49 protein-coding genes and 1 tRNA gene (1 of these 50 cut by a window edge) are annotated in these 47,961 nt (G+C 70.4%); 17 read left to right on the top strand and 33 right to left on the bottom strand.

The genetic code is table 11. The features are described 5' to 3' along the window. Window positions 1-136: 136 nt before the first annotated feature. The gene (locus tag VNR19_RS09465; protein ID WP_325726129.1) at window positions 137-706 is read right to left on the bottom strand and encodes a DUF3027 domain-containing protein; all 570 of its coding nucleotides are present in this window, start codon (window positions 704-706) and stop codon (window positions 137-139) included. Then, window positions 690-1,070: a cold-shock protein gene (locus VNR19_RS09460; RefSeq protein ID WP_325032560.1), complete on the bottom strand. Its 381-nt coding sequence runs from the start codon at window positions 1,068-1,070 to the stop codon at window positions 690-692. Before VNR19_RS09460 ends, VNR19_RS09465 begins: the two co-directional genes overlap by 17 nt. A gap of 141 nt (window positions 1,071-1,211) precedes the next feature. Between VNR19_RS09460 and VNR19_RS09455 the strand changes: the two genes are divergently transcribed. From VNR19_RS09455 to VNR19_RS09445, 3 genes are read left to right on the top strand one after another with little or no spacing between them, the layout of a single operon-like run. Beyond that, entirely contained in the window at window positions 1,212-1,478 is a 267-nt protein-coding gene (locus VNR19_RS09455; RefSeq protein ID WP_325726127.1) for a multidrug ABC transporter ATPase, read from the top strand. Next, window positions 1,479-3,185, top strand: coding sequence for a helicase-associated domain-containing protein (locus VNR19_RS09450; RefSeq protein ID WP_325726125.1), 1,707 nt, complete (start codon window positions 1,479-1,481; stop codon window positions 3,183-3,185). 55 nt (window positions 3,186-3,240) lie between these two features. Continuing rightward, window positions 3,241-4,899: a DNA repair helicase XPB gene (locus tag VNR19_RS09445; protein WP_325726123.1), complete on the top strand. Its 1,659-nt coding sequence runs from the start codon at window positions 3,241-3,243 to the stop codon at window positions 4,897-4,899. Here VNR19_RS09445 and VNR19_RS17305 read toward each other — a convergent pair. Beyond that, on the bottom strand, window positions 4,787-5,479 hold the full coding sequence (locus VNR19_RS17305) for an SRPBCC family protein (protein ID WP_414684140.1): 693 nt from the start codon (window positions 5,477-5,479) through the stop codon (window positions 4,787-4,789). The genes VNR19_RS09445 and VNR19_RS17305 overlap by 113 nt on opposite strands. 141 nt (window positions 5,480-5,620) lie before the next feature. Between VNR19_RS17305 and VNR19_RS09440 the strand changes: the two genes are divergently transcribed. After that, window positions 5,621-6,169, top strand: coding sequence for a TetR/AcrR family transcriptional regulator (locus tag VNR19_RS09440; RefSeq protein ID WP_325726121.1), 549 nt, complete (start codon window positions 5,621-5,623; stop codon window positions 6,167-6,169). Window positions 6,170-6,194: 25 nt separating this feature from the next. Here the strand turns inward: VNR19_RS09440 and VNR19_RS09435 are convergent, their stop codons facing one another. The 4 genes from VNR19_RS09435 to folE are packed head-to-tail and all read right to left on the bottom strand — an operon-like array spanning window position 6,195 to window position 9,640. Further along, a complete protein-coding gene (locus tag VNR19_RS09435; protein WP_325726119.1) occupies window positions 6,195-6,905 on the bottom strand; it encodes a pyrimidine reductase family protein in 711 nt (236 codons plus the stop codon). Beyond that, window positions 6,902-7,789, bottom strand: a complete 888-nt coding sequence (folP, locus tag VNR19_RS09430; protein WP_325726137.1) for a dihydropteroate synthase — start codon at window positions 7,787-7,789, stop codon at window positions 6,902-6,904. Before folP ends, VNR19_RS09435 begins: the two co-directional genes overlap by 4 nt. A 14-nt stretch (window positions 7,790-7,803) precedes the next feature. Then, complete coding sequence (locus VNR19_RS09425; RefSeq protein ID WP_325726117.1) at window positions 7,804-9,024, bottom strand: NAD(P)/FAD-dependent oxidoreductase; 1,221 nt, start codon at window positions 9,022-9,024, stop codon at window positions 7,804-7,806. A 22-nt stretch (window positions 9,025-9,046) separates the two neighbouring features. Then, window positions 9,047-9,640 (bottom strand): GTP cyclohydrolase I, encoded by a 594-nt coding sequence (gene folE, locus VNR19_RS09420; protein ID WP_325726115.1) that lies wholly within the window; start codon window positions 9,638-9,640, stop codon window positions 9,047-9,049. An 85-nt stretch (window positions 9,641-9,725) separates the two neighbouring features. On the opposite strand from folE, the gene VNR19_RS09415 reads away from it, so the two are divergent. The 4 genes from VNR19_RS09415 to VNR19_RS09400 all read left to right on the top strand — a co-directional run bounded on the left by VNR19_RS09415 (window position 9,726) and on the right by VNR19_RS09400 (window position 13,305). Then, window positions 9,726-10,376, top strand: coding sequence for a helix-turn-helix transcriptional regulator (locus VNR19_RS09415; RefSeq protein WP_325726113.1), 651 nt, complete (start codon window positions 9,726-9,728; stop codon window positions 10,374-10,376). A 54-nt stretch (window positions 10,377-10,430) separates the two neighbouring features. Beyond that, window positions 10,431-11,123, top strand: a complete 693-nt coding sequence (locus VNR19_RS09410) for a response regulator transcription factor (protein WP_325726111.1) — start codon at window positions 10,431-10,433, stop codon at window positions 11,121-11,123. Between the two features lie 66 nt (window positions 11,124-11,189). Beyond that, on the top strand, window positions 11,190-12,896 hold the full coding sequence (locus VNR19_RS09405; RefSeq protein WP_325726110.1) for a sensor histidine kinase: 1,707 nt from the start codon (window positions 11,190-11,192) through the stop codon (window positions 12,894-12,896). 121 nt (window positions 12,897-13,017) lie between these two features. Beyond that, window positions 13,018-13,305: a WXG100 family type VII secretion target gene (locus tag VNR19_RS09400; RefSeq protein WP_325726109.1), complete on the top strand. Its 288-nt coding sequence runs from the start codon at window positions 13,018-13,020 to the stop codon at window positions 13,303-13,305. A gap of 94 nt (window positions 13,306-13,399) precedes the next feature. On the opposite strand, the gene groL is transcribed toward VNR19_RS09400, so the two are convergent. The 5 genes from groL to VNR19_RS09375 all read right to left on the bottom strand — a co-directional run bounded on the left by groL (window position 13,400) and on the right by VNR19_RS09375 (window position 17,485). After that, on the bottom strand, window positions 13,400-15,022 hold the full coding sequence (groL, locus tag VNR19_RS09395) for a chaperonin GroEL (protein WP_325726107.1): 1,623 nt from the start codon (window positions 15,020-15,022) through the stop codon (window positions 13,400-13,402). A gap of 154 nt (window positions 15,023-15,176) precedes the next feature. Next, window positions 15,177-15,383: a cold-shock protein gene (locus VNR19_RS09390; RefSeq protein ID WP_325726105.1), complete on the bottom strand. Its 207-nt coding sequence runs from the start codon at window positions 15,381-15,383 to the stop codon at window positions 15,177-15,179. Window positions 15,384-15,530: 147 nt separating this feature from the next. After that, on the bottom strand, window positions 15,531-16,124 hold the full coding sequence (locus VNR19_RS09385; protein ID WP_325726103.1) for a LytR C-terminal domain-containing protein: 594 nt from the start codon (window positions 16,122-16,124) through the stop codon (window positions 15,531-15,533). A 71-nt stretch (window positions 16,125-16,195) separates the two neighbouring features. Further along, window positions 16,196-16,444 (bottom strand): DUF3263 domain-containing protein, encoded by a 249-nt coding sequence (locus VNR19_RS09380; protein ID WP_325726101.1) that lies wholly within the window; start codon window positions 16,442-16,444, stop codon window positions 16,196-16,198. 9 nt (window positions 16,445-16,453) lie between these two features. Next, window positions 16,454-17,485 carry a DUF2332 domain-containing protein gene (locus VNR19_RS09375; RefSeq protein ID WP_325726099.1) on the bottom strand — a complete coding sequence of 344 codons (1,032 nt, stop codon included), beginning with the start codon at window positions 17,483-17,485 and terminating at the stop codon, window positions 16,454-16,456. An 86-nt stretch (window positions 17,486-17,571) separates the two neighbouring features. On the opposite strand from VNR19_RS09375, the gene msrB reads away from it, so the two are divergent. Continuing rightward, entirely contained in the window at window positions 17,572-17,973 is a 402-nt protein-coding gene (gene msrB / locus VNR19_RS09370; RefSeq protein WP_325031779.1) for a peptide-methionine (R)-S-oxide reductase MsrB, read from the top strand. Then, window positions 17,970-18,608 (top strand): nitroreductase family protein, encoded by a 639-nt coding sequence (locus VNR19_RS09365; RefSeq protein WP_325726097.1) that lies wholly within the window; start codon window positions 17,970-17,972, stop codon window positions 18,606-18,608. The genes msrB and VNR19_RS09365 overlap by 4 nt, the downstream gene beginning before the upstream one ends. 1 nt (window position 18,609) lies before the next feature. Here VNR19_RS09365 and VNR19_RS09360 read toward each other — a convergent pair whose 3' ends face one another. Further along, window positions 18,610-19,554, bottom strand: a complete 945-nt coding sequence (locus tag VNR19_RS09360; RefSeq protein ID WP_325726095.1) for a DMT family transporter — start codon at window positions 19,552-19,554, stop codon at window positions 18,610-18,612. Window positions 19,555-19,628: 74 nt separating this feature from the next. Between VNR19_RS09360 and VNR19_RS09355 the strand changes: the two genes are divergently transcribed. Then, on the top strand, window positions 19,629-20,288 hold the full coding sequence (locus VNR19_RS09355) for a hypothetical protein (RefSeq protein WP_325726093.1): 660 nt from the start codon (window positions 19,629-19,631) through the stop codon (window positions 20,286-20,288). 80 nt (window positions 20,289-20,368) lie between these two features. Then, window positions 20,369-20,791: a hypothetical protein gene (locus VNR19_RS09350; RefSeq protein WP_325726091.1), complete on the top strand. Its 423-nt coding sequence runs from the start codon at window positions 20,369-20,371 to the stop codon at window positions 20,789-20,791. 1 nt (window position 20,792) lies between these two features. Here the strand turns inward: VNR19_RS09350 and VNR19_RS09345 are convergent. Both VNR19_RS09345 and VNR19_RS09340 read right to left on the bottom strand, forming a co-directional pair. Continuing rightward, window positions 20,793-20,868 (bottom strand) — tRNA-Thr (locus tag VNR19_RS09345). Between the two features lie 56 nt (window positions 20,869-20,924). Then, window positions 20,925-21,878 (bottom strand): DsbA family protein, encoded by a 954-nt coding sequence (locus VNR19_RS09340; RefSeq protein ID WP_325726089.1) that lies wholly within the window; start codon window positions 21,876-21,878, stop codon window positions 20,925-20,927. Window positions 21,879-22,099: 221 nt separating this feature from the next. On the opposite strand from VNR19_RS09340, the gene VNR19_RS09335 reads away from it, so the two are divergent. Together VNR19_RS09335 and VNR19_RS09330 are read left to right on the top strand one after the other, a co-directional pair. Next, window positions 22,100-23,203: an ABC transporter ATP-binding protein gene (locus VNR19_RS09335; protein WP_325726087.1), complete on the top strand. Its 1,104-nt coding sequence runs from the start codon at window positions 22,100-22,102 to the stop codon at window positions 23,201-23,203. A 69-nt stretch (window positions 23,204-23,272) separates the two neighbouring features. Then, complete coding sequence (locus VNR19_RS09330; protein ID WP_325726085.1) at window positions 23,273-24,604, top strand: DUF4032 domain-containing protein; 1,332 nt, start codon at window positions 23,273-23,275, stop codon at window positions 24,602-24,604. Between the two features lies 1 nt (window position 24,605). Here the strand turns inward: VNR19_RS09330 and VNR19_RS09325 are convergent, their stop codons facing one another. Continuing rightward, complete coding sequence (locus VNR19_RS09325) at window positions 24,606-26,363, bottom strand: amidohydrolase (protein WP_325726083.1); 1,758 nt, start codon at window positions 26,361-26,363, stop codon at window positions 24,606-24,608. 291 nt (window positions 26,364-26,654) lie between these two features. Between VNR19_RS09325 and VNR19_RS09320 the strand changes: the two genes are divergently transcribed. After that, a complete protein-coding gene (locus tag VNR19_RS09320) occupies window positions 26,655-28,538 on the top strand; it encodes an amidohydrolase (protein ID WP_325726081.1) in 1,884 nt (627 codons plus the stop codon). A gap of 83 nt (window positions 28,539-28,621) precedes the next feature. Here VNR19_RS09320 and VNR19_RS09315 read toward each other — a convergent pair whose 3' ends face one another. Together VNR19_RS09315 and VNR19_RS09310 are read right to left on the bottom strand one after the other, a co-directional pair. Beyond that, window positions 28,622-29,899 (bottom strand): dihydrolipoamide acetyltransferase family protein, encoded by a 1,278-nt coding sequence (locus VNR19_RS09315; RefSeq protein ID WP_325726079.1) that lies wholly within the window; start codon window positions 29,897-29,899, stop codon window positions 28,622-28,624. Next, window positions 29,899-32,088 carry an alpha-ketoacid dehydrogenase subunit alpha/beta gene (locus VNR19_RS09310; RefSeq protein ID WP_325726077.1) on the bottom strand — a complete coding sequence of 730 codons (2,190 nt, stop codon included), beginning with the start codon at window positions 32,086-32,088 and terminating at the stop codon, window positions 29,899-29,901. The genes VNR19_RS09315 and VNR19_RS09310 overlap by 1 nt, the downstream gene beginning before the upstream one ends. A gap of 154 nt (window positions 32,089-32,242) precedes the next feature. Between VNR19_RS09310 and VNR19_RS09305 the strand changes: the two genes are divergently transcribed. Continuing rightward, complete coding sequence (locus tag VNR19_RS09305) at window positions 32,243-32,770, top strand: VOC family protein (protein WP_325726075.1); 528 nt, start codon at window positions 32,243-32,245, stop codon at window positions 32,768-32,770. Window positions 32,771-32,775: 5 nt separating this feature from the next. Then, the gene (locus VNR19_RS09300; protein ID WP_325726073.1) at window positions 32,776-33,444 is read left to right on the top strand and encodes a GntR family transcriptional regulator; all 669 of its coding nucleotides are present in this window, start codon (window positions 32,776-32,778) and stop codon (window positions 33,442-33,444) included. 12 nt (window positions 33,445-33,456) lie between these two features. Here VNR19_RS09300 and VNR19_RS09295 read toward each other — a convergent pair whose 3' ends face one another. The 15 genes from VNR19_RS09295 to cysS all read right to left on the bottom strand — a co-directional run. Then, entirely contained in the window at window positions 33,457-34,767 is a 1,311-nt protein-coding gene (locus tag VNR19_RS09295; RefSeq protein WP_325726071.1) for a M24 family metallopeptidase, read from the bottom strand. Further along, entirely contained in the window at window positions 34,764-35,702 is a 939-nt protein-coding gene (locus tag VNR19_RS09290) for an NAD(P)-dependent oxidoreductase (protein WP_325726069.1), read from the bottom strand. The genes VNR19_RS09295 and VNR19_RS09290 overlap by 4 nt, the downstream gene beginning before the upstream one ends. A 29-nt stretch (window positions 35,703-35,731) precedes the next feature. Beyond that, window positions 35,732-36,196, bottom strand: coding sequence for a RidA family protein (locus VNR19_RS09285; RefSeq protein WP_325726068.1), 465 nt, complete (start codon window positions 36,194-36,196; stop codon window positions 35,732-35,734). 118 nt (window positions 36,197-36,314) lie between these two features. Beyond that, the gene (locus VNR19_RS09280) at window positions 36,315-37,349 is read right to left on the bottom strand and encodes a LacI family DNA-binding transcriptional regulator (RefSeq protein WP_325726066.1); all 1,035 of its coding nucleotides are present in this window, start codon (window positions 37,347-37,349) and stop codon (window positions 36,315-36,317) included. Window positions 37,350-37,385: 36 nt separating this feature from the next. Beyond that, on the bottom strand, window positions 37,386-38,018 hold the full coding sequence (locus VNR19_RS09275) for a helix-turn-helix domain-containing protein (RefSeq protein WP_325726064.1): 633 nt from the start codon (window positions 38,016-38,018) through the stop codon (window positions 37,386-37,388). Between the two features lie 19 nt (window positions 38,019-38,037). Beyond that, on the bottom strand, window positions 38,038-38,697 hold the full coding sequence (locus tag VNR19_RS09270) for a cupin domain-containing protein (protein ID WP_325726062.1): 660 nt from the start codon (window positions 38,695-38,697) through the stop codon (window positions 38,038-38,040). Continuing rightward, window positions 38,694-40,358, bottom strand: coding sequence for an amidohydrolase (locus tag VNR19_RS09265; RefSeq protein ID WP_325726060.1), 1,665 nt, complete (start codon window positions 40,356-40,358; stop codon window positions 38,694-38,696). The genes VNR19_RS09270 and VNR19_RS09265 overlap by 4 nt, the downstream gene beginning before the upstream one ends. A gap of 11 nt (window positions 40,359-40,369) precedes the next feature. Beyond that, window positions 40,370-41,083 carry an ABC transporter ATP-binding protein gene (locus VNR19_RS09260; RefSeq protein WP_325726058.1) on the bottom strand — a complete coding sequence of 238 codons (714 nt, stop codon included), beginning with the start codon at window positions 41,081-41,083 and terminating at the stop codon, window positions 40,370-40,372. Next, complete coding sequence (locus VNR19_RS09255) at window positions 41,080-41,877, bottom strand: ABC transporter ATP-binding protein (RefSeq protein WP_325726056.1); 798 nt, start codon at window positions 41,875-41,877, stop codon at window positions 41,080-41,082. The genes VNR19_RS09260 and VNR19_RS09255 overlap by 4 nt, the downstream gene beginning before the upstream one ends. A 10-nt stretch (window positions 41,878-41,887) precedes the next feature. Continuing rightward, on the bottom strand, window positions 41,888-43,180 hold the full coding sequence (locus VNR19_RS09250; protein ID WP_325726054.1) for an ABC transporter substrate-binding protein: 1,293 nt from the start codon (window positions 43,178-43,180) through the stop codon (window positions 41,888-41,890). Window positions 43,181-43,191: 11 nt separating this feature from the next. Further along, the gene (locus VNR19_RS09245) at window positions 43,192-44,253 is read right to left on the bottom strand and encodes a branched-chain amino acid ABC transporter permease (RefSeq protein WP_325726052.1); all 1,062 of its coding nucleotides are present in this window, start codon (window positions 44,251-44,253) and stop codon (window positions 43,192-43,194) included. Further along, window positions 44,250-45,116 (bottom strand): branched-chain amino acid ABC transporter permease, encoded by an 867-nt coding sequence (locus tag VNR19_RS09240; RefSeq protein ID WP_325726050.1) that lies wholly within the window; start codon window positions 45,114-45,116, stop codon window positions 44,250-44,252. The genes VNR19_RS09245 and VNR19_RS09240 overlap by 4 nt, the downstream gene beginning before the upstream one ends. A gap of 245 nt (window positions 45,117-45,361) precedes the next feature. Further along, window positions 45,362-46,003, bottom strand: coding sequence for an NAD(P)-dependent oxidoreductase (locus VNR19_RS09235; RefSeq protein ID WP_325726046.1), 642 nt, complete (start codon window positions 46,001-46,003; stop codon window positions 45,362-45,364). 85 nt (window positions 46,004-46,088) lie between these two features. Continuing rightward, complete coding sequence (gene rlmB / locus VNR19_RS09230; protein WP_325726044.1) at window positions 46,089-47,093, bottom strand: 23S rRNA (guanosine(2251)-2'-O)-methyltransferase RlmB; 1,005 nt, start codon at window positions 47,091-47,093, stop codon at window positions 46,089-46,091. Beyond that, a protein-coding gene (cysS, locus tag VNR19_RS09225) for a cysteine--tRNA ligase (protein WP_325726042.1) crosses the window boundary here: on the bottom strand, window positions 47,093-47,961 show its 3' portion. The gene runs 634 nt beyond the window's last position; the window shows 869 of its 1,503 coding nt (coding positions 635-1,503); its start codon lies beyond the right edge, outside the window; it ends in the stop codon at window positions 47,093-47,095. Before cysS ends, rlmB begins: the two co-directional genes overlap by 1 nt.

Here is a 47,961-nt window from a genome sequence, read left to right as displayed (position 1 = left end):
CGCGGGGTGAGCGCCGCGTTAGCGTGAGACACGAGAACCTCCTGGTTCAGAGCGGATGCGGTAGCAGCTCCACTCTGCCGGGAGGTTCTCGTCACATCAGGGAAGCCAGATCAAACAACCTCCCTGGGCAGTACATCTAGGCCTCGTCGTCGTCGTCCTCATCGGCGTCGTCTGACTCGTCGTCGAGCTCATCCGCCTCGTCGGCGTCGTCGTCCTCGTCGTCCGGCCCGTCCGCGAGTTCGTCGATGTCGACGCCGTCGACGTCGCCCGCGTGCAGGATCGGCGACCCGTCGGTGTCGAAGTCCTCGGCGTCGAGGTCCTCCACGTCGACGAGGACGGCATCGAGGTCCTCCTCCGATTCGTCGTCTCCGGATGCCTCGGCCTGCGCCGCCTGCGCCGCCTGGTACTCGGCCAGGCGCACCGCCCACGGCACCCACTCGGGTGCGAGGAGCGCGTCGTCGCCGGGAAGCAGCTCGACCTCGAGCACGGTCGGCGGGGCGTCGTCGACCTGGGCGAGGCTCACGGTCCAGTACCACCCCGGGTAGCCCGCGAGGCGGTTCTCGAAGCGCAGGGACACCACGCCGTCCTCCGACACCTCGGACCCGGCGGGCTCGCCGATCGTCGACTCGGGCGTCACCTCTCGGAGCGCGGCGAGCGCGAGCTCACGGGCGAGCGATTCGTCCATCGGCTCAGGCGTCGAGCTCATCCGCGACCTTGCGAAGCACGGCGGCGACCTTGCGCGAGTGGGAGCCGCTGGGATAGCGGCCGCGCCGCAGGTCGGCGCCGATGCCGTCGAGCAGCTTGACGAGGTCCTCGACGATGATCGCCATGTCGTCGGCGGGCTTGCGCGAGCGCTTCGCGAGGCTCACGGGGGCCTCGAGGAAGCGTACGGAGAGCGCCTGCGGGCCGCGCTTGCCCTCGGCGACGCCGAACTCGACGCGCTGACCCGCCTTGGGTGAGGCGCCGGCGGGCAGGGCGGTCGCGTGCAGGAAGACGTCCTGGCCGTCATCGCTCGCGATGAAGCCGAACCCCTTCTCGTCGTCGTAGAACCTGACCTTGCCGGTGGGCATGGGAACCTCGCTTGGGGGGACCGCGCGGTGCGCGGGCATGACGGAGACGGGACCTTCCGATCCCGACCACCAGCCTAGATGCTTTCCACGCGCGTCGCCCGCGCGCGTGAGATGATCCGGCGCCGCGATAGTCTTATGCGGATGAGCACACCCTCCCCCCGCGAGGACGTTCCGATCCGACGCATCGACCGCATCCTCTCCTTCATGTCGCTCGGCCTGCTGGTGCTGTCGATCGTGTGCTTCTTCGCGATCATGCTCGGGTCGGCGGCGAACGCCGACTTCTCCATCGGCGTGTGGCCCGTGATCGGCATCGTCGTCTACATCGCCCCGATCCTCGCGTTCCTCCTACTTCTGACCGTGCTCATCATGAGCTTCGTGCGGAGGGCGCGCGCCAACCGAGGAGGCTGAGTGCTCTCCGACGAGCGCGCGCTCGCGACCCGGCTGGCGTCCCTCGACGACGCCAGGCTCGCCGGCACGCTCGCGGCGCGAGGGATCTCGCCGTCGGTCTCGTGGCAGGGGTTCTTCGACGCCGCGGCCGCGCTGCTCGACCCGGCATCCGTCGACCGCGCCCTCATGCGGCTTCCCCGCGAGACGCTGCGCGAGCTCCGCGACGGTCGCGCGACCGGCGAAGACGCCCGCCGCCTCGCCCTCGTCGATGAGACAGGCGCGCCGTTCGCCGCGGTCCGCGAACGGCTCGACGCGGCGGCAGCCGACGACGCGGCGGCCTTCGAGCCCGTAGCGGCTCCTGAGGCGCCGGAGGCGAGCGAAGCGGATGCCGCAGCCGCCGCCGAGCGCGCGTTCACGAACCTCGGGGCGCTCGCCGACGTGCTCCTGGCGAGCTCCGCGATCGCGCTGAGCCGCACCGGGAGCGGAAGCGTGAGCGCGGTGGACCGCCGCCGGCTCATCGAAGCCGGCGCGGTGCTCGACGCCGACGAGCTCGACGATCTCGTGACGGCAGCCGCCGCGGCGGGACTGCTGCACGCCGACGGCCGCGACTGGGTCGTGAGCGAGGCGGGAGAGGCTTGGCTCGAGGCGAGCACGCCCGAGCGGTGGACGACGCTCGTGCGAGGCATCCGGGATTCCCTCCCTCCTGCCCTCCGCACGGCGACGGGCGGTGTATCACCGGTGTCGTCGTGGCCCGGGGCCTTCCCCCTCGATCCGGCGTGGCCCGACCGCGCGGCGAGTCTGCGTCGCGTGATGGTGCGGTTCGGGCTGCTGACGCCGACGGGCGCCGAGCCCGCATGGACCCGCCGGCTGCGCGAGGACGGGCGCGTCGACGCATCCGGCCTCGAGTCCCTGCTGCCGGCCGAGATCGACCGCATCTACCTACAGGCCGACCTCACGGCGATCGCGCCCGGACCCCTCGCCCCGCGCCTCGACCTGCGCCTGCGGCGCATCGCGAAGCGCGAGTCCCGCGCGCAGGCGTCGAGCTACCGCTTCAGCGCCGACTCGATCGGCGCCGGCATGACCGAGGGCGAGTCGGCGGAGTCGATCCGCGAGTTCCTCGCCGGCATCTCGCTCACGGGCATCCCGCAGCCGCTCGAGTACCTCATCGAGAGCACGGCCGCGCGCCACGGTCTCGTGCGGGTCGCGGAGGATGCGGCATCCGGCGGCACCCGTGTGACCTCGACGGATGACTCGATCCTCGACGCCATCGAGATCGACCAGGCACTGCGCCCGCTCGGACTCATCGCCGACGGCGGCGACCTCGTGTCGCGCGTGTCGCGCGACGCCGTGTACTGGGCTCTCGCGGATGCGCGGTATCCCGTCGTGGCGATCGGCGACGACGGGGAGGCCGAGTCGATGCACCGCCGCGCCACCGGTCCGCGCACGGCCGAGACGACTCCCGAGACCCTGTACGCCGGACTCATCTCGACGCTGCGCGCGGGCAGCTCGGCCGACTCGGAGTCGGCGTGGCTGGCGCGCGAGCTCGAGCTCGCCGTGCGGGCGCGCGCGACGGTGGTCGTCGTGGTGCGCATGCCCGACGGCAGCGAGCGCACGTTCACGCTCGAGGCATCCGGTCTCGGCGGCGGCCGCCTGCGCGGGCGCGACCGCGGAGCCGACATCGAGCGCACACTGCCGGTGTCGAGCATCGTGAGCGTCAGCCGCGGCTGACACGAGACCCGCCCCGCGAGGCCCGGTGACGGCCACGCGGGTAGAATGGCTCGTTATGGCTGACGGCCCCCTCATCGTGCAGAGCGACCGGACCGTGCTCCTCGAAGTCGCCCATCCCGATGCCGAGAGCGCGCGTCACGAGCTCGCGATCTTCGCCGAGCTGGAGCGAGCGCCCGAGCACATCCACACCTATCGCATCACACGGCTCGGGCTGTGGAACGCGCGCGCGGCCGGTCACGACGCCGACGACATGCTCGCGACGCTCGACCGGTGGACGAGGTTCCCGGTGCCTCCGTCGGTCGCGATCGACATCCGCGAGACCGTCGGGCGGTACGGCCGCCTCGTGATCGAGCGCGCGGCCGTCGAGGGTCACGGCGACGACGCGCTGATCTTGAGATCGACGGATGCCGCGGTGCTCGCCGAGGTCGCCAAGAACAAGCGCATCCAGCCGCTGCTCATCGCGCACCCGTCCCCCGACGTCTACGTCGTCGACGCGTGGGCGCGCGGTCACATCAAGCAGGAGCTGCTCAAGATCGGCTGGCCCGCGGAAGACCTCGCGGGGTACACGCCGGGCACGCCGCATCCGATCGATCTCGCCGAGAACGGCTGGCACCTGCGCCCCTACCAGCGGCAGGCGGTCGAGACGTTCACGCAGGGCGGGTCGGGCGTCGTCGTCCTCCCGTGCGGCGCGGGCAAGACCCTCGTGGGCGCCGGGGCGATGGCCGAGACGAAGACCACGACGCTCATCCTCGTGACCAACACCGTGAGCGCGCGCCAGTGGCGCGACGAACTGCTCAAGCGCACGACGCTCACACCCGAGGAGATCGGCGAGTACTCCGGCCAGGTGAAGGAGATCAAGCCGGTCACGATCGCGACGTACCAGATCCTCACCGCGAAGCGGAAGGGCGAGTACGCGCACCTCGCGCTGCTCGACGCGCTCGACTGGGGCCTCATCGTGTACGACGAGGTGCACCTGCTGCCGGCGCCCGTGTTCAAGCTCACCGCCGACCTGCAGGCGCGGCGGCGCCTGGGCCTGACGGCGACGCTCGTGCGCGAGGACGGCCGTGAGGGTGACGTCTTCAGCCTCATCGGGCCGAAGCGGTTCGACGCGCCGTGGAAGGAGATCGAGGCGCAGGGATTCATCTCTCCCGCCGTCTGCTACGAGGTGCGCGTCGACCTGCCCGCGGGCGACCGCCTCGAGTACGCCGCCGCTCCCGACGACGAGCGCTACCGGCTCGCGGCGACCGCCGAGGCGAAGATCGGGGTCGTGCGCCGGCTCGTGGAGCGCCACCGGGGCGAGCGGATCCTCGTGATCGGCCAGTACCTCGACCAGATCGACATCCTCGCCGAGGCGCTCGACGCACCGAAGATCACGGGGGCGACGCCCGTCGACGAGCGCGAGCAGCTCTACCAGGCGTTCCGAGAAGGTGAGATCTCGCTGCTCATCGTGTCGAAGGTCGCGAACTTCTCGATCGACCTGCCCGAGGCATCCGTCGCGATCCAGGTCTCCGGGTCGTTCGGCTCGCGTCAGGAGGAGGCGCAGCGGCTCGGTCGCCTGCTGCGTCCGAAGGAGTCGGGCCACACCGCGAGCTTCTACACGCTCATCGCGCGCGACACCGTCGACCAGGACTTCGCGCAGAACCGGCAGCGGTTCCTCGCCGAGCAGGGCTACAGCTACACGATCCTCGACGCCGACGCGCTCGCGGCAGCCTGATCCTCAGCGCACCGTCTCGAGGGTGCACGCCACAAGGGCGCCGAGACAGACCGCGACCGGCAGGACGTACAGCTTCATCTCCACCTCGGGCGGTGCCGCTCAGCGCCTCTCCGCCACGTAGGCTGCGAGGCGATCCAGTCCGGCGGGCCCACGCGACGTTCTCGAAGAAGTCCCGCGTCTGCGTGTCGGCGAATCCGGTGTGGTCGACCGTGACGAGCGTGCCGGCATCGGTCGGCGCGAAGGTCACCTCGATGTGCGTCCGGATCGGCGGCTGCGCCCGCCCGTCCACCGTGGACTCGCCGACGTGGCCGGTCACGAGCCGGCGAGGCCGATCCACCTCGAGGAAAGTGAACACGTCGTGGACGAGGACGGACGGGTTCGCGAAGAAGGTCGCCTCCCACACTCCCCCGATGCGAAGGTCGACCGTGGTGCGCACATGCCCCGCGTCGGGACCGAGCTGCGACAGCCACATGCGTTGCGCTTCAGGATCCGTGTACGCGGTGAACACGTCGTCGGGTGTGGCGGGCACTTCGCGTGACACCCGCAGGCCGATGGTCTGGGACTGGACTGTGTGAGACATCGCCGTGCTCCTCTCAGGGGCGGGATCGCACCTTCGCCGGTCCCGCAGTCGGCGCCGACGGCGCCGACGAGAGGAGAATACTACTTCCGTAGTGAACTGTCACTACTTTCGTAGTAGCTTGGCGACGCCTACAGTGAAGGCGTGGCCACCACCCGCACGCGCGCTCTGGACGCCGCGGTCGCCCTCGTGGGCGAGAGCGGCATCCGTGCCCTCACGCACGCCCGCGTCGACGAGAGGGCGGACCTCCCCAAGGGCTCGACCTCGAACTGGTTCCGCAGTCGCGAGGCCCTCGTCGCGGGAGTCGTCGCGTGGCTCGCCGAGAGGGAGCGCGCCGACTTCGCTGCGACCGAAGCCCCGACGGTGGAGACGCCGGAGCATCTCGTCGATGCGATGACCGGCATGATCACGGTGCAGACCGGCCCGCTCGCCGCTCGCACACGCGCGCGGTACGCGCTCTTCCTGGAGGCCGCCGGCGACGCCCAGCTCCTCGCACCCCTTCTCGAGCAGCGGCGCGTCTTCGTCGAGTGGACGACGGTCCTCCTGGAACGGATCGGCGCCCGCTCGCCGCAGGAGGCGGTGCGCACGCTCATGGCCGCCGCCGAGGGGATCGTCCTGCACCGAGTCACCGTCGATCCGGATGCCGAGATCCGACCCGTGATCGACCGGGCGGTTCGCGCGTGTCTCAACTGACCCTCGACGGATGACCGCGCCGGTTTCACGTCACCGCGTAGCGCAGGAAGACGTAGCCCTCGTCGTCGACGAACGACGAGGCCAGTCGCAGGCGGCGGTCGGCCTCCGGCGCGCCCTGGTCGATGCGCCCCGCGTCGCCTCCGACGATGCGCGGCGCGATCGTGACGCACAGCTCGTCCACGAGCCCCACCTCGAGAAGAGACCCGAACAGGTGCGGGCCACCCTCGCACAGCACCTGCGTCATGCCCCGCGTCGCGAGCGCGGCGAGCGTGAGCGCGAGATCGACGCGCTCCGCGCCGTGCACGAGCACGTCGGCCACCTCATCCAGCGCGCGCCGACGGCGTTCCGGGACGCCTTCGTGCGTCACGACGAACGGCCGCACGACGGCCTTCGCGAAGAACGGATGCTCCGGCTCGATGTCGAGCCGGTGGCTCACGAGCGCGAGCGGCGGGTGCTCGCTCAGACCGCGCTCACGGCGCCACGCGGCATCCGGCCCGGCCATCCGCACGCCTCCGTACCCCTCCGCCCGCACCGTGCCGGCGCCCACCATCACGACGTCGGCCATCGTGCGCAGCACGCTCATCACCGCGCGGTCGGTGTCGCCGCCGAGCGCGCCGCTGCTCCCGTCGAGCGTGACGGCGCCGTCCGCGCTCTCGATGAAGTTCATGCGCACGCGGCGCGTGCTGCGATCGGGCAGCGCGTAGAGCTCGAAGATCTCGTCCCGCGTCGGCGTCATGCGGCCTCCCCGGTGGGCATGTTGTGGCGGAGGAGCACGGGCTCGCACCATCCGGCGATCGCCTCGACCATGCGCACGGCGTCGATCGTCTCGCGCACGTTGTGCGCCCGCACGATCCGCGCGCCGTGCAGCACGCAGTGCACGGCGGCGGCGAGCGACCCGGCGAGCCGGTCCCCGCGGTCACGGCCGAGCGTCTCGCCCACGAAGTCCTTGTTCGACAGAGCGACCAGCAGCGGCGAGCCGAGGGCGGCGAGCTCGCCGAGGCGCCGCGTGAGCTCGAGCGAGTGGAGCGTGTTCTTGTTGAGGTCGTGACCGGGGTCGAGGATGATCCGCTCGTGCGGGATGCCCCGCACTGACGCGAGACCGCGTCGCTCGGTCAGGAATGCCGCGACTTCGGCGACGACGTCGTCGTAGTGCGGATCCGGATGCGGCATCCGAGGCGCCGCGAGGCTGTGCGCGATCACGACGCCCGCCCCGCCTTCGGCGATGACGTCGGCCATCGCGGGGTCGCGGAGACCGGTCGTGTCGTTCACGATGCTCGCACCGGCCGCGATCGCCGCACGTGCGACCTCGGGGTGGAACGTGTCGACGCTCACCGCGACGACCGGCGCGAGCGCGCGCACGACGGGCAGGACGCGCGCGATCTCGTCCTCGATCGGCAGGGGCGGCCCGGGTGCGAACTTCACGCCGCCGACGTCGACGATGTCGGCGCCCGCCTCGGCGGCGGCGAAGCCCGCGGCGATCGCGGCGTCGAGCGCGAACCTCGCCCCGCGGTCGTAGAACGAGTCCGGGGTGCGGTTGACGATCGCCATCACGGCGACGTGCCGTGTGAGGTCGAGCGTCGTGCCGCGCAGGTCGAGCACGCACGGCGCCTCGATCGTCATGGAGGGCGCTGGGGTCACGGAATGAGGCTCTCGAGAGGCGTGTCCGGATCGGCGAGGGCCCCGAGGTCGACGCGCTCGCCCGAACGGATGAGCTTCTGGACGGCCTTGTTCACCTCCCACACGTTGACGTTCATGCCTCCGACGACCCGCCCGTAGTCGACCCAGAACGCGATGAACTCGCGCTTGTCGAGATCTCCTCGGATCACCAGGTCTGCGCTCGCCATGAGAGGCGGGTAGCCCGACAGCTCCATGCCGAGATCGAACTGATCCGTGTAGAAGTACGGGATCGAGTCGTGCGCGGCCGCGATGCCGAGCATGCTCTTCGCCGCGACCGGGCCCGCCTTGCGGGCGTTCTCCCAGTGCTCGCTGCGCAGGTGGCGCTGGATGACGGGGTGATACGCGTTCGCGACATCGCCCGCGGCGTAGACGTCCGGGGCGCTCGTGCGCAGGGCGGGATCCGTGAGTATCCCGTTGTTCACCTCGATGCCGGCCGACTCGGCGAGCTGTGTGTTGGGCACAGCCCCGACGCCGATGAGCACGAGGTCGGCGGGCACCGTCTCGCCGTCGACGACGACCCCTTCGGCGCGATCGGAGCCGACGATACGCTCGACGTTCACCGACGTGCGCAGGTCGACGCCGTGGTCCTCGTGCAGGCGACGGAAGACACCGCCCATCTGCTCCCCCACCGCGAGCGCGAGCGGCACGGCGTCGCGTTCGAGCACCGTCACCTCGTTGCCCAGCGTGCGCGCGGACGCGGCGACCTCCATGCCGATCCAGCCCGATCCGATGAGCACGAGCCGACGACCGCCGTCCTTGAGCGCATCGCGAAGCGTGTCGGAGTCGTCGAGGCGGCGCAGCATGTGCACGCCGGGCAGGTCGGCGCCCTCGATCGGCAGCCGCCGCGGGGACGCGCCGGTCGCCAGCAGCACCGCGTCGTACGCGAGCGACGCGCCGTCGGCGAGCCCGACGCGATGCTCGGCGGGGTCGAGTGTCGTGACCGAGGTCGACGTGCGCACCTCGATGCGCTTCTCGTCCCACCACTCCGACGGGTGCAGGAGGACGGCATCCGTCCCCTCCTTGCCCTGCAGGTAGCCCTTCGACAGGGGCGGCCGCTGGTACGGGGTGTGGGGCTCGTCGGTGATGACGGTGACGTCGCCGTCGAACCCCTCCTTGCGCAGGGTGGCCGCGGCGGTCCCGGCCGCGAGGCCCCCTCCGACGATGACGATGTGGGTCATGGCGTTGCCTCCCGCGACTCGATCATGGACCGGATGCCTCGAACCGGCGCCGCAGTCGGTCGTCGGCCGCCACGGCGCCGCGGAACACGCGCGTCTCTGTGCTGGAGCCTACGGCGTGCACGCCGCGCACGGACATGCACAGGTGCTCCGCGCGCAGCACGACGCCGACACCCGCCGGTTCGAGGTGACGCTCCAGGTGGTCGGCGATCTGCACCGTGAGGCGCTCCTGCACGTGAAGGTCGTGCGCGTACCACTCCACGATGCGGGCGAGCTTCGAGAGCCCGATCAGCCGCGGCCCCGGGACGTAGCCGACGTGGGCGACTCCGCGAAAGGGAAGGAGGTGGTGCTCGCACACAGACGTGAAGGGGATGTCGCGCACGAGCACGAGGTCGTCGTACGCGTCGTCGTTCGGGAACGTCGTCGCCGTGAACTCGCGCGGCGTGATGAGTTCGAGGAGTCCCTCGACGACGCGCCGCGGGGTGTCGGCCAGGTGGTCGCCGCTCACGTCGCGCCCGAAGGCTTCGAGGAGGTCCGCGACGGCGGCCTCCGCGCGATCACGATCGACGGCCATCGCGGCATCGACCGGGTGGAGCCGCAGCGCGCCGGATGATGACATCTCGACCTCCTCGCCCCTTGTCGCCGACAGTAGATCCTCATGGTTGTTTTGTCAAGATTCACATTTTTAGAGTTAGACTCGACGCATGGACCCGCTCGCGCCGAACCGCGTGACCGCGATCGCAGCCCTCGGCGACCCGCTGCGCCGAGACCTCTACCGCGCCGTCGCCGCGGCCGGAAGGCCGGTCAGCCGCGACGAGGCTGCGGTCGCCGTCGGCGTCCCCCGGTCCACCGCCGCGTTCCACCTCGACCGCCTCGCCGAGGCGGGGCTCCTGCGCGTGGAGTACCGCCGGCTGTCGGGCAGGTCCGGCCCGGGGGCGGGACGCCCCGCGAAGCTCTATGCCGCGGCATCCGCCGATGTCATCGGCAGCGTTCCCGAGCGCCACTACGAGTTGGCGGGCGAGCTTCTCGCGTCGGCGATCGAGAGGGCCGAGAACGAGCGGATGCCGGTGCGCGACGCCCTGCGCGCCCAGGCGCACGACACCGGGGCCGCGATCGGCACGGCGGCCGGCGGGCTCGACGAGGCGCTCGCCGCGTGCGGGTACGCACCGGCGGAGGACCATGAGGGCGCCGTCCTGCTCGAGAACTGCCCGTTCCACGCGCTCGCTGCGGCGCACACCGACCTCGTCTGCACGGCGAACCTCGCCCTCCTCGAGGGCGTCGTCGAGGCGACCGAGGCGACCCGCACACCGGTGCTCGCGCCGAGCGCGGGGCGATGCTGCGTCGTGCTGCGCTGACGGCCCGCGCGCGATTTCCAGACAGGGGCCGGAATACGTGGCAATAATGGGCCTATGAGCGCACCTCGCATCCTCGTCGTCGACGATGAGCCCAACATCCGCGATCTCCTCATCACGAGCCTGCGCTTCGCGGGCTACCAGGTGCGTGCGGTGTCCAACGGCGCGCAGACGATCTCGGCGGTCCTCGAAGAGGAGCCCGACCTGATCATCCTCGACGTCATGCTCCCCGACATGAACGGCTTCAGCGTGACCAAGCGCCTGCGCGGGGCCGGCTACACCGCCCCGATCCTCTTCCTCACCGCGAAGGACGAGACGGAGGACAAGATCACCGGTCTCAACGCCGGCGGCGACGACTACGTCACGAAGCCCTTCAGCCTCGACGAGATCGTCGCGCGCATCCAGGCGATCCTGCGGCGCACGATGCAGGCCGACGAGGACTCGGTCATCCGCGCGGGCGAGCTCACGATGGACCAGGACACGCACGACGTGAAGGTCGGCGACGTCTCGATCGACCTCAGCCCCACCGAGTTCAAGCTGCTGCGCTACCTCATGCTCAACCCCAACCGCGTTCTGTCGAAGGCTCAGATCCTCGACCACGTGTGGGAGTACGACTTCAACGGCGACGCGGGCATCGTCGAGAGCTACATCTCCTACCTGCGGCGCAAGATCGATCCGCACTCGAGCGAGCCCCTCATCCAGACCAAGCGCGGGTTCGGCTACATGCTCAAGGCGGGCAAATCCGCGTGAGCGACGAAAGGGACTGACCTGGCGGACAAGACCGACGCGATCACTCGGGGCTGGCGCGGCACCAGCTTGCGCGCGAAGGTCACCGGGGTCACCGTCGCGCTCCTGGCGATCGGCCTGTTCGCAGCCGGCGTCGGCACCCAGGGGTTCCTGCGAGAAGCGCTGCTGGCGAGCCTCAACCAGCAGCTCGAGTCGCTCGCGCCGACCGACGTCGCGAGCGGCCTGATCGACATCGAGGTCGACGGCGGCGAAGTGCGGTTCCGACCGAAACCGGATGCCCCGACGACGCAGTATGTCGTCGCGATCTACGACAGCGAGGGGACGCTTCGGGCGCAAGCCGGCGGCGACGGGCGGCAGACGCCCGTGCTCCCCGAGCCCGTCACGCTGGAGTGGGCCGCGCGGCAGGGGCTCGCCCCCTTCTCCGTCCCGGCCGAGGAGGGCGGCGCGCCCTTCCGCGCGAGCGTCGACACCTACCCGATCGAGGGTGTCGGGAGCCTGTTCACTCAGCTCGTCGCCCTGCCGACGGCGTCCATCAACAGCACGGTCGCGGCGTTCACCGGCATCTACAGCATCCTCGCGCTCATCATCCTCGTCGCGAGCGCCTTCCTCACGCGCTGGCTCGTGACGCTCACCTTCCGAAGTCTCGGCGAGGTCGAGACGACGGCCATGTCGATCGCGCACGGCGACTTCAGCCAGCGCATGACCGACATCGAGCCGACCACGACAGAGGTCGGCAGGCTGAAGACCGCGATCAACGCCATGCTCGACAGGGTCGACGCGGCGATCGAGCACCGCGACGCAACCGTCGAGCAGATGCGGCGGTTCATCGGCGACGCGAGCCACGAGCTGCGCACGCCGCTCGTGACGGTGCGCGGGTATGCCGAGCTCTACCGCATGGGAGCGATCGCGGGCGACGAGGACACCGCCCAGGCGATGGACCGCATCGAGAAGGAGGCCATCCGCATGGGTCTCCTCGTGGAGGACCTCCTGGCGCTCGCGCGCCTCGACGAGCGCCGGGATGTCGTGATCGGGCCGGTGGATCTCCGGACCGTCGCACGCGATGCGGCCCTCGACGTGCGGGCCGCGTCTCCGCAACGGGTCGTCACGGTGCTCGACGGCGCGGCGACGACCGAGCCCGCGACGTCGGCGCCGGTGCAGGAGCAGCCTGAGGAGCCCGCCGCGCGGCGTGCGCCCACGACGTCGGCGATCGCGCGCGCAGGCGCGACGCTCTCCCTCCTGCGGCGCAAGCCGAAGCCGGTGCCCGCCCCCCGGTCGGAGGGCGCGGCCGTGCCGCCCGTTCCCCAGCTCGACTTCGCGCACGCGCCGGCGCACAGCGGGGGCATCGCACCGGTCGTGCTCGGCGATGAGAACCGCATCCGGCAGGTCGTGGCGAACCTGCTCGGCAACGCACGCCGGTTCACGGCCGAGGACTCCCCCATCGAGCTCCGCGTCGGCGTCGACCCCGAGAGCGCCGAGGGCTGGATCGAGGTCATCGACCACGGCGAGGGCGTCCCCGACCAGATCAAGGAGAAGATCTTCCAGCGGTTCTGGCGCGCCGACACCTCCCGCACACGTGAGACCGGCGGCAGCGGCCTGGGCCTGTCGATCGTCGCGTCGATCGTGGAGGCGCTGCACGGCTCCGTCCGCGTGCTCGACACCCCCGGCGGCGGCGCGACGTTCCGCGTCGGGTTTCCGCTCGCACCCGAGCGCGAGGCGGCGGAGCATCTGCACATCCAGACGCAGCCGCTCGAGCGCCTCCCCGAGGAACAGGGCTGACCACTCCTCCCCACCCCGCGTCGGCGCGAAGCTGTCCACTGCGCGCAGGACGCGAGACGGATGTCCCCACCCCCGCTCCTACGGTTGCTGTCGACCGTCCCCCAACGAGCGAGGAGCCCCCATGGCCGTGTTCTCCGTCGACAGCGACGCCGTCCTCTCCGCCACCGCCGCCGTGCGCGGAACTATCGACCGCCTCCAGGGCGAGACCCAGGCGATGATGTCGCAGCTCACGCAGCTGCAGTCCACCTGGACGGGTGGCGCGGCCGCCGCGTTCCAGACCGTCATCGACGAGTGGCGCGCGACGCAGCGACAGGTCGAAGAGAGCCTCTCCGGCATCAACTCCGCCCTCGGTGTTGCCGCGCAGCAGTACGCCGACGCCGAGCAGGCGACCGTCAACCTGTTCCGCTGACGCGGTGCCGCGGGCGAATGTCCCCGGAGACGGCGGATGCCCCGACCCAATGGGCCGGGGCATCCGTGGTGTCTTTCGACTGAGCGAGGCTGGATCAGAAGTCCATGCCACCCGTCGGGTCGCCACCGGCGGGGGCAGCGGCCTTCTCGGGCTTGTCGGCGACGACGGCCTCGGTCGTGAGGAAGAGGCCGGCGATCGACGCGGCGTTCTGCAGCGCCGAGCGGGTCACCTTGGCGGGGTCGATGATGCCCTGCGCGAAGAGGTCGCCGTACTCACCGGTCGCGGCGTTGAGGCCGTGACCCGCGGGCAGCTCCGCGACCTTGTTCGCGACGACGCCCGGCTCCAGACCGGCGTTCAGCGCGATCTGCTTGAGCGGAGCCTCGATGGCCACCTTGACGATGTTCGCGCCGGTCGCCTCGTCGCCCTCGAGCTCGAGGTTCGCGAACGCGGCCTTGCCCGCCTGGATGAGCGCGACGCCACCACCGGGGACGATGCCCTCCTCGACGGCCGCCTTCGCGTTGCGGACGGCGTCCTCGATGCGGTGCTTGCGCTCCTTGAGCTCGACCTCGGTCGCCGCGCCCGCCTTGATGACGGCCACGCCGCCGGCGAGCTTGGCGAGGCGCTCCTGGAGCTTCTCGCGGTCGTAGTCGCTGTCGGTGTTGTCGATCTCGCGGCGGATCTGGGTCACGCGGCCCTCGATCTGCGCGGGGTCACCCGCACCCTCGACGATGGTCGTCTCGTCCTTGGTGATGATGACCTTGCGCGCGCGGCCGAGCAGGTCGAGGGTCGTGTTCTCGAGCTTGAGACCGACCTCCTCGGTGATGACCTGGCCACCCGTGAGGATCGCGATGTCCTGCAGCTGGGCCTTGCGGCGGTCGCCGAAGCCGGGCGCCTTGACGGCGGCCGACTTGAAGATGCCGCGGATCTTGTTGAGCACGAGCGTCGCGAGCGCCTCCCCCTCGACGTCCTCGGCGATGATGACGAGCTCCTTGCCGTCCTGGATCACCTTGTCGACGATCGGCAGAAGGTCCTTGATGTTCGAGATCTTCTGGTTCGCGATCAGGATGTAGGGGTCTTCGAAGACCGCCTCCTGGCGCTCGGGGTCGGTGACGAAGTAGGGGTTGATGAAGCCCTTGTCGAAGCGCATGCCCTCGGTGAGCTCGAGCTCGGTGCCGAACGTCTGCGACTCCTCGACGGTGACGACGCCCTCCTTGCCGACCTTGTCGATCGCCTCGGCGATGAGCTCGCCGATGGTGGTGTCGGCGGCCGAGATCGACGCGGTGGCGGCGATCTCCTCCTTCGTCTCGACCTCCTTGGCCGAGGCGAGCAGCTCGTCGGAGAGGACCTTGACGGCCTTCTCGATGCCGCGCTTGAGGCCGATCGGGTCGGCGCCCGCGGCCACGTTGCGCAGGCCCTCCTTCACGAGCGCCTGGGCGAGGACGGTGGCCGTCGTCGTGCCGTCACCGGCGACGTCGTCGGTCTTCTTCGCGACCTCCTTGACCAGCTCGGCGCCGATCTTCTCGTACGGGTCGTCGAGCTCGATCTCCTTCGCGATCGAAACGCCGTCGTTCGTGATCGTGGGGGCGCCCCACTTCTTCTCGAGCACGACGTTGCGACCACGGGGGCCCAGGGTCACCTTGACGGCGTCGGCCAGAGTGTTCAGGCCTCGCTCGAGGCCGCGACGGGCCTCTTCGTCGAAAGCGATGATCTTTGCCATGTCTGTGTCGTCCCTCCCGGACGTTGGCTTACGGTCTTAGCACTCGACAAACGCGAGTGCTAACCCATTCTGGCACTCGCCCATGGGGAGTGCAAGCCGCGCCGAAGCGCCCCGACACGCGAGGACTCGGGGCGAGAGGGCCGGACGGATGCCGCTACCCGGCGACCACCCGGACGGACTCCGCCTGGGGACCCTTCTGCCCCGTGCCGACGGTGAACTCGACCGTCTGCCCCTCCTCGAGGACGCGGTACCCGGCCATGTCGATGCTCGAGTAGTGGACGAAGACATCCTGGCCGTCGGCGACCGTGATGAAGCCGTATCCCTTCTCGGCGTTGAACCATTTGACGGTGCCCTGGGCCATGCGGATCTCCTGTGGTGCGGGGTGGAACGTGGGCCCATCGTAGGAGCGACGTTCGCCTCCGCACCGGCTCGGGGACAGGAGTTGACACGGATGCCCCGAACTCTTCACACGCCCGTAACACAACGACCGCGCGCAGGCCGTGCGCGGTCAGGGAGCGGGCGTCTCAGGGGGCGCCACGCGATCCAGTCCGAGCACCACTACGAGCTGCTTCGTCTGGCTCTCGTCGTCAGGCGTGTCGGGGTCGTCCGGCGGCTGGTACGTCGCATCCATCGCCACGCGAGCGCCGCCGATGACGTCGGCGAGACCGGCGGCCGCGGCCTCGTCGGCCGGGAAGGCGTAGTAGACGGTGGTCTCGGGGAAGTCGTTCGACCCCGCCTCACCTGCCGTGACCGTCTCGGCCGCCCAGCCGGCGGCGACGATCTCGTCTTTGACGCGGGTCGCGAGACCCGACTCGGGCGTCGCGTTGAGCACGAGCACCGAGAACGACGTGTCGACGACGGGCGTCACGACGGGGGTCGGCTCGACGGTCGGCTCGGGCTCGGGCACGAGCACGATGCGCCCCTGTGCGATGAGGGTGCCGAAGATGCCCACCGTCATGAGCACCGCGGTCGCGAGTAGGGCCCACAGCAGCACGACCCAGCCCCGCATGCGCGGGTTCTCGGCGCGGTGTGCGCCGACGCGGCCGGTCGACTCCTCGGGAAGGTCGTCGAAGCGATCCCGGGGGTAGGTCGTTTTCGGCACCCCACGATGCTACCGGGCGTCGGCTGGGGCATCCGTCTCAACCCGGCCCGCGTGCCGCGTGTGATCTCCGCCTATCGAACCGCGCGTGCGCGTGCCTCACGTGCCTGATGACGCTCATCTCTCATCCGTCTCAGGCGCTTCACGAGCATCGGGTCGTACGCCTGCGCCTCGGCCGTGTCGATGAGGCGGCCGAGCAGCTGGTAGTAGCGCGCGGGCGAGATCCCGAGGTCTTCGCGGATCGCCTCCTCCTTCGCGCCCACGTGCCGGCGCCACTCGGCCTCGAAGTCGAGGATGGCGCGGTCGCGGTCGCTGAGGGGCACGTGCCCACGCTATGGCGCGTCCGGCCGATCGACAGGACGCCACGCCACGGATGCCCCGAGCGGGTCGACCGACGCGAGAGGAACGCCGTCCAGCGCGAGCACGAACGCGTCCCACGCATCCGGTTCGACGAGCGACCCGCCAGGTCGCACCTCATCCGCGAGGTCGGCGTGGAGGGAGGGCGGGTCGATCGTGATCCACCTCGCGCCGAGCGCCGCGATCGCCTCCGCGAGGCGCACGCGGCCGGCGCGGGGGATGTGCGGGAGCACCCCCGGGGTGGTCACGACGAGCGTCGCATCGCGCGGGGCGCGACTCGCGAGGTCGGCGAGCACGCCATCGGCGGTCGCGTCCGCACGCACGAGCAGCGGCGGGTCGGCGGCGACGATGTCGAGGGCGGCCTCGATGCGCTCCACGCGGCCGGATTCGCCCGGCCACACGAGCGTCGTGAGGAAGCGCCGATCGTCCGGATCGCTCGCGTCGAGCGGATCGAGGTCGACGCCCGCGCGCCACGCGATCCCGGGGAGGCGCAGGGGCGGCATCCGGTCGTCGTGCGTCGTCAGCTCGCTCGACAGGACGACGGTCGACGGCCCGGCCGCCGGATCGAGCGCCCTCAGTCCGCCGGGGCCGCGGTAGCGGTACGAATAGCGGTCGGGATATAGGCACAGCCCCGCGCTCGCGCCCACCTCGAGCAGAGCGATCGGCCCGTCGATGAGGCTCAGCGCGGGAAGCAGCGCCGCGCACCGCAGCGGCTCGTTCGTCTGGACGCTGCGCCGCGCGGACTCGGCCACGAGCACGTCGGCGTGGGCGACGACCCACTCCGCCCACGCCGCGAAGCCCGCTTCGGGCGCGCCGAGCAGTCGCGCGACCGCGAACACGAGCGGCGCCTGCCGGTGGTCGGCGGGGATCCGCGCGATGACGTCGCGCACGCGCTCATCGGCGACGACCCCCCGCGCCCACTCCTCGTAGAGCGCTGAGCGGCCGCGCGCGTCGTCGGCGAAGTGCGCGTACCGGCCGGCCACCTCGGCCGCTGCATCCGTCGCCACTCGCCCATTCTGGGCGAGAACGCAGGTGCGGCCGGGTCCGAGCGTCCGCAGGTCGGGTTGAATGGAGGGGGATCGAGGAGGAGTCAATGGGTTACGCGGTGGAGAAGTCCGACGAGCAGTGGCGCGAAGAGCTGACGCCGGAGCAGTACGCCGTGCTGCGGCAGGCGGCGACCGAGCGCCCGTGGACCGGCGAGCTGCTCGACGAGAGCCGAGCCGGCCTCTACACGTGCGCCGCGTGCGGCGCGGAGCTCTTCAAGAGCGGCACGAAGTTCGACTCGCACTGCGGGTGGCCGAGCTTCTACGAGTCGGTGCGCCCCGAGGCGGTCGAGCTCCTCGAGGACCGCAGTCACGGCATGGTGCGCACAGAGGTGCGCTGCGCGAACTGCGGCTCGCACCTGGGGCACGTCTTCCCCGACGGGTTCGGCACGCCCACGGGCGACCGGTACTGCATGAACTCGATCGCGCTCGAGTTCGTCCCGGAGACATGACCGGATCCGGATCCGCGCTCGAGGCGGTGCGCGCGCGCCGATCCTGGTCGAAGGTGACGGATGCCGCGCCCACCCGCGCCGAGCTGCTCACGCTCGTGTCGGCGGCGGGCCGCGTTGCCGATCACTCGTCGCTGCGACCGTGGCGGCTCATCGAGCTGCGCGGCGCCGACCGCGAGCGCCTCGGGCGCGCGATCAACAAGGCGAACGGCGAGAAGGGCTCGTCGTCGAAGCCGCTGCGCGCGCCGCTGCTCATCGCGATCGTCGCCAGCTACAAGAAGAGCGACAAGGTGCCGCGATGGGAGCAGGAGGCCGTCGCATCCGGCGTCGCCCACATGCTGAGCCTGCTGCTCGACGAAGCGGGCTACGGCGTCATCTGGCGCACCGGCCACTACACGCGCTCGAAGGCCGTCGCGAAGGCGCACGGCCTCAAGAAGAACGAGCAGCTTCTCGGCTGGCTCTACGTCGGCGGCAAGCCGCCGCGCGCGCGGCTCGGGCGCCGCAAGGCCGTCGACGTGCGCAAGCACCTCTCGCGCATGCCCACCGGCAAGAAGGCGGGCGGCAAGAAGGCGGAGAAGCGCGATGCGCGCAAGACGGATGCCGCGGCATCCGACACGTCGACAGAGGCGTCCGACTGACTCACGCCCTCCAGCGCCGCCACGGCGCCGCCGCGACGACGACCGACAGCAGCGCGACGGCGACCATCGCCACCTCCTGTGCGAGGCCCGGACTGCCCAGCGCGGGCCACACGGCATCGAGGGCGACCGACGTGACGAGCTGCCCGACGACCGCCGCGAGGCCGAACAGCAGCACGCCCGTGTACGGTACGAGCGCCGCCGACAGGAAGATGTAGAGCACGCCGATCGGCCCGCCCGTGTAGAGCCACGCCTCGGCGGGGGCGGTCGCGGGCCAGCCGACGATCCCGACGTCGACGAGGGCGGCGACCGTGAGGATGGCCGTCCCGCCGATGAAGTTCACGAGCGTCGCGGTGAGCGGCGTGCCGATCCGCTGACGCAGGCGGCCGTTGGTGGCCTGCTGCCACGCGATGCCCACGCCCGCGGCGAACGGCAGCATGACCATCCACAGCGGCACGCCGCCGATCCCATCCCCGACGAGCGACAGCCCGACCGCGACGAGCGCGAGTGCGCCGCCGACCACACGCGGCACGGTGACGGCGACGACACCCGCCGGGCCGTAGCCGACGCGGTCCAGCACGAGCCCGCACACCGTCTGGCCCGCGACGACGCCGACCGTGAACAGCGACACCCCGATGATGCCCACCGCGAGACCCTGCGTCGCGACCGTGAGGGCGCCCGCGGCCCCGCCCGCGAGCATCCACCACGGGATCGCGCGCTCTCGCACCCCCGAGACGAGCTTCGCGGCGCCGCAGCGGCCCGACGGCAGCGCGACCGACAGCACGATGAGCAGGACGAGGCCCGAGCCGAACGAGATCACCGCCGCGACCAGTCCGTTGTCGAGGCGCGTGCCGAGCTGCCCGTTGATGCGCGCCTGCACCGCCGTGAGGACGCCCACGAGGACCGCTCCGCCGAGCGCGACCCAGGCGGGAAGGCGCGGCGAGGTCATCGTTCCATCTTGCCGGTCGGCGGAGCGTGCGCCGACCGCACGAGACTGTCGGAGGCCGGGGCTACCCTTGACCGGTGGTCCGCACCTCCCGCACGCAGTCGCTGCTCACGTGGCTCCCGGCGACGATCCTGCTCGTCGTGATCGCCGGCGTCGTGTTCGCCACGGTCGCGGTGCAGAACTCGTGGTGGGCGGAGGACGCGCCCGCGGCATCCGTCGACCAGAAGGCGTCCGACGGCTCGACGATGCTCACCGACGCAGGGTTCGACTACGCGAACGTCGAGGGCATCGTGCGCGTCCGCATCGGCGAGGGCGGCCTCTCCGCCGCCGAGCTCGGACTGCCCGAGAACGGCGAGAAGACGGCGGAGTTCCGCCGGCCCCTGCGCGCGGTGATCGCAGGGCGTGACGACGTGTACGTCGTCGACGACATCGCGACGCTCACGGCGCGGTCCGAGGACGACCGCCTCGCGTCCGTGACGCTGCGGTTCGACGTCGTGTCGACGTGGTCCGACGGACTGAACACGCTGCGCCGCCACGCCGAGAAGTTCGGGTGGGACCGGGCTGAGATCGACGAACTCGACGAGCAGCTCGCCGAGTTCAACCGCGAGGGCGAGGGCGACACGTTCACCGCGTCCGTCACGTCCGACGACGGCGGCGCAACCGTGACGGGGGTGCTCGTCTTCGACCGTGCGAGCGGCGCGACCCCGGTGTTCGTGGAATTCACGCCGGCGCCCTGACCCTCGGGGAATCCCCCGGAGAATTCGGGGGGAGCCACCTTGGACGCCGCGGCCCCGCTCCCGCGAACGTGGATGTCATGATGACCATGACGACGCCTACGACCACAACGACCCACTCGCGCTCACCCGTTCTGGGCGCCTTCCTCGCGGTCCTCGCAGCCGGTGTGCTCACGCAGGCGGCGCTGGCGGGGCTCTTCCTCTCGCTGAACCCGTCCGTCCAGTTCGTGCACATGCTGGTCGGCTCGGCGCTCCCGTGGATCGCGATCATCCCCACGGTGATCGCGTGGGTGCGCGTCGGTCAGCGCGCGATCCCCGCCTCGTTCGGGGTGCTCGTGACGCTCCTGACCCTGGGGTTCTGGGCTCAGGACGCCCTCGGACACATGGCCTTCCCGGCGACGATCGCGGTGCACGTGCCGCTCGGGGTCGTGCTGTTCGGCGCATCCACGGCGCTCGCGATCGCGGCGTTCCGCGGCGGCCGCCCGAACGAGCGGGTGCGGGACTGAATGGAGCCGACTACGGGACTCGAACCCGTAACCGCCCGATTACAAGTCGGGTGCGCTACCAATTGCGCCAAGTCGGCAGATGCCTCAGTCTATCCGCGGCATCCGTCGCCCATCCGCCGTCCCGACGCGCACGTCACTGCGTGGGCGTCGGCGTCGGCGTGGGGGTCGACTTGTAGTACATGTCGCTCGAGATCGTCAGCACGAACTGGGCGAACTCCTTCGGGTCGTCGAGAGCGCCGACGTACGGGGTGCCGTTGACGAGCACCATGGGGGCCGCGGTCAGAGCGACGCCGTTCGTGTCGGGCAAGCCCTTGAGCGCACGCTCGGTGGCGGACTTGACCCACGTCGCGTACTTCTGGCTCTCGATGCACGAGCGCACGGCCTTGGGCGACGTCGCGCCCGAGCCGACAGCCAGGTCGGCGAGCTCGGCGTCGGTGTAGCCGTCGGAGTCGACGTCGGGCTGCTTCCTGAGGAGCTCGTTGTTGAACGCGAAGAACGTGTCGGGCGAGTGCGTCGCGACGCACGCGGCCGCACTCGCGGCGCGCAGTGAGTACTTCGTGCCGTTGGACTTCGCCGTGAGCATCGCGACCGGGTAGTACGAGAGGGTCGCGGCGTCCTGGCTGACCCACTTGGAGAGCTGCTCGACGTTCGCGACCTGGAAGTCCTTCGCGCCGGTCGAGAGGTAGTCGACGTAGACGCGGATGTCGACGCGGGGTCGAGTCGTCTCCTCGGGATCGGGCGTCGGGGTCGCCGTCGGCACGGGGGTCGCGGTCTCGAGGGTCGCGGCGCCGTCCTCGAGGGTCTCGGGGGCCTGCTCGGTTCCGAAGGCCCCGGTGACGCTCGACACGATGAAGCCGTCGTCCTTGACGTTGGCGGGGCGCGACAGGGGTTGCGCGGCAGACGACGTGACGACCCACGTGACGAGCACGGCGGCGGCGGCGATGAACGCGATGAGCAGCGTCACAAGCGAGACGCGACGGATGGCGCGCGCACGCAGCTGCTGCGCCTGCACCTGCTGCGCCTTCTCGCGGACCGCGTGCCGGCGGTCGCGCTCGGCGGGCACATTGGGTGATTCGTCGCTCGACATGGAACCTCTTGGGACGGCTCGAAGCCTGGAACAGGCCTGACCGCGCGGGTGTCGCGGCCGAAGAAGATGCTAGCCAGGGAGCCTGGGAAATGCCCAGAGACTGTCTCGACGCGAGCCGTGCCATACTGAGGGAGCGTCCGACGGAGGGCGCGCGGGAGCCCCCGCAATTCCATTCACTACGGATCGTCCGGCACGTACCTGCCGGTGAAGGAGAAGAGAACATGGCATCCGTCACGTTCGACAACGCAACCCGCCTGTATCCCGGGGGCACGCGCCCCGCCGTGGACAAGCTCAACCTCGAGGTCGGCGACGGCGAGTTCCTCGTCCTGGTCGGCCCCTCCGGCTGCGGCAAGTCCACGTCGCTGCGCATGCTGGCCGGCCTCGAAGAGGTCAACTCCGGCCGCATCCTGATCGGCGACCGCGACGTCACCGACGTCCCGCCGAAGGACCGCGACATCGCGATGGTGTTCCAGAACTACGCGCTGTACCCGCACATGACCGTCGCCGAGAACATGGGCTTCGCGCTCAAGATCGCCGGCGTCGGCAAGGAGGAGCGCGCGGCGCGCGTGCTCGAGGCAGCGAAGCTGCTCGACCTCGAGCAGTACCTGACCCGCAAGCCGAAGGCTCTGTCGGGTGGTCAGCGCCAGCGCGTCGCCATGGGCCGCGCGATCGTCCGTCAGCCGCAGGTGTTCCTCATGGACGAGCCGCTGTCGAACCTCGACGCGAAGCTGCGCGTCCAGACCCGCACCCAGATCGCGTCGCTTCAGCGTCGCCTCGGTGTCACGACCGTCTACGTCACGCACGACCAGACCGAGGCGCTCACGATGGGCGACCGCATCGCGGTGCTCAAGGACGGCATCCTCCAGCAGGTCGGCACGCCGCGCGACCTGTACGAGAAGCCGAACAACGTGTTCGTCGCCGGCTTCATCGGCTCGCCCGCGATGAACCTGTTCCCGGCCGACCTGGCCGAGGGCGGCGTCCGCTTCGGCAACGCCGTCGTCGGCGTCGAGGCCGACACGATCGGCAAGGCCCACGGCTCGGAGGTCACGATCGGCGTCCGCCCCGAAGACATCGTGGTGAACCCGTCCGACGGCCAGGGCCTCACGGTCGACGTCGACCTCGTCGAGGAGCTCGGCGCCGACGGCTACCTCTACGGCCACACCGAGATCAACGGCAAGCGCACCGACCTCGTCGCGCGCGTCGACGGCCGCCGTCACCCCGACGCGGGCGACCAGGTCGTCCTCGCTCCGGTTCCCGGCCACGTGCACGTGTTCGACGTCGAGACCGGCGAGCGCCTCACCGACAAGGCGATCGCCTCGGCGTAAGCATCGAAGCGGCGACGGCGCGGGCGGATCATTCCCCCGCGCCGTCACGTTTCCATCGGGGGTGCAGGAATGGCTGATGCGCTCAGCATCACGGCGACCAGCGTCGATCCGGGCCTTCTGACGCTGCCGTGGTCGACGCCGCTCGGCGAGTGGCCGTCGAACGCGATCGTCTTCCTTCCGAAGGGCATCTCGCGGCACCTCGTGCGGTTCTCGAGCCTGTCGGGCCGCGTGGTCGCGATCAAGGAGACGACGGAGGAGATGGCGCGGCGCGAGTACGACATGCTCGGCAACCTCGCCCGTCTCGACGCGCCGTGCGTCGAGCGGGTGGCGGTGATCGCAGGACGAACGGATGCCTCGGGCCGTCCGCTGCCCGCCGCGCTCGTGACCGCGCACCTCAAGTTCTCCCTCCCCTACCGCGCGCTGTTCACGCAGGTGCTGCGCCCGCACACCGCGACGCGACTCGTCGACGCCCTCGCGGTGCTTCTCGTGCGCCTGCACAACGTCGGCTTCTTCTGGGGCGACGTCTCGCTGTCGAACACGCTCTTCCGCCGCGATGCCGGCGCGTTCGCGGCCTACCTCGTCGACGCCGAGACCGGCGAGCTGCACGAGACCGGCCTCACACGGGGGCAGCGCGAGCACGACCTCGACGTCGCCCGCACGAACATCGCCGGCGAGATCATGGACCTCGAAGCCGGTGGCCGCCTCGAGGGCGGCGTCGACGCGCTCGCGATCGCCGACGGCATCGTGTCGTCGTACCGCTCGCTGTGGGGCGCGCTCACCGACAAGGAGACGTTCTCGACGAGCGAGTCCTGGCGCATCACCGAGCGCGTGCAGCGCCTCAACGACCTCGGCTTCGACATCGGCGAGATGTCGATCGAGGCAGCCGCCGACGGCACGCGCGTCTCCATCCAGCCGAAGGTCGTCGATGCGGGCCACCACCAGCGGCGCCTCCTGCGCCTGACCGGCCTCGACGTCGAGGAGAACCAGGCACGCCGCCTGCTCAACGACCTCGACGAGTACCGCGCGCGCCGCAAGGGCGACGATGACGAGGAGATGGTCGCGCACGAGTGGCTCACGCGTGTGTTCGAGCCGGTCGTGCGGGCGATCCCGTGGGACCTGCGCTCGAAGCTCGAACCGGCCGAGGTGTTCCACCAGGTGCTCGAGCACCGCTGGTACATGTCGCAGGCGCAGTCCAGGTCGGTGCCGCTCGCCGAGGTCCTCACGAGCTACATCGACGACGTGCTGCGCCATCGCCGCGACGAGGCGATGCTCGTGGGGCCGCTCACCGGCACCATGACGCTGCCGATCCCGACCGCGAGCGGGTCGAGCCGCTCGCCGGAAGGCGACGAGGTCGAAGACGAGGACGACGACGCGACGGTCGACTGGCGCGACCTCGTGTGAGCTACGTGAGCCGCCTATACCGGTGGTTCGTGCCGTGCGCCCAGCTGCGGTCGCCCGGCAGCTTCCCGCTGTCGTAGACGATGTCGCCGCCCACGACCGTGAGATCGGATCGAACGCGTGGGATCTCCTCGTCGGGAATCGTGTAGAAATCCCGGTCGAGGACGAGCAGATCACCGTGGTTGCCGACCTTGATGCCGCCCAGGTCGTCCTCACGGATGAACCACGTGTTGTCCTTCGTCGCGAGCCGGATCATCTCGTCGCGCGTCACCTGCTCGCCCGGCGTCCAGGTGAAGCTGCCGGCGAGGTTGCGGCCCGTGATCATCGTGTAGAAGCTGAACCACGGGTTGATCGCGGTGATGTCGCCGCCGTCGGAGTGGTAGCCGACGGGGATGCCGCTGTCGAGGAGCATCCGGTGTCGCGGACCGAGGTTCGTCCCGGTGCGGGTCGGACCCCACCCGACCTTGACGCCCACGCCCATCGCCTTCAATCGCTCGACGTGGCCGGCTGTGATGTTCGGCACGTGCGACACGACCCACCGCAATCCGTCGATCGGGACTTCGGCGTGCACGGCCTCCCAGCCGGAGACGATCTGCTCGATGTCGGTCGCGGACAGCGAGTGGTTCTCGTTGCGCCAGCCCGCCTGCGCGACGGCCTTGGCGCCGGCCAACCACACCGGACCGCCGATGGGTACCGAGCCGGCACCGAAGCCGCGGACCGTGAACTCGCCGATGCCGCCTGAACGCAGCATGTCGTTGCCGAAGAACGGGAAGGCGTTCTTGAGTCGCTCGGTCAGTCGGGGCAGGTCGAGAGTCGAGTCCTCTTCGAGATAGTCGAAGCGCATGCGGACCGGCAGCGCCTTCTTCGCGTCAAGCCGGAGGAAGCCGCGGTGGAGCGTGTAGGCGTTCTCGTTCCAGATCGCGGTTCCAGGGGTGTCGACGTGGAACGCACCCGAGTCGAGATGCGTCGTGATGCCGAGGGTCGCGTAGTAGTCGAGCGTCGCGAGCGCGTTGCGCTCGCGCTCGGCATCCGTCATCTCCTCGCGCAGCCGCTGCAGTGCGAGTCCGATGCCGTTGCCGGTCGGGTACCCCGCCGCGTTGAGGGTGATCGTGATGCCCTTGGCTGCGAAGTAGGCGACGGCGGCATGGTTGACGGCGTTGCCGCCCTGTTCGGCCATGATCATCACCGGCCGAGGCACCGCGTCCAGGGCGTCGGCGTCGGGAAGCGTGTTGCTCGGGAACTGCATCGCGACGATCGGGCCGAGGGACGTGACGAGCTCGCCCTCGGGTACCGTCTCAGCCTTCGCGACGAGGCGCGCGACGGCGTCCTCGTGCGTGAAGACGTCCTCGAGGCCGACCCAGTGCCCGGGTCGGTTGCTCACGAGCGCGATGTGGTTGTGCGAGTCGATGATGCCGGGGATGACGGTGCGACCACGCAGGTCGATCTTGTTCTTGGCGTTGCCGACGCGGATGGCGTCCTTGCCGACCGCGATGAAGCGGCCGTCCCGGATGCGCACGGCGTCGACGACCGAGTTCGCGTCGTCGTAGGTGTGGATCTTGCCGTTCACGAACAGCAGATCGCCGTCGCCGCCGTTCGCCGCGTTCGTGTAAGCGGGCGACGCTGCGGCTGAGGCGGATGATGCGGCAGCGGTGCCGCCGAGGACGGCGGCCGCGGCCGCGGCGCTTCCTCCGACGAAGAGACCGCGACGGGAGATCCCCTCAGCGGATTCGTGGGCGTCCTGCGGGCGCGGCTTCTTTCCCATCGGTGCTCCTTGGTCGGACGACAGTGTCCGTATCGGTAAGCGATGTCCAGTAGAGCTGGACATCAGCCTTCACGCCCGGACAATAGCAGTTCGCCGACGTGGCGACAATAGGAGCCGCCTCGTACTCAGCAGCCGCATTATTCCGGTGTTCTCGCCGAACCATCTGGCGCCCGTGAAACTTTCGCGCACGCTCGACCCGATTACTGGTATGGTGCGTGCCTGAACAGGCGTCCAGTCCAACTGGACGATGCTCACGCAACATGTCAGCGTCGACAGTCAGCAGGAGCGGTCATGGTCAAGAAGAAGTCAGAGCCCGTCACGAACGACCCCGAACAGCCGCCCGAGGGCATCTCCCGTCGCGGGCTCTTCATCGGCGGCACGGCCGCGGCGGCCGCCGCCGTCCTGAGCGGGAGCTCCGCGGCATCCGCCGCCACCCCGCTCGCGTACACCGCGCCGCGCGCGCGGCACGACGGCGGCACAGACGAACTGCTGTTCGTCAACGGCAAGATCCACACGATGGACGACCGCAACTCGGTCGTGAACGCGGTGCGCATCGCCAGCGGGCGGATCACCGCCGTCGGACAGGACGCGATCCGCCAGGGCAACTCGAAGGACAAGATCGACCTGCGCGGGCGCACCGTCGTCCCCGGTCTCATCGAGAGCCATTCGCACTTCATCAGCCTCGCGAACCGCCCCGGCTACCACGTCGCCGACTGGGAGCTCGCGAGCAGCATCGACGAGCTCCTGGTGATCCTCGCCGCGCGCCGGCGCGACGTGCCGGAAGGCGAGTTCATCACGGCGATGGGCTCGGGTACGCCGCGCATGTTCGCGGAGCTGCGCCTGCCCACGCTCCAGGAGCTCGACTCCGCGATCCCCGACCGCCCCGTCTTCCTGTACCAGGGCGGCGGCGGCCCGGCGCGCGTCAACACGCTCGGCAAGCAGTTCTTCGAGTCGATCACCGACCTGCCGGTGACCGTCGGCGACGACGGCTCGATCGCGGGCGGCAACCCCAACATGGCCAACCGCGCGCTGTACCACCTGCGCCTGCGCCAGACCTTCGCCGACAAGCGCCGCAGTGCGCTCGACGCGATGGCGTTCACCGCGAAGGTGGGCGTCACGGCCATCCTCGACCAGGTGCTGCCTGCGACCGCGAACGCGACGCTCGATCCGTCGGTGCTGCCTCCGCAGCCGACGGATGCGCTCTTCCGTCTCGACCATTTCCGCATGTACGACGCGTGGCTGTCGCTGCACCGCCAGGGCCGCGCGTTCGTGCGCCTGCAGATGAACTTCCTGCACAACCAGGGATTCATCGCCGCGCTGGGCGGTCTCGACCAGCAGCTGCCCGAACTGCGCGAGCGCCTCAAGAACCAGTTCCCGTTCTTCGGCGACGACATGCTGCGCACGGGCGGCATCGGCGAATGGGCGGCCCCGTTCGCGGCGCCCACGAACGCCAACGGCTACGCCGTGTGGCTCGAGTCGCAGCGGCTCGTCGCGCAGGCGCGGTGGCGCAACGAGAACGCGCAGGGCGGCAGCCCCACGAACACCGACAGCATCGAGCAGGTCGTCGCGACGTACGAGCAGATGGACCAGGAGTTCGGCATCAAGGACCTCCGCTGGGGTCTGCAGCACGGCGATTTCGCGACACCCGACCAGCTCGCACGGCTCAAGGCGCTCGACGTCGGCGTCTCGACGTCGGGCTTCCGGTGGCTCGGCGGTGTGCCGCGCGCGGACGGCCTTCCCGTGGGGCCGCTGTTCCGGCAGATCCACGACAGCGGAATCCACATGGGTCTCCACGAGGACGGCGTGCACATCGCGCCGCACAACCCGTGGTTCGCACTCCACTACGCGACGACGGGCCTCAACGTGCTGGGTCAGCAGATCAACCCCGGTCAGCAGCTCACGCGGCACGAGGCGCTGTACGCCTACACGCGCGGCAACGCGTGGTACCTCAACCGCGAGGACGACCTCGGCTCGATCGAGACCGGCAAGCGCGCCGATCTCCTCGTGCTCGACAAGGACTACTTCACCGTCTCCGACGCCGAGATGCGCCGCATCCTGCCCGTCATGACGGTGGTCGACGGTGCGATCGTCCATGACACCGGTGCGGTGCGCGGACGCCGCGACTGGTCGCACGATCGCGACCACGTGTTCGACGAGAGCTGGTGGCAGCAGTAGCGCCGCCCGCACAGACCGCCGAGAGGCCGGGTGAGACGAAGCGGGTCCCCCGGCCTTTCGTGCGCCCGGCGCCGGGCGCGCGCTCAGAGCAGGATGGTCAACGGGTTCTCGATGCGCCGCACGAACGCCGCGAGCCACTCCGCCGCGAGTGCTCCGTCCAGCACACGGTGGTCGGCGGAGAGCGTGACGGTCATGACGGATGCCGCCACCAGCGTGCCGTCGTCCACGACGACGGGCCGCCGTTGTGCAGCACCCACCGCGAGGATGCCTGAGTGCGGCGGGTTGATGATCGCCGTGAACTCGCGCGTGCCGTACATGCCGAGATTCGACACGGCGAATGACCCGCCCTCGAGCTCCTGCTGCTTGAGCCTCTCCTCGCGTGCGCGCTCGGCGAGGTCGCGCGTCGCGCGGCTGAGGTCGCCGAGCGAGAGCCGCTCGACACCGCGCACGACCGGAGTGAGCAGTCCACCGGGAACGGCGACCGCGATGCCGATGTCGACGCTCGAGAACCGACGGATCGCCGCATCCGTCCAGATCGCGTTCGCGTCGGGCACGTCCCGCATCGCGCCCGCGACCGCCTTGAGGATGAGGTCGTTGACCGACACGCTCACATCGGCCTGCTCGTTGATGCGCCGGCGCAGGTCGAGCAGCTCGTCGACCCGGCAGTCCGCGACGACCTGGAACTGGGGGATCGTCGTGACGCTCTCGGTGAGGCGCCGCGCGATCGCCCGCCGCATGCCCGTGTGCGGGACGTCGGTGTACTCCTCCGCCGGCACACCTGCGGGGGCGGATGCCGCGGGCTCGGCGGGCCCCGCCGCCTGCACGGGTTGAGCCTCGACGTCGGCGAGGTGCGCCTCGAGGTCGCGGCGCACGATGCGCCCGTTCGGTCCGGAGCCTTTCAACGCGGTGAGGTCGACCCCGTGCTCCCTCGCGAGGCGACGGACGAGCGGACTCGCGAAGAGTCGCTTCGACTCACCGGAAGCCGCGCGCGGCGCCTCGGGCTCTGCAGCAGCGGGTGCGTCTTCTGACGGCTCCGGCTCGGCCTCCTCCGGCTCGGCGAGCACGGCGTCGCCGCCCGCGGGGGCGACACCCGCCTGCGCGAGCGCGGCATCGAGCTCCTCGCCCGCTGCCGCGACGACGGCGATGGGCGCGCCGACGGCCGCAGCATCGCCGGCTGCGACGACGGCGCCCGCGAAGACGCCCTCGACCTCGGACTCGTACTCGACGACGGCCTTCTCGGTCTCGATCTCGGCGAGGGGCTGCCCGACCGACACGGAGTCGCCGGTCGAGACGAGCCACGTCTGGATGGCCGCCTCGGATCCGCCGGCGGCGAGTTGCGGCATCCGGATCACCGTGGCCATCATCGGCCTCCCCACGCCGCGCGCACGCGTTCGAGGCCGGCGACGACCTCTTCGGTCTTGGCGATCGCGGCCCGCTCGAGCACCTTCGAGATGCTGGGGCTCGCCTCGCCCCCCGTCACGCGCTCGATCGGCTGGTCGAGCCAGTCGAAGTACCGCCGCTGCAGCTCGTCGGCGAGCCAGCCGCCGTAGCCCGGACCGCGCGCGCCCTGCTCGACGATGAGCACGTTGTTGGTCTTCTTGATGCTCTCGCCGATCGTGTCCCAGTCGAGCGATGCCCGATCGAGCCAGCGGAGGTCGATGAGCTCCGCGTCGATGCCGGTCTGCTCGATCGCCTCCGCGGCGTGGTGGACCATCGACAGGTACGTGAGCACGGTCACCTCCGAGCCCTCGCGCCGCACAGCGGCCGTGCCCGGCGGAATGATGTAGTCGAGATCGCCGCCGGGCACGCGGTCGGCGCGGCCGTACAGGTCGACGTGCTCGATCACCAGCACAGGGTCTTCGAGCGCGAGCGCGGCGTTCATGAGTCCCACGTAGTCCGCCGCGGTGGAGGCCGCCGCGATGCGCCACCCGGCCGAGGTCGCGAAGATGCCGGCGGGGTCCATGAGGTGCTGCGAGCCGTAGCCCGACCCCATCGCGACCTTCGTTCGCAGCACGAGCGGCATCGAGTGGTTGTTCCCGAACATGTGCCGCGCCTTCGCGACCTGATTGAAGACCTGGTCGGCGGCGACCCACATGAAGTCCGGGTACATGAATTCGACGACGGGGCGGAATCGGCCGTCGGCCGCGAGCCCACCGGCCAGACCGAAGAACCCGTTCTCGCTGATCGGCGTGCCGATGATGCGATCCGGGCCGTACTTCTTCGCGAGGCCCTTCGTCGCGCCGTTCGTGCCCCCGTTGAGTCGGTGGACGTCTTCGCCGAGCACGACGATGCGCTCATCCGCCGCCATGCGACGGTCCATGACCTCGGCGACGGCGTCGACGAACTTCGTGTCGCGCCAGGCGCCGTCGTACGTGAGCGGCTCGCCCACGGTGAGAGATTCGAGCTCGGATGCGTCACCGCGGATGCCGACGTCGACGAATCCCGGATCGGGCCACAGGTCCGGCTTGATGCGCCGCTTGCCCTCGGTCTCGGGGTCGTCCTCGATGAGCTCGGCCACCGCGGCGGTCATCGCCGCCTGCGCCTGTGCCCGCACCGATTCGACCCCCGCCTCATCGATGAGCCCGAGCGCGATCATCTCGCGCGCGACGCGGTCGAGCGGGTCGCGCGCACGCCACTGCCCCTCCTCGTCCTTCGTGCGATACCCGAAGGCGCTGCCGGGGAACGGCCCGTTCTGGTGGAAGAACCGGTACACCTCGGCCTCGATGATCGCGGGACCCTCGCCCGATCGCATCCGCGCCTCGGCCTCCTGCATCGCGAGGTGCACGGCGAGCGGGTCCATGCCGTCGACGCGCCACGAGGGGATGCCGAAGCCCTGCCCGCGCACCGAGAAGCGCGAGTCGGCGGTGACCTCGTCGGCGTGGGTCGAGACGGCGTAGAGGTTGTTCTCGATGAAGTAGAGCACCGGCAGCTTCCACGCCGCCGCGAGGTTGAACGACTCCAGCACCGAGCCGATCTGGCTCGCGCCGTCGCCGAAGTAATTGATGCTGATGTCGGTCGTGCCCGAGTGCTTCTGCGCCCACGCATGGCCCGTCGCAGCGGGCGCACCGCCGCCGACGATCGCATTCGTGCCGAGCGCGCCGGCCTCGAGCCACTGCAGGTGCATCGAACCGCCGCGCCCTCCCGAGAACCCCTGCGCGAGGCCGAGGATCTCGGCGAGCGTGCGCTGCAGGACGGCCTGCACGTCGGGGGTGACGAGCGCCGCGAGGTCGAGCGAGCCGCCCGAGACGTGGGTGATGACCTTCGCGAGGAACTGATGATGTCCGCGGTGCGAGCCGTTGACGGCATCCGTCGATCTGAGCCCCACGATCGAGCCGACAGCGCCGCCCTCCTGCCCGATGCTCGAATGCGCGGGGCCGTGCACGAGGCCTTCGGCGGCCAGGTCGAGCACCGTCTCCTCGAACGCGCGGATGAGGTGCAGCTCGCCGAGCATCGTGGCCAGCAGGGCCGGATCGGCCGCCTTCCAGTCCTCCGGCGTGGTCTCGAGCTGGATCCAATCGGCCCCGGTCTGCAAGCGCCGTCGCTCCGCCATGTCAGCCCACTTCCCTGTGTCGCGGCACGCTGTATGCGTGTACACCACTGTAGGACGGGGTTGGATCCAATACAAGGCGTCGGTTGCCGTAATCCCTGGCGCGAAGCGAGCACTTGCGGCAAGATGGATCCAATCGGACGAGGAGGTCGCGAACATGCCAGGGATCCCCGGTCTGCGCGGAACGGATCACATCGGCTTCACGGTGCCCGATCTCGACGAGGCGGAGCGCTTCCTCGTCGACGTGCTCGGCGCGGTGCACGTGTACACACTCGGCGCCAAGCGGTCCGACGACGACTGGATGACCGTGCAGCTCGGGGTCCACCCGCGCACCGTCATCCGCGAGATCCGCTTCTACCGGCTCGGCAACGGCTCGAACCTCGAGGTCTTCCAGTACGACGCGGCCGACGGGCAGGCGCCGCAGCCGCGCAACAGCGACATCGGCGGCCACCACCTCGCGCTGTACGTCGACGACATGGACGCGGCGATCGAGCACCTGCGCGCGCACGACGTCGAGATCATGGGCGAGCCGGTCGCGAGCGCCGGCGCGTCGGCGGGTCAGCGTTGGCTGTACTTCCGGGCGCCGTGGGGCATGCAGTTCGAGCTCGTGAGCTTCCCCGACGGGAAGGCGTATGAGAAGGACGCGGACGTGCTGCTGTGGCATCCGGCACACCCCGAGAAGTGAGCGCGATGGACGTCGACACGAACGGCCACGGCCGGGCGGGAGCCCGCATCGCGGGACTCATGCGCGAGGCGATCCTCGACGGCGCGTACGCGCCGGGTGCCCGCATCCGCCAGGAGGACCTCGCCGACCGCTACAAGGCGAGCCGCGTGCCCGTGCGCGAAGCGCTGCGCATCCTCGAATCGGAGGGGCTCATCATACGCGTGGCCAACGCCGGTGCGTGGGTGTCGCAGCTCAACCTCGCCGAATGCGAGGAGCTGTACCAGGTGCGTGAACGCATCGAGCCCCTCCTGCTCCGGCTCAATGTGCCGCTGCTCACGCCCGGTGCGATCGACGAGCTCGACGAGGTCGCGGGCCGCATGGAAGCCGCCGCCGACGCCGAGGAGTTCCTCGCGCTCGACCGCCGCTTCCACCTCGCGACCTACGCCGCCGCGCCGACGATCATGCTCCACGAGACCGTCGTGCGCCTGTGGAACCGCACGCACCACTACCGGCGCGCGTTCGTGCGCGTCGCCCGGTCGACGGGCGACGCATCCGCGAATCACGACCACAGGCTGCTCGTCGCCGCGCTTCGCCGGCGCGACGCCGAAGAGGCCGAGAGCATCATCGCGCACCACATCCGCCGCACGCGGCTCGAGCTGGCGCGGCATCCGGAGATCTTCGCGCACCCCTCGTGAACCGCGACCCGCTCAGTACGGATTCGCGACGAACAGGTCCTGGGCCGGAAAGCGCGTGAGCACCTCGATGCCGTAGTCGGTGACGACGACCTCCTCCTCGATGCGGGCGGCTGAGAACCCGTCGGATGCCGGGCAGTACGTCTCCATCGCGAACACCATGCCCGCCCGCAGCTCCACGGGGTCCTTCATGGAGTTGAGCCGCGAGATGATGGGCCGTTCGTGCAGGCCGAGCCCGAGGCCGTGGGCGAACTGCAGTCCGAACGCGGCGAGTTCGTTCTCGAAGCCGAAGTCGGTGGCCTTGGGGAGCACGGCCGCGACCTGGTCGCTGCCCACACCCGGACGGATCGCGTCGAGTGCCGCGTCCATCCACTCGCGCGCCTGCTTGTACGCGTCTTCCTGACTGGGCGTCGCCCACCCCACGCCGAAGGTGCGGTAGTAGCACGTGCGGTAGCCGTTGAACGAGTGGATGATGTCGAAGAACGCCTGATCACCGGGGCGGATGATGCGGTCGGTGAAGTTGTGCGGATGCGGGTTGCACCGCTCCCCCGAGATCGCGTTGATCGCCTCGACCTGGTCCGACCCGTACTCGTACAGGCGGTGGTTCGCGAGTGCGACGATCTCGTTCTCGCGCACGCCGGGCTTGAGTGCCTCGGCGATCTCCTGGTACACGCCGTCGACCATCGCGGCCGCCTGGTTGAGCAGCAGGATCTCGTCTTCGTTCTTGATGACGCGCGCGTCGAGCATCGCCTGCTGCGCGTCGACGATGCGCAGGCCCTGCCGCTGCGCCTCGAAGAGGAACGGCGGCTCGACGATGTCGACGCCGAGCGGCGCATCCGCGAGTCCCTCCTCGCGCAGCAGCGACACGATCTCCTCGATCGCCTCGCGCATGAGTCCTGCCGGTTCAGGGGCGACGGCGCCGCGGAAGCCGAGGAAGCCGGCGCGGTAGTTCTCGTCGGGCACCCAGTCCGAGTAGAGCTTGTGGTGGCGCACGGCCGAGCCGAAGTCCCACAGGACCGGGTCGCGCCCGCGCATGAGCAGCGCGTAGCGGATCATCTTGTCGCCGAGCGCACCGCCGATCCACGTCTGGGTCGTGTAGCGGATGTTGTAGAAGTCGAACAGCAGGAACGCACCGCACTCGCTCGCCTCGAGCACCGCCTTCACACGCCCGAGCCGGTACTGCCGCAGCCGCTCGAAGTCGACGCGGTGCTCGTAATCGACGCCGTGCTGGCCGGGTGCGGCGAGCGGGCGGACGCCCGGCGGGCGCGCGCTCGGACGCTCGAACCGCCGCGCGCCGCCGTGCGCGTGGCCGTGACCGTGGCTCATGACTCGGGCGCCAATCCGTCGTCGACCTCGACGTTCTCGGGCTGCAGTTCGATGCCCGAGTGCAGCGCGGCGCGCACGATCATCGACGCGAAGTCCTGCTCGGTGTTGCCCGCGTTGACCTCGGTCGCCACGACCTCGCGCGTGACCGCCGTGACGGGCATGACGACGCCCAGCTCGCGCGCGGCGGCGAGGCCGAGGTCGAGGTCCTTCAGCAGCAGCACCGGCGTGAACGTCGGGGTGAAGTCGAGGTTGACCAGCGCAGGCGACTTGTAGCGGCTGTAGGGCGAGCCCATGACGGAGTCGTTGAGGAATGCGAGGAAGTCGGCGCGCTTCACGCCCGCCTTCTCGGCGAGGAGCGTGATCTCGATGAGGTTCTGGATCACGACGCCGAGGAACACGTTGTGGGCGATCTTGACGATGCGCGCGGCCTCGCCCTCGCCCACGTACGTGACCCCGCGCCCCCACGTCTCGAGGAGCGGGAGGATGAGCTCGAACGCGTCGCGAGGACCGGATGCCGCGACCGTGAGCTTGCCCGCCGCGATGACCTTCGGGTTTCCCGACACGGGCGTCGCGACGAACCCGACGCCGCGCTCCTCGGCGGCGGCGCGGATCTTCGCGCTCGCCTCCATCGACACGGTGGACGCGTCCCCGATGGCCTTCGGTGCGCGCTCCGGATCGGTGAGCAGTCCGTCGTCTCCGAGCATGACCTCCTCGAGGTCCTTCGACGCGGACACCATCACGAAGACGACGTCGCGGCCGGCGAGGTCGACCGGGCGGTCCACGAGGGTCGCTCCCGCCTCGGCGAGCGGCTCCGCCTTGGCCCGTGTGCGGTTGTACACCGCGACGTCGTGGCCGGCCGCGAGCAGCCGCTGCACGAGCTGTGCGCCCATGCGGCCCGCCCCGATCCAGCCGATGGTCGGCGATGCATCCGTCATGTCGTCTCCTCCTTCTGCGCGGTCGCGCGTCATTCGCCCGCGACCGCGGCGACGGCCTGGATCTCGAGCCGCAGGCGCGGATCGGTCGCGAGGCGCACCACCTGCACCGAGCTGCTCGTGGGGATGTGGCCGCCGAACCACTCGGCCTGGTGGCGGTTCACCGTGTCCTGATCGGCGTCGACGTCGGTGAAGAACCGGATGAGGTTCACGACGTCGGACCGCTGCGCGCCGGCGGCCTTGAGCGCGAGGTCGAGGTGATCGAACGCGTTCGCGACCTGGCCGGCGATGTCGAGCGGGATCGAGTCGAACACCTCGGGTCGGTGCGGGTGGTCGTGGTACACGGGCGCGCCGGTGACGCCGCTGATGAACACGAGCCGCGCGCCCGAGACGGTTCGGATCGCGGGCACGAACGGACTGAAGATCGTCTCGTCGTAGCCCTCGTGGTGGATGATCTCGGCGCTGCCGACGCGCCGCGGCTCCGGGATCGAGTTCATGGGAGACCCCCTTCTTCGTCGAACGAGCCCCTGCTCCGACTGCTTCGCCTCTACGCGAGCGCAATCGATTGCACTCATGCAACCCCACGCAGCCGCCGGTGTCAACAGCGCTTCTCGATCAGCGGGGCGCGGGGCCCGTCGATTCGCGCACGACGAGCGACACCGGGAGCACGACCCGCGCGTGATCCTGCTCCTCGCCGTGGAGCTGGGCGAGCAGCATCCGCGCCGCCTCCGCGCCCATCTCGGCCGCAGGCACCCGGACGGTCGTGAGGGGCGGCTGCATGTCCTCCGCGAAGAGCATGTCGTTGAAGCCGACGACCGACACCTCCCCCGGGCACGAGCGGCCGTGCGCGCGCAGCGCGCGCAGCACCCCGAGCGCGATGAGGTCGTTGCTCGCGACGACCGCGGTCGGGATCGGCTGTTCGGCGAGGATGTGCTCCATCGAGTCGCGCCCGGCGGCGACGGTGAGGGCGGATGCCTCGACCACCCGCCCGCGCATGCCCTCGCGCGCGTCGACGGCGGCCCGGAAGGCATCCGCACGCACGATGCTCGTCGACAGGTCGAGCGGGCCGGCGATGTGCACGACGTCACGATGACCGAGCCCGTGCAGGTGCTCGACCGCGGCGGTGATCCCGTCGGCGTCGTCGCCCGTCACGAGCGGGTACGGAAGGGAGCCCGCATCGCGATTGAGCATGACCGCCCGCACGCCCGCCGCGTGGGCGCGCGCGAGCACGGGCTGGTCGCCGTGCCGCCCGGTCGCGACGATGAGCCCGTCGACGCGGCGGCCCAGGAGCGACGTGAACTGCGCCTCCTCGATCGCGTCGTCGCCGTCGGTGTTGGCGATGAGCGCCGTGTAGCCGCGGGACTGGAGATGGTCCTCGATGCCGCGCACGATCGGCGGGAAGAACGGGTTCGTGAGGTCGGGGATGACGACGCCGATCGTCATCGACGCGTTCTTGCGGAGGCCCCGCGCGACGATGTTCGGCACATAGCCCAGCTCGCGCGCCGCCTCCTGCACGCGGCGCACGGTCTCGTCGCTGATCTGGCCGGCGGTCGCCGGGTCGAGCGCACGCGACACGGTCGCCTTGTGCACGCCCGCGCGCTGCGCGACGTCGTCGAGCGTCACGCGCCTCGTGCTGTCGCGCTGCGGCATCCCCCCACCTCCGGCGCCACAGTATCGCGCAGCGGCCTACGCGTGCGGCACGGAGTCTCCGACGATCCGGTCGCGCACGAACCAGATCGCACGCACATCCTGGTCGGAGTCGTTCCAGAAGCGGTGCGGCAGGTGCGAGTCGAACACGATCGAGTCACCCGGCTCGAGCACGGTCTCGGCACCGTCGACGAGCACGTTGAGCCGCCCCGAGATGACGATGCCGTACTCCCGCCCCTGATGCCGGATGTCATCGGCGGGAGCAGGCGTGCCGGGCGCGTACACGACCTCGAGGAACTCCGCGTCGGGCTCTCCGACGACCGTGAGCCGGCTCCATCTCGGCCCCGAGCTGAGCTTGATCACGGGGTGGTCGGCAGCGCGCTGCACGATGCCCGACACGGCGAGGTCGCGCCCGGTCGGCGCTCGCGAGCCTCGCACTCCCGCGGGGGCGGCGGGCGGGTCGAGCAGCTCGTTCATCGACACGCCGAGCTCTCTGGCCACGGCGTACAGGGCGGGCACGCTGAACGCGCCGATGCCCCGCTCGACCTGCGAAACGTGGCTCGCCGAGACGCCGATACGGCGTGCGAGCTCGCGCACCGACATCCCGGCGGCCGTACGCGCCGATCGCAGGCGCTCGCCGACGGTGTTCCACGGGGTGTCGAGGTCGGGCATCGGTCTCCTAGGCGATCGGTCACCCGCCCACGCGGCGGGGCAGGCGGCTCATGGCGTCGAGCGCGTCCACGGCGTCCCGCACGGGGCCGGTGGAACCGGCGGATGCCGCGCCTGTGCGCCCCGCGACGAACCACACGCCCTCGGCGACGGCATCCGCGTCGTTCCGGTACAGATGCGGGCGCGACGAGCTGAAGCAGAACGAATCGCCGGCGCGGATGACGTACGTCTCGAAGTCGATCTTGAGCGTCAGCTCGCCCCGGATGAGGTACCCGTACTCGGTGCCTGTGTGGCGCATGTGCGTGTCGTCGACCGAGCTCGCCGCGCCCGGCGCGTACGTCACGTGCACCGCGTCGACGCTCGAGTCCATCACGGCCAGTCCTCGCCACGTCACGCCGTTCTCGACGACGATCTCCGGCGCGTCGCGTGCGCGCTGGATGGGATCCGGATGCTCCACGCGCCGCGGCTCGTGCGCCGCGGGGGCGTGCCCGAGCACTTCGTCGATGGACAGCCCGAGGCACGTCACGATCGCCCACAGCGTGCTCACCGACGGCTGCACCTTGCCCGTCTCGACCTGCGAGAGCAGGCTCGGCGAGATGTCGGCCTCCGCCGCCATGGCGCGAAGGCTCAAGCCCCTCGCGACGCGGGCTTCGCGGATGCGCCCCCCGAGCTCCGTCGTCATGACGCCCCTCCCCCCGTCCACGCGAGCACGCCCGCATCGTGCGTCACGCGCCCGCCCATGATCGTGAGGTCGCTCATGATGTCGCGCAGCTCGTCGTCGGAGCACGTGAGCGGATCCGCCGTGGGCACGCACACGTCGGCGTCGAACCCCGGCAACAGGCGACCGCGGTGTCCGTGCTCTCCCGTGAACCACGCCGCATCGCGCGTGTACGCCGCGAGCGCGTCGAACCGTGAGAGGCGGTGGCGAGCCAGTCGCCTCCCGCGCCCGTCGAGCGTCGCGCCGGTCACGAGCCACCAGATCGAGGCCCAGGGCGAGAACCAGTTCGCGCGCGTCGCGTCGGTGCCGCCGCCGATGACGATCCCGAGCTCGCGCATGGCTCCGATGGGCGGTGCGTTCTCGGTCGCCTCGACGCCCCATGCATCGACGTAGTCGCCGCCCTTGAGCACCATGCGGTTCTGCACGAGAACACCTGCACCGAGCCGCGCGATGCGCTCGAGGTTCGACTGCGACGCCTCGTCGGCGTGGACGATCGCGAAGCCGGCGCCGGTGATCCCGCCGGTCTCGCGGTCGACCTCCTCCCACGCGTCGAGGACGCGGGTGAGGGAGTGGTCGAGCACGGCGTGCACGATCATGCGCCAGCCGCGCTCGACGCACACGCGCACGATCTCGACGAGCTCCCGGTACGCGTCGTCGCGCAGCTCGAACGGGTCGAGACCTTCGAGGTCATGACAGCCGAGATGGGCGATCTCGCCCGCACCGGCGATGCGGAGCATGTCGTCGCCCGATCCGGGCTGGACGAGCTCGGTGAGCGCACGGAAGTCGTCGACCTCTCCTCCGCGCGTCCACGCCGACAGGAACAGCCGCGTGCGCACGTCGAGCGAGCCTTCGCGCCACACCGTGTAGAGCGCGTCGTAGTCGCGCGGGGTCACGAGCAGGCCGCCGCCGTCGACGACGCCGGTCAGCCCGTGCCGCGCGAACTCGGCGTTCATCGCGCGCACACCCGCCTCCGCGTCCTCGCGTGCGACGCGCAGCGCGAGCGCGGTCGGCACCGCGAACGCGCCGACACCGCGCACCTCACCCGTGAGGCGTCCGTGCTCGTCGCGCACGAGGGTGCCGCGCGGCGGATCGGCGGACTCCTCGGAGAAGCCGCACGCGCGCAGGCCCGCGGAGTTGAGCACTCCGTGGTCGTACAGCTCCTGCACGTAGACGGGATTGTCCGGCGCGACCGCGTCGAGCTCCTCGCGCGTCGGGCCGCGCCGCTCGGCGAACTGCGTCGAATGCCAGCCGCCGATGACGCTCACCCACTCGCCGGGCCCGCGGGCCGCGGCATCCGCCCTCGTCCGCTCCAGCGCCTCGCCGAGAGACCTGACGTCCTCCCAGTGCATCGTGCGCGTCCACGAGACGCCGGCGCGCACCGCGTGGATGTGCGAGTCGTTGAGCCCGGGGATCGCGCGGCGGCCACCGAGGTCGACGACGCGCGCGGCGAGCGCCCGATAGGGCTCGATGTCGGCGTCGCCGCCGATCGCGACGACCCGGCCGCCGGCGAGCGCGATCGCCTCGACTTCGTCGGGACCCTGCGAAGGGTCGGCGAACGTCGAGATGCGACCGTTGTGCAGCACGAGGTCCACGACGGGCAGGGCGTTGGGAGCGCTGGGCGTCATCGGTACCTCGGCTAGATGCTCAGGTGGCGCTCGAGGAGTCCGGCATCGGCGCGCAGCTCGGCCGGCGCGCCCGTCCACGCGATCGTGCCGGTGTCGTCGATGACGATCACGCGCTCCGCGATCTCGAGCGCGAGGTCGACGTTCTGCTCCGCGATGAGGATCGACAGGCCCGACGACCGCAGTCCCTCGAGCCGGTCCTGGATGACGTCGAGCACATTCGGCGCGAGGCCTTCGCTCGGCTCGTCCATGATGAGCAGCGTCGGATCCGACATGAGCGCGCGTCCGATCGCGAGCATCTGCTGCTCTCCGCCCGACAGCGAGCGCGCCATCGACTTCGACCGCTCCGCCAGGCGCGGGAAGAACTCGAAGACGCGCTCGACCGTCCACGCCTCGCCGTCCGCGCGGCGTCGGCGAGGCACGACCGTGAGGTTCTCGGTCACGGTGAGCGACCCGAACACACGCCGACCCTGGGGGACGATCGCGATGCCCGCGCGCGAGATCTGGAAGCTGGGTCGCTTCGTGAGCTCGACGCCTTCGTACGTGATGGTCCCTGCCGTGATGACCGGCGGGCGCAGTCCGCAGATCGCACGCACGAGCGTCGTCTTGCCCATGCCGTTGCGACCGAGCAGCGCGACGCTCTGACCCGACTCGACCGTGAAGTCGACTCCGTTGAGCACGCGCGCCGTCGCGTAGCCCGCGTGCAGTCCGCTCACCTCGAGAGTCACTTCTGGCCACGCCTTCCCAGGTAGATCTCCTTGACCTTCTCGTTTTCGCGCACCTCGTCGGGGGTGCCGGTCACGACGTGCCGCCCGTTCTCCATGCACATCACGCGGTCGGTGAGGCCGAGCGCGAGCGACATGTCGTGTTCGATGAGAAGAATCGGCAGCGTGCGCGGCAGCTGCTCGATGAGCTCGCGCAGTGTGCTGCGCTCGGTCGCCGAGAGCCCCGCCGCGGGCTCGTCGAGCAGCAGCAGGTCCGGCTCGCCGACGAGCGCCATCGCGATCTCGAGCTGGCGCTGCTCGCCATGCGAGAGGTCGGCCACGGTGTCGTTGAGCCGCGACATGAGTCCGACGGCCTCGAGGTGCTCGAACGCGCGCTGGGTCACGGCATCCGACAGTCCCTGCGTGCGCCAGAAGACACGCGCCTTCGCCGTCCCGCCGCGCGCGGCGACGCGGACGTTGTCGAGCACCGTCATGTCGCGGAACAGGTTCGACACCTGGAACGTGCGTCCGACGCCGAGCCGCGCGCGGCGGGCCGTGCTCATGCGGGTGACGTCGCGGCCGAAGATCTCGATCGTGCCGGTGGTCGGGCGCACGTCGCCCGCGATCATCTTGAACAGCGTCGTCTTGCCCGCGCCGTTCGGTCCGATGACCCCCATGCGCTCGCCGGGGGCGAGCTCGAGCGAGATGTCGACGACCGCCTGCACGCCGCCGTACCTCTTGCCGGCGCCCGAGACCACGAGCGCCGGGGCTCCGGTTCCGGGCCCCTGCGGGCCCGGAACCATCGCCTGATCCGTCATCGTGTGCACGCTACCCCTGGAAGGACTGGCTGTACGTCGGCTGCTGCATGGCCTCTTCGGGGTCCTTGCCCAGCCACTGGTCGACGTCCTCGAACGTCTCGATCGGAACGTTCACCCAATTGCCGTCGACCTCCTGCACCTCGCGGATGTAGACCGGGCCGACCGTGTTGTTGTAGTCGTCCCACGAGACGCGGCCGAAGATGCTGTCCTCGAACGTGTACTCGGTGATCGCCGCCACGAGCTCCTCGCCGGTCACGAGGCCGTTCTCCTCGAGCACCGCGGCGACGAGGCTGGCCGTCATGTAGCCGCCTGCCACGTTCGCCGACGGCAGCTTGCCGTCGTAGCGCTCGCCGTAAGCCTCCGAGAACTCGCGCACCGCGTCGCTGTCGCGACCCTCGGCCCAGTAGCTCACCGACTTGAAGCCCTCGATCTCGGGCCCGAGCGCACGCAGCGTCGCCTGGTCCATGCCGCAGCAGTTCATCAGCAGCTCCTGGCTCTCACCCAGCCCGAGGCCGAGGAAGCTGCGCAGGAAGTCGGGGCCCGGCGCGCCGCCGGCCGTCGCGACGAACGCGATGTCCGCGCCCGCGGCCTGGATCTGCGACACGTACGTCGAGAAGTCCGACGTGCCGTTCGGGAACCAGTACTGCGCGACGACCTCGCCGCCCTCGGACTCGAAGCCCTGCTTGAACCCGGCGCACGACTCCCACCCGAACGCGTAGTCGGGGCACAGCGTCACCGCTGTCTTGTGACCCTCGCGAGCAGCCCACTGGCCACCCGGGAAGTTCGTCTGCGAACCGGACTGCGAGCCGGTGCGCACCGTGAGGTCGTTCGCCTCGCGCTGCGTCAGGTCGTCGGCGGCGGCGACCGGCTGGAGGCTCGGGATGCCGACGCTCGACGTGTAGGCCGCCACCGCGAGCGCAGTGTTGGCCAGGAGCGGTCCGATGACGACGTCGACGCCGTCCGACTCTACGAGCTTCTTCGCCTTCGTGAGCGAGGTCTCGGGGTTTCCGGCGTCGTCTTCGACGATCGTCTCGACCGTGACGCCGTTCACCTCGTTGCCGTTCACCTCCCAATAGAGGTTCCAGCCGTCGACCATCTCCTGGCCGGCGATGGCGAAGTTGCCCGTGATGGGCGAGATGTACCCCACCTTGAGCGTGCCGGTGGCGGTCTCACCGTCGGTGGGAGCCTCCGACGGCTGCGCCGCTCCGGGAGGGGCACATGCTGCGAGTGCGAGCACGGCGGCGATGCCCAGGGCTGCCGCCCCTGCCCGCCGGACGGGAGCCGAGGTCTTCATCGACTTCATGGCGATTCCTTTCATGCGGTGTGACTGCTATCGGTGGTTGGGGCGTTCTCGAGCAGGTCCTGCTCGCCGGGTGGTCCATCCGACCTTCGCCGCCACCGTCGGAAGAGCTTCTGCAGGCTCCCGACGAGGCCGGCGCGGGCGAACAGGATCACGAGGATGAAGATCAGGCCGAGCACGGTCGGCCACCGCTCGACCGAGTTCGACAGCACGTTCTCGACGAGCACGACGATCGCCGCGCCCACGAGGGGGCCGAACGTCGTGCCGACTCCGCCGAGGATGACCATGACGATGAGCAGCACCGACCGGTGCACGCCCGCCGCCGAGGGGCTCACGAAGTGCGTGTGCCACACCGACAGCAGGCCCGCGAAGCCCGCCACGATCCCCGAGATCATGAACGCGCTGAGCTTGTACGAGGGGACGGAGTAGCCGAGGCTGCGCATGCGGCTCTCGCTGTCGCGGATGCCGCGCAGGCTCGCGCCGAACGGCGAGCGCCCGACGACCCACAGCAGAAGGGTTCCGAGCACGAAGCCCGCGAGCACGAAGTAGTAGAAGGTCCAGTACTCCGCGATGAAGTCGGGGCGCCGGATGCCGGTGATCCCGTTCTCGCCGCCGGTGACCGTCGACAGGCGGTACGCCAGCCCGAAGACGACCATCCCGACCGCGAGCGTCACCATGAGGAAGTAGATGCCGCTCGTGCGCATCGACAGCACGCCGTAGACGAACGTGACCACGATGGTCGTGCCGAGAGCGAAGACGACCTGCATGCCCGGGTCCATGCCCTGCCGTGACGCCCATGCGGCGCCGTAGGCGGATGCTGCGGCGATCCCCGCGTGCCCGAGCGACGCCATGCCGCCGTCGCCGACGAGGAAGTTGACGCTCGCGGCGAGCAGCCCCGCGATGAGGATCGTGGTCACGAGCGAGATGACGTATGACGTCGTGCCGAGGTAGGGCAGCGCGAGCGCGATGCCGAGCGCGACGGCGAGGCTTGCGAGCGTGATGATGCGCGTGCGGGTGCTGCGGGGTGCCCCGATCGTGCGGACGGTGCGCGTCTCGACGAGCTTCGCGAGCATCATGCGGCCTTTCCGAAGAGGCCGGTCGGGCGGAGCACGAGCACGAGCGCCATGGGCGCGAAGATCGTGAAGTACGCGAGGTCGGGTATCCACGCCTTCGCGAACGCGTCGATGAGCCCGATGAGCACGCTGCCGACGGCGGCGCCCGGCACGCTGCCGAGCCCGCCGATGATCACGACGACGAGCGCGTAGAGGAGGACCTCGTCCTGGATCCCGGGGCGGATGCTGATGATGCCCGCCCCGATCGTGCCGCCGATCGCGGCGAGCGCGGCCCCGACGACGAACATGCCCGTGAACACCCATCGGATGTTCACGCCCATCGCCGAGATGATCTCGCGGTCGTCGACGCCCGCGCGCACGATCGCTCCGACGCGCGTGCGGTTCTGCACGAGCGCGAGGGCGACGCCGATCACGATCGCGACCGCCATCACGAAGATGCGGTACCACGGGTAGGTGAGCGGCCCGATCGTGAGGGAGCCGGTGATCGTCGCCGAAACGGGGAGGGTCCGGGGGTCTCCGCCGAAGATCGCGAGGCACAGGTCGGCGATGACGAATGAGACGCCGACGGTCAGCAGCACCTCGGGCAGCTCCTGCCCGCGCAGGAATCGCAGCAGCCCCACCTCGACGACGAGCGCCGTGATGCCCACCGCGACGACCGCCGCGAGCACCGCGAGCAGGAGGTTGCCGGTGAGCGTCGCGATCACGACGCCGATGTAGCCGCCGAGCATGTAGAAGGCTCCATGCGCGAGGTTCACGATGCGCATGAGGCCGAATACGAGCGTCAGGCCGCTGGCCAAGAGGAACAGCAGGGCGCCGAAGCTCAGGCCGTTGAGCGCCTGCTGTGCGAGGAAGACGGGTTCGAACACCGGGTGATCAGACCTTCCACGTCGTCGGGGAATCGCCGGAATCGTTCGCTGGCGCGTCTAGTACAGCAACGCACGCCACCCGATGTCAATTGATACTGAACAAACCGTTACCTTCACTTCACGAACTCAACGCGCCGACGGGTCTGCAATCGATCCGAGGTCGCCAGCCTGTTCATGGTTGTTCAGTGGCAGTGATCGGCTGGAAAACGACGAGGGGCGGATGCCGCAGCATCCGCCCCTCCCGTTCAATAGCCGACCGTGAAGCGCTGCCTGCGGTGCCTCGGGTTCTCGATCTCGTCGATGATGGCCACCGCGAGGTCGGCGCCCGAGATGTCGGAGACGCCGTTCTCGTCTCGGACGAGGACGTCTCCGTCCACGCGGTAGGTGCCCTTGCGCTCCCCCGGGTTGAACGCGCCGAACATCTGCGCGGGGTGCACGAAGAACCAGTCGAGCGACTCGGGGCTGTGCTGAAGCGCCTCGAGGACGTCGATCGCCGCCTGCGCCTCCGCCTTGAACTCCTCGGGGAAGTCCGTGTCGATGAGGCGGGGGCCGCCCGGTGCGACGAGCGATCCCCCCGCGCCGCCGATGACGCCGAGACGCGTCTCGGTGCCCGCGAGGGCGTCGGCGAGCTCGAGCATCGCCGGGACGTAGGACTCGGCCATGTCGCCGCGCGGCGAGACGGCGACCACGATGGCGTCGGCGCCCTGAAGCTCGGCCACGAGGCTCGGCACGTCGAGCAGCGTCGCCTCGACGTACGTCGCTCCGTGCACGCGCTCGGCCGCGGGCTTGCGCGCGACCGACACGACATCGTGTCCGCGCTGCACCCCCTCGGTGACGATGTGACTGCCGGCGTAGCCGGTCCCTCCGATGACGGCGATGCGGGCCATGCTGTTCCTTTCGGGTCAGGTGTGTCAGTCTGCCTGAGACAAGGCGCGCTGCGCGCGCTTCATTCCCCCGAATGGAAACCTAACGTCATGCGTCGCGACCGGCGCGCATCGTGGCGATCTGGTACAAAGCCACGGACGCCGCGATCCCGGCGTTCAACGACTCGGTCGCCGACGAGATCGGGATCGACACGATCTGGTCGCACGTCTCGGTCACCAGGCGCGAGAGGCCCTTCCCCTCGGAGCCGACCACGATCACCACGGGGCGGTCGGCGAGCTCGAGCGACGGAAGCGACACGTCTCCCCCGCCGTCGAGGCCGAGCACGAAGACGCCCTGCTTCTTGAACTCCTTGAGCGTCGTGGTGAGGTTCGCGGCGATCGCGACGGGGATGCGCGCCGCTGCGCCCGCGCTCGTCTTCCACGCAGCGGAGTTGACGCTCGCCGAGCGGCGCTGCGGCACGATGACGCCCTGACCGCCGAACGCGGCGGTCGAGCGGATGATCGCACCGAGGTTGCGCGGGTCGGTCACTCCGTCGAGCGCGACCAGCAGCGGCACCTCGTCGTCGGCGAGCACCTCTTCGAGCACGTCCTGCGGGTGGGCGTATTCGTACGGCGGGACCTTGAGCACGACGCCCTGGTGCACGCCGTCGAAGCCCGCCATGCGGTCGAGCTCGGGGCGCGTGACCTCGAGCACCGGGATGTCGCGGTGCGACGCGATCGCGAGCATCTCCTTCACGCGGTCGTCCATCTCGACACGCTGCGCGATGTAGAGCGCGGTCGCGGGGATCTTCGCCCGAAGCGCCTCGAGCACCGAGTTGCGCCCGGTGACCGTCTCGGTGTCGTCGCCGCCCTTCGACTTCGGCGCGCGATTCGGGTTCGCGCCCTGGGGCTTCGCGCCGGGGCGACCCTTGCCGCCCGCCGCGGCGTATCGCTCACGGGCCGCCTTGCGCTTGCCCGCGACGTGCCATGCGCGGTCCTCCGCCTTCGGCGTCGGGCCCTTGCCCTCGAGCGCCTTGCGGCTGTGGCCGCCGGTGCCCTTGGTGGGGCCCTTCTTCTTCGGCTTGCCCGCTCCCGGGCGTCCTGGCTTGGCCATCAGCTCTCCTTCACGAGGGGCGCACCCTCGGCATCTGTGTGCGGTGCGGCCGGCGCGGGCGGGTCGATGAGCGCCCAGTGCGTGCCGTCGGGCCCGTCCTCGAGCGCGATGCCCGCGGCCGCGATCGCGTCGCGGATGCGATCGGCCGTCTCCCAATCCTTCGCGGCTCGCGCCTGCGCGCGCTGCGCGATCATCGTCTGCACGAGGGCGTCGAGGGCGGATGCCTCGGCCGATCCACCCGCCTGCCACCGCGCATCCGTCGGGTCGATCCCGAGGATCCGCGTCATCTCGTGCACCTGCGCCGCCGCGATGTGCGCGCCGCCCGCGTCTCCCGCGTCGAGGGCAGCGTTCCCCGCGCGCACCGTCTCATGGATGACGGCGAGCGCCTGCGGCACCCCGAGGTCGTCGTCCATCGCGGCCGCGAACGCGGGCGGAAGCAGATCGACCGGCTCGTCGGACGCGTCCTCGGGCCGCTGCGCGGTCCACTCCAGGGTGCTGGGCGTGCGCTGCACGCGCTCGAGGAACGTGCGGATGCGGCCGACCGCCGCCTCGGCCTCGTCGAACGTCGAGGCGGTGACGTCGAGGCTCGAGCGGTAATGCGCCGCCGCGAGCGCGTAGCGCACGACGAGCGGGTCGCGCTCGCGCAGCAGATCCTCGGCGAGGATGAAGTTGAACAGCGACTTCGACATCTTCTGCGCGCCGACGGTCACGAGTCCGTTGTGCACCCAGTACCGGGCGAAGCCGTCGCCGGCCGCGGTCGACTGGGCGAGCTCGTTCTCGTGGTGCGGGAAGCGCAGGTCGAGCCCACCGCCGTGGATGTCGAACTGGGCGCCGAGGTAGCGGCGCGCCATCGCGGAGCACTCGATGT

Origin of the sequence: Microbacterium sp., assembly GCF_035556355.1 — a bacterium.
Classification (GTDB): Bacteria; Actinomycetota; Actinomycetes; order Actinomycetales; family Microbacteriaceae; genus Microbacterium.
This window is presented reverse-complemented; position numbering and strand designations above follow the sequence as displayed.

Bases quoted from the DNA above. Each gene is read 5' to 3' on its own strand.
- VNR19_RS09465 (WP_325726129.1), bottom strand. From the start codon at position 706: ATGAGCTCGACGCCTGAGCCGATGGACGAATCGCTCGCCCGTGAGCTC.
- VNR19_RS09460 (WP_325032560.1), bottom strand. From the start codon at position 1,070: ATGCCCACCGGCAAGGTCAGGTTCTACGACGACGAGAAGGGGTTCGGC.
- VNR19_RS09455 (WP_325726127.1), top strand. From the start codon at position 1,212: ATGAGCACACCCTCCCCCCGCGAGGACGTTCCGATCCGACGCATCGAC.
- VNR19_RS09445 (WP_325726123.1), top strand. From the start codon at position 3,241: ATGGCTGACGGCCCCCTCATCGTGCAGAGCGACCGGACCGTGCTCCTC.
- VNR19_RS17305 (WP_414684140.1), bottom strand. From the start codon at position 5,479: ATGTCTCACACAGTCCAGTCCCAGACCATCGGCCTGCGGGTGTCACGC.
- VNR19_RS09435 (WP_325726119.1), bottom strand. From the start codon at position 6,905: ATGACGCCGACGCGGGACGAGATCTTCGAGCTCTACGCGCTGCCCGAT.
- folP (WP_325726137.1), bottom strand. From the start codon at position 7,789: ATGACGATCGAGGCGCCGTGCGTGCTCGACCTGCGCGGCACGACGCTC.
- VNR19_RS09425 (WP_325726117.1), bottom strand. From the start codon at position 9,024: ATGACCCACATCGTCATCGTCGGAGGGGGCCTCGCGGCCGGGACCGCC.
- folE (WP_325726115.1), bottom strand. From the start codon at position 9,640: ATGTCATCATCCGGCGCGCTGCGGCTCCACCCGGTCGATGCCGCGATG.
- VNR19_RS09415 (WP_325726113.1), top strand. From the start codon at position 9,726: ATGGACCCGCTCGCGCCGAACCGCGTGACCGCGATCGCAGCCCTCGGC.
- VNR19_RS09410 (WP_325726111.1), top strand. From the start codon at position 10,431: ATGAGCGCACCTCGCATCCTCGTCGTCGACGATGAGCCCAACATCCGC.
- VNR19_RS09400 (WP_325726109.1), top strand. From the start codon at position 13,018: ATGGCCGTGTTCTCCGTCGACAGCGACGCCGTCCTCTCCGCCACCGCC.
- groL (WP_325726107.1), bottom strand. From the start codon at position 15,022: ATGGCAAAGATCATCGCTTTCGACGAAGAGGCCCGTCGCGGCCTCGAG.
- VNR19_RS09390 (WP_325726105.1), bottom strand. From the start codon at position 15,383: ATGGCCCAGGGCACCGTCAAATGGTTCAACGCCGAGAAGGGATACGGC.
- msrB (WP_325031779.1), top strand. From the start codon at position 17,572: ATGGGTTACGCGGTGGAGAAGTCCGACGAGCAGTGGCGCGAAGAGCTG.
- VNR19_RS09365 (WP_325726097.1), top strand. From the start codon at position 17,970: ATGACCGGATCCGGATCCGCGCTCGAGGCGGTGCGCGCGCGCCGATCC.
- VNR19_RS09360 (WP_325726095.1), bottom strand. From the start codon at position 19,554: ATGACCTCGCCGCGCCTTCCCGCCTGGGTCGCGCTCGGCGGAGCGGTC.
- VNR19_RS09350 (WP_325726091.1), top strand. From the start codon at position 20,369: ATGACCATGACGACGCCTACGACCACAACGACCCACTCGCGCTCACCC.
- VNR19_RS09340 (WP_325726089.1), bottom strand. From the start codon at position 21,878: ATGTCGAGCGACGAATCACCCAATGTGCCCGCCGAGCGCGACCGCCGG.
- VNR19_RS09335 (WP_325726087.1), top strand. From the start codon at position 22,100: ATGGCATCCGTCACGTTCGACAACGCAACCCGCCTGTATCCCGGGGGC.
- VNR19_RS09330 (WP_325726085.1), top strand. From the start codon at position 23,273: ATGGCTGATGCGCTCAGCATCACGGCGACCAGCGTCGATCCGGGCCTT.
- VNR19_RS09325 (WP_325726083.1), bottom strand. From the start codon at position 26,363: ATGGGAAAGAAGCCGCGCCCGCAGGACGCCCACGAATCCGCTGAGGGG.
- VNR19_RS09320 (WP_325726081.1), top strand. From the start codon at position 26,655: ATGGTCAAGAAGAAGTCAGAGCCCGTCACGAACGACCCCGAACAGCCG.
- VNR19_RS09315 (WP_325726079.1), bottom strand. From the start codon at position 29,899: ATGGCCACGGTGATCCGGATGCCGCAACTCGCCGCCGGCGGATCCGAG.
- VNR19_RS09310 (WP_325726077.1), bottom strand. From the start codon at position 32,088: ATGGCGGAGCGACGGCGCTTGCAGACCGGGGCCGATTGGATCCAGCTC.
- VNR19_RS09305 (WP_325726075.1), top strand. From the start codon at position 32,243: ATGCCAGGGATCCCCGGTCTGCGCGGAACGGATCACATCGGCTTCACG.
- VNR19_RS09300 (WP_325726073.1), top strand. From the start codon at position 32,776: ATGGACGTCGACACGAACGGCCACGGCCGGGCGGGAGCCCGCATCGCG.
- VNR19_RS09295 (WP_325726071.1), bottom strand. From the start codon at position 34,767: ATGAGCCACGGTCACGGCCACGCGCACGGCGGCGCGCGGCGGTTCGAG.
- VNR19_RS09290 (WP_325726069.1), bottom strand. From the start codon at position 35,702: ATGACGGATGCATCGCCGACCATCGGCTGGATCGGGGCGGGCCGCATG.
- VNR19_RS09285 (WP_325726068.1), bottom strand. From the start codon at position 36,196: ATGAACTCGATCCCGGAGCCGCGGCGCGTCGGCAGCGCCGAGATCATC.
- VNR19_RS09280 (WP_325726066.1), bottom strand. From the start codon at position 37,349: ATGCCGCAGCGCGACAGCACGAGGCGCGTGACGCTCGACGACGTCGCG.
- VNR19_RS09275 (WP_325726064.1), bottom strand. From the start codon at position 38,018: ATGCCCGACCTCGACACCCCGTGGAACACCGTCGGCGAGCGCCTGCGA.
- VNR19_RS09270 (WP_325726062.1), bottom strand. From the start codon at position 38,697: ATGACGACGGAGCTCGGGGGGCGCATCCGCGAAGCCCGCGTCGCGAGG.
- VNR19_RS09265 (WP_325726060.1), bottom strand. From the start codon at position 40,358: ATGACGCCCAGCGCTCCCAACGCCCTGCCCGTCGTGGACCTCGTGCTG.
- VNR19_RS09255 (WP_325726056.1), bottom strand. From the start codon at position 41,877: ATGACGGATCAGGCGATGGTTCCGGGCCCGCAGGGGCCCGGAACCGGA.
- VNR19_RS09250 (WP_325726054.1), bottom strand. From the start codon at position 43,180: ATGAAGTCGATGAAGACCTCGGCTCCCGTCCGGCGGGCAGGGGCGGCA.
- VNR19_RS09245 (WP_325726052.1), bottom strand. From the start codon at position 44,253: ATGATGCTCGCGAAGCTCGTCGAGACGCGCACCGTCCGCACGATCGGG.
- VNR19_RS09235 (WP_325726046.1), bottom strand. From the start codon at position 46,003: ATGGCCCGCATCGCCGTCATCGGAGGGACCGGCTACGCCGGCAGTCAC.
- rlmB (WP_325726044.1), bottom strand. From the start codon at position 47,093: ATGGCCAAGCCAGGACGCCCGGGAGCGGGCAAGCCGAAGAAGAAGGGC.